Raw genomic sequence first — 41,533 nt, 5'->3', positions numbered from 1 at the left:
GGTGCCGCGGAGGGGCGACGTCTCGAGCGGGGTGCGCGCGGCCTTGGCGGCTGCGGCGGCGGGCGCCGAGACCGGGGCGGCCGGAGCCCACCGACTCCAACCCCGGCTACGTCACCCCGCTCGTGCGCAAGCTCGCGGGCGAGAACGGTATCGACCTCTCCACCCTCACGGGAACCGGAGTCGGCGGCCGCATCCGCAAGCAGGACGTCCTCGACGCGGTCGAGGCCGCCAAGTCGGCTCCGGCCGCCCCGGTCTCGGCGCCCGCCGCCGCAGCCGCCAAGGCCGCGCGCACCCCGCTCGAGACGTCGCCCCTCCGCGGCACCACGCAGCCGATGTCGCGCCTGCGCAAGGTCCTCGCGCAGCGCGCCGTCGAGTCGATGCAGACGAGCGCCCAGCTCACCTCAGTCATCGAGGTCGACGTCACGGCGGTCGCCCGCTTCCGCGACTCGGTCAAGAAGAGCTTCCAGGAGAAGACCGGCGCCAAGCTGTCCTTCCTCCCGTTCTTCGCCCTCGCGGCGGCGGAGGCGCTCAAGGCCTACCCGGTGATCAACTCGACCCTCGACGGGGAGTCGATCGTCTACCCGGACCACGAGAACATCAGCATCGCCGTCGACACCGAGCGCGGCCTGCTGACCCCGGTCCTCAAGAACGCGTCCGAGCTGAACCTCGCGCAGATCGCCTCCACCATCGGGGACCTGGCCGAGCGCACCCGCAACAACAAGCTGAAGCCCGACGAGCTCGCCGGCGGCACCTTCACGCTGACCAACACCGGTTCGCGCGGGGCCCTGTTCGACACTCCCGTCGTGTTCCTGCCGCAGACCGCGATCCTCGGCACCGGCATCGTCACCAAGAAGCCGGCCGTCGTGCAGGTGGACGGTGCTGACGCCATCGCGATCCGCTCGACCGTCTTCCTCGCGCTCTCGTACGACCACCGCACGGTCGACGGAGCCGACGCGGCGCGCTTCCTGGTCGCGATCAAGGAGCGTCTCGAGGAGGGCTCGTTCGAGAACGACCTCGGCATCTGAGACGCTCCCCCTGAGCGCGCCTCTCACGAGGCCGCTCCGGTGTAGACGTCGCGGATGAGCCAGCCGGCCTCCGTCCTGATGATCAGGACGGAGGCCGCTGTCGTCCCCGGGGCCGTCCGGAGGTGCACGACCGCCGATGCCCCGTTCACGTCGACGAGGACGGCCGACGCCTCCCCCGTCGCCGGGACAGCGGAGGCGGGGCCGTCCGCTGCGTCGCCGAGCGGCGAGTCCGCCGTGACCAGACCGCGGGCGCACTCCCGGTCCCCGCACGCGCGCACCGCGTCGATCAGCACCTCCGCCGCCTGCTCGGCGTCGAGTGAGGTCGCCGCGACCGGAGCCGGCGGTGCCGCGGTCGCCACCGCCGGCGGAGCCGACCGAGCCGGAACGGGCGCGGCTGCGGTCGACGCCTCCGCATCCTGCACCTGCCGATCGGGCCCGCCCGCGAGCGAACCGGCGAGCACCGCTCCCAGCACGATCGCCGTCCCGACGGAGAGCGGTCCCCGACGCCGGACGACGAACGCCCGGAGGCGGTCCTGCCAGCCGTCGAGCGGATGGACCCGCCTGTGCCGGGCAGCCGGAGCGGGCACCGCCTCCCGACCCCGTGCATCCGCGCCGGACGTCGGCAGCGCCCGCACCGCCTCGCCTATCCCCTGCGGATCAGCGAGTCCGTAGAGGTTGCCCTCCAGCGCCAGCAGGTCGCGGTGCCGCGCGAGGGCGGCGACCGGCAGCTCCGGGCAGAGCATTCCGAGGCGCTCCAGGACCCGCTGCAGCGCGTCGCGCGCCGCACGCGGGGTGTCGACGGCGGGCGTCGTCAGCAGCACCAGCGGCCGACCCTCCTCCGTCAGGCCGATGTCGTCCGTCGTCGGAGCCAGCCATGCTCCCTCGAGCGCGGCCGACCGGACCGCGCCCACCACGGGGGCGAGGAGGGTGACCGCGGCGCCGAGTGCGATCCCCCGCTCGACCCGCAGGAACCTCTCGAGTGTGGCGACGACGGGAGGGGCGGTCGAGACGATGCGCCTCCTCGGAGACGACTCCACCCTGACGATGCGTTCGCGGTGGCGGTGCTCGGCGAGCCGAGCCACCGCCGACACCTGTAGCGCCTCGGCCTCCCGCGGCCGCATCGTCCGCTCGGCCGGCGGTGCGGCATTCGGCGCAGGCGTCCGCCGCCTCCCCGTCCGCACTCCGCCGATCCTCCGGCCCTGGACCGTCCCGCTGCTCGTCATGAGGCGAGCCTGACCGCAGGTCGGGGCGGAGGACACCCGTCGATCCCGATCGGTGGACGGATCGGCGCACGTGCCCTCTGTGGAGGAGTCGGATCCGCGTCCGGGGTCCGCCGCCGCGCTCCCGCTCGGTATCCTTGACGTCATGGCACGCAGCACGGAACCGTCGACGAAGGCGGTCAAGGAACCCGGACGTCTCAAGCAGATGTGGCAGGTGTTCCAGATGACCCGCCGCTACGACAGCAGCGCCGTCTGGATCATCCTCCTCGCGCTCCTGCTCCCGATCCTGCTCGGCGTGCTCCTCGGCATCCTGCTCGGCAACGGCAACGGCTTCGCGATCGCGCTGTGGATCATCGTGGGCGTGATGGCCGGCCTGGTCGCCGGACTCGCCGTGCTCTCGCGCCGCGCCGAGCGCGCCGCCTACGGGCAGATCGCCGGGCAGCCCGGCGCGGTCGGCGCCGTCCTGCGCAGCGGACTGCGCGGCACCTGGACCGGCGGCGAGATGCCCGTCGCCGTCAACGGCAAGACCCAGGACGCCGTCTACCGCGCCGTCGGCCGCGGAGGCGTCGTGCTGATCGCGGAGGGCCCCGCCTCCCGGACCAAGCGCATGCTCGAGGACGAGCGGCGCAAGGTGTCGCGGATCCTGCCGAACGTCCCCGTCACCTTCGTGCACGTCGGCTCCGACGCCGATGCGACTCCGCTGCACAAGGTGCCGAGCCGCCTCTCGAAGACGAAGAAGGTCCTCACCAAGGCCGAGGTCCTCGCGGTGAAGAACCGGCTCTCCTCGCTCAACACGTCGCTGCCCATCCCGAAGGGCGTCGACCCCTTCAAGGTGCGCCCTCAGCGATCGCGCTGACGCACGACGCGACAGGCCGGTCGGGATCTCTCCCGGCCGGCCTGTCGCGTCTGCGGCGCGAGTCAGTAGCGGACGAGAACCGTCCCGGCCACCTTGTCGTGGAAGCCGCGCTGGTCCGAGTCCCAGACGAGCGCCGGCACCAGCACGGCCAGCAGCACAGAGCGCACGATCGGGCGCCACACGCCGACCCAGCCCCCGCCGAGACGGATGACGCGCATCCCGAGCAGGCGGTGCCCGATGCTGCCGCCGATGGTGGGGATGAAGACGACCTGCAGCAGGACGAACAGCAGCAGGCTCGCCCAGCGGTCGTAGTCGAAGAACGCGAGCGACAGCAGAGCGGCGACGGCGAAGTCGACGGCCAGGGCGGCGATGCGGCGGCCGGACCGTCCGACCGAGAGGCGGCCCTCTCGGGGGAGGCCGAGACGCTCCCCCGGGTACGAGCTCGGGGCGGCGTCGGCGAAGGTCCTGCGGTCGGCGGCTGGCATCCTCCGATCCTATCCGCGGCGTCTCGGAGCGGACCGAGGAGCGGGTGGTCCGGCAGACGACGTGGAGCCCGACCCCGGACCGGCCCCGTAACATGTCGGAAACAACAGGGACACGGTGGGGAAACCCCCCGTCACTACCCTGGAACGGCTGCGCTCTGCAGCACCCCGTCACGCCATTGGAGACCTTTGCATGTTTAAAGATTCTTCCGAGGTGCTCTCGTTCATCAAGGACACGGACGTCAAGTTCCTCGACATCCGGTTCACCGATCTCCCCGGTGTCCAGCAGCACTTCAACATCCCCGCCTCGACTGTCGATGAGGAGTTCTTCTCCGTTGGTCAGCTCTTCGACGGGTCCTCGATCCGCGGATTCGCGAACATCCACGAATCGGACATGCAGCTGATCCCTGACGTGACCACCGCCTACGTGGACCCGTTCCGCGTCGAGCGCACGCTGATCCTCGTCTTCGACATCTACAACCCGCGCAACGGCGAGATCTACTCCAAGGACCCGCGTCAGGTCGCGAAGAAGGCCGAGAAGTACCTCGCGTCGACCGGCATCGCCGACACCGCGTTCTTCGCCCCCGAGGCGGAGTTCTACATCTTCGACGACGTCCGCTACGAGATCACGCAGAACTCCGCGTTCCACTCCGTCGACTCGGTCGAGGGCGCCTGGAACTCGGGACGCGTCGAGGAGGGCGGCAACCTCGGCAACAAGACGCCCTACAAGGGCGGCTACTTCCCGGTGAGCCCCGTCGACAAGCAGGCCGACCTCCGCGACGACATCTGCCTCAAGCTGATCGACGCCGGCCTCATCCTCGAGCGCTCGCACCACGAGGTGGGCACCGGCGGCCAGGCCGAGATCAACTACCGCTTCGACACGATGGTCCACGCGGCGGACGACATCCTGAAGTTCAAGTACATCGTCAAGAACACGGCCGAGCAGTGGGGCAAGACCGCCACGTTCATGCCGAAGCCGCTCTTCGGCGACAACGGCTCGGGCATGCACACCCACCAGTCGCTGTGGAACGACGGCACGCCGCTCTTCTACGACGAGAACGGCTACGGCGGTCTCTCGGACCTCGCGCGCTGGTACATCGGCGGGCTGCTCAAGCACGCCCCCGCCGTCCTCGCGTTCACGAACCCGACGGTCAACTCGTACCACCGCCTGATCCCGGGCTTCGAGGCGCCGGTCAACCTGGTCTACTCGGCCGGCAACCGCTCCGCGTCCATCCGCATCCCGATCACGGGCACGAACCCGAAGGCCAAGCGCATCGAGTTCCGTGCGCCCGACGCCTCCGGCAACCCGTACCTCGCGTTCGCCGCCCAGCTGATGGCGGGCCTCGACGGCATCAAGAACCGCATCGAGCCGCACGAGCCGGTCGACAAGGACCTCTACGAGCTGCCCCCCGAGGAGGCGAAGCTCATCCCGCAGGTCCCCGCGACCCTGGGCGAGGCGCTCGACGCCCTCGAGGCCGACCACGACTTCCTCCTCCAGGGCGGCGTGTTCACTCAGGAGCTCATCGACACCTGGATCGAGTACAAGCGCGAGAAGGAGATCAAGCCCCTCGCGCAGCGTCCTCACCCGTTCGAGTTCGAGCTGTACTACGGGGTCTGATCCCGCAGCACTGCCGAAGGGCCGTTCCTCCTCGGAGGGGCGGTCCTTCGCCGTCCGCGGCGCGCGGGCGTCAGCGGTAGGAGGGAGCGTCTCCCGCGGCCGGCCCGTAGAACAGGCGCTCGAAGACCGCGCGGGAGCGGCGGGTCACGCCGAGGTAGTCGTCCTCGAGTGCCGTCGCGGACCCGGCCGGATACTCGAGCAGGCGCGCGACGCCCTCGAGCTGCCGGCGGTCGGTCGGGAGGACGTCGCTGGTGCGGTTGCCCCAGAGCGTGGTGCCCGAGCGGACACGGGACGCGAGGATCCACGCGGCGCGCAGCCGATCCGCGTCCTGCGGGCCGATCATGCCCTCCTCCTCCGCGACCGCGAGGGCGGTGAGGGTCGAGGTCGTCCGGAGCGCCGGGGTCCGCCGCGCGTGCTGCAGCTGGAGGAGCTGCACCAGCCACTCGACGTCGCTCAGCGATCCGCGGCCGAGCTTGAGGTGACGGCGCGGGTCGGCGCCCTGCGGCAGACGCTCGCTCTCGACCCGTGCCTTGATCCGCTTCACCTCGCGGATGTCACGGTCGGAGACCGCTCCCGGGTAGCGGACCCCGTCGGCCAGCTCCTCGAAGTCCTCGATGAGCGCCTGGTCCCCCGCTACTCCCCGCGCCCGGAGCAGCGCCTGCGCCTCCCACGTCAGCGACCAGCGGGCGTAGTAGGCGCGGTAGGAGTCGAGGGAGCGCACGAGGGGCCCGTTCTTGCCCTCGGGCCGCAGGTCGGCGTCGAGGTCGAGTGGCAGGCGGGAGTCCTCCGTGAGCCGGACCAGCTCGGCGACGACGAACTGCGAGTAGAGCTGGGCCTGGTGCGGCTCGGCGGTGCCGGGTCGCTGGACGTACATCACGTCGGCGTCGGAGCCGAACCCCAGCTCCGCCCCTCCGTACCGGCCCATGCCGATGATCGCGAACTCCGCGTCGGCGCCGGGCCGGGTCGCACTGCCGCGCCGGATGGCGGCGAGCACGCCGCCCAGCAGTGCGCTGATGATGTCGGTGAGGCTGGTCGCGATCTCTTCGATCGAGCTGAGGCCGAGCACGCCACCCATGGCGGTCCGCAGCACCTCGCGCCGGCGCATCGAGCGGAGGACCGAGGCGACCGCGTCGGGCGTCTCGTGCCGGGCGAGCACGGCGCGCACCTCCTCGGCGAGCTGGGCGGCGCTACGGGGGCGGAGGGCGTCGTCGTCCTCGAGCCAGGCCGCCGACTCCGGGATGCGGTCGAGCAGCTCGCCGACGAAGCGCGATCCGGAGAGCACCGTGGTGAGCCGCTTGGCGGCTCCGGACGAGTCGCGCAGCATCCGGAGGAACCAGGGCGTCCCGCCCAGTGCGTCGCTGAGGCGCCGGAACGCGAGCAGGCCGTAGTCGGGGTCCGGTCCGTCGGCGAACCACTGCAGCATCACCGGCACGAGGTGGCGCTGGATGCTCGCTCGGCGCGAGACGCCCGAGGTCATCGCGGCGATGTGGCCGAGCGCCCCGCGGGCGTCCGCGAAGCCGATGGCGGCGAGGCGCGCCTCCGCCTGGCCGGTGGACAGCTCGGCGCCGCCGTCGGAGAGCGCGGCGACCGCGGAGAGCAGCGGACGGTAGAACAGGCGCTCGTGCAGGCCCCGGACGCGGTGCTTGATCCCGTTCCAGACGCTCAGCAGCTCCTCCGCCGTGCGGGCGAGCCCGCTGGAGCGGGCGAGGGTCCGCAGCTCGTGCTCGTCCCGCGGCATCAGGTGCGTACGCCGAAGGCGCCGCAGCTGGAGGCGGTGCTCGAGCAGCCGGAGTGCCCGGTAGTCCTGCGCGAACTCCTCGGCGGCGGAGCGGCCGATGTACCCGCGGTCGGCGAGGGCGCCCAGGGCGAGGAGAGTCCCGGGCATGCGGATCTCGTCGTCGGTCTGCCCGTGGACGAGCTGAAGCAGCTGCACCGTGAACTCGATGTCGCGCAGGCCGCCGGGCCCGAGCTTGATCTGGTAGTGGACGTCGTTCTGCGGGATGTTCTCGGTGACCCGCTCCCGCATCCGCTGCACCGACTCGACGAAGTTCTCGCGGGAGGCGCTCGACCAGACCTTGGGCGCGACCGCGTCGACGTACGCCCGCCCCAGCTCCTGGTCGCCGGCGAGCGGACGCGCCTTGAGCAGCGCCTGGAACTCCCAGCTCTTCGCCCACCGGTCGTAGTAGGTGATGTGCGACTCGAGGGTGCGCACGAGCGCGCCCTGCTTGCCCTCCGGGCGCAGGTTCGGGTCGACCTCCCAGAGCTCCGGCTCCATCGCCAGCGCAGAGGTCCCGCGCATGAGGAGCACGGCGAGCCGGGTGGCGACGTCGATCGCACGGGCGTTCGTCAGCTCCTTCTCCGGGTCGCCCTCGGCGACGAAGATCACGTCGACGTCGCTGACGTAGTTGAGCTCGGACGCTCCCGCCTTGCCCATGCCGATGACGGCGAAGCGGGTGGCGGCGACCTCGTCCCGGCCGAAGCGGCCTGGGCCCGTGCCCTCGACCAGCTCGGTCCGCGCCACGGCGAGGGACGCCTCCAGCGCGGCTCCGGCGAGGTCGGCCAGCGCCCTCGTCACCCGGTCGATCGCCGCGACGGGGTCGGCTTGGCTCAGATCGTGGACGACGATCCTGGTGAGGAGGCGGCGGTACCGGACGCGCAGCGCCGTCCAGCCCGCCTCCTCCCGGAGCGACGAGAAGCCGTCGACGGCGCCGACCGACTCGAGCAGCTCGGCCTTCATCTCGGCGCGCCCGGGGAGCGTGCGCACCGGCTCGAGCACGCTGGCCAGCTCGTCGGGCCGGCGCTGGAGGAAGTCGGCGAGGCCGGAGGAGGCCCCCACCACCAGAAGCAGCCGGGTCAGTGCCTCGTCGTCGGCGAGGACCGCGTCCATGCGGTCGCGGTGCCGCCGCAGCAGGTCGATCAGAGCGAGCAGCGCCTCGTCCGGGTCCGCCACCCGGGCGAAGGAGGGCAGCACCGACTCGAGCTGCCGCCCGGCGAGCTCCTCCGCCTCGGCCAGCCGCGCCCCGGTCTCGCCGAGCGCGGCGAAGCCGAGGCGTGCGACATCGCGGAGGGAGCGTTCACGGGGCATGGCCGAGGCGTCAGAGCATCTCGAGATTGCTGCGCAGCTCGTACGGCGTGACCTGGGCGCGGTACTCGGCCCAATCCTTCCGCTTGTTGAGCAGCACGAAGTTGAACACCTGCTCGCCCAGCGTCTCGGCCACGAGCTCGGACTCCTCCATCAGCGAGATGGCGCGGTCGAGGCTGGCGGGCAGAGCGCCGTAGCCGAGCGCCCGGCGCTCCGCGTCCGAGAGGGCCCACACGTTGTCCTCGGCCTCGGCCGGGAGCTCGTAGCCCTCCTCGATGCCCTTGAGCCCGGCCGCCAGGAGCAGCGAGTACGCCAGGTAGGGGTTCGCCGCGGAGTCCAGCGCCCGGTACTCGATGCGCGACGACTGCCCCTTGTTGGGCTTGTAGAGCGGGACGCGCACGAGGGCGGACCGGTTGTTGTGGCCCCACGAGACGTAGCTGGGCGCCTCGTCGCCGCCCCAGAGCCGCTTGTAGGAGTTGACGAACTGGTTCGTCACGGCGGTGATCTCGGGGGCGTGCTTGAGCAGGCCCGCGATGAACTGGCGGCCGAGCTTCGAGAGCTGGTACTGGGCGCCCTGCTCGTAGAACACGTTCACGTCGCCCTCGAAGAGCGAGAGGTGCGTGTGCATGCCCGAGCCGGGGTGCCCGGAGAGCGGCTTCGGCATGAACGTCGCGTAGACGCCCTGCTCGATCGCCACCTCCTTGATCACGGTGCGGAAGGTCATGATGTTGTCGGCCGTGGTGAGCGCGTCCGCATAGCGGAGGTCGATCTCGTTCTGGCCGGGGCCCGCCTCGTGGTGGCTGAACTCGACCGAGATGCCCAGATCCTCCAGCATGCGCACGGAGCGGCGGCGGAAGTCGTGCGCCGTGCCTCCGGGGACGTTGTCGAAGTACCCGGCGGAGTCGACCGGCTCCGGACCCTCGGCGCCGAAGGACGACGACTTGAGGAGGTAGAACTCGATCTCGGGGTGCGTGTAGAAGGTGAACCCGCGCTCGGCCGCCTTTGCCAGCGTGCGCTTGAGCACGTTGCGCGGGTCGGCGACGGCGGGCTGGCCGTCGGGCGTCGTGATGTCGCAGAACATCCGCGCCGTCGGGTCGATCTCTCCGCGCCACGGGAGGATCTGGAAGGTCGACGGGTCCGGATGCGCGAGGACGTCGGCCTCGAAGGAGCGGGTGAGGCCCTCGATGGCGGAGCCGTCGAAGCCGAGCCCCTCCGCGAACGCGCCCTCCACCTCGGCCGGCGCGATCGCGACCGACTTCAGCGTGCCGACGACGTCGGTGAACCAGAGGCGAACGAATTTGATCCCTCGCTCTTCAATGGTGCGAAGAACGAAGTCCCGTTGCTTGTCCATCCAGACCCCTCCTGTTTCGACCCTCAGGCTACTGCCTCCGACCGGGGCCCGCGGGGCGCCCGAGGCGCGCCGTAGACTGGCGCCCATGTCAGCGCAGCCCGTGAAACGCGTTCGAACCCGCCACTTCCAGAACGCGAAGGACTCCGGTGTCCGCATCACCGGGCTGACCAGCTACGACCAGCTGACGGCGAAGATCTTCGACGACGCCGGGATCGACTTCCTCCTCGTGGGCGACTCCGCCGGCAACACGGTGCTCGGCTACGACACCACTCTGCCCGTCACCGTCGACGAGCTCATCCCGCTGGCGCGCGCCGTCGCCGGAGCCGTCGAGCGCGCCTTCGTCGTCGCCGACATGCCCTTCGGCTCCTACGAGTCGGGTGCCGACGACGCGCTGCACACGGCGTTCCGCTTCATGAAGGAGACGCACGCGCACGCGGTGAAGCTCGAGGGCGGAGTCCGCTCCGCCGAGCAGATCCGGCGCATCGTCGAGGCGGGCATCCCCGTGATGGCGCACATCGGCTTCACGCCGCAGAGCGAGCACGGGCTCGGCGGTCACATGGTCCAGGGGCGCGGCGAAGGCATCGAGCAGCTGCTCGCCGACGCGCGCGCCGTCCAGGAGGCCGGGGCGTTCGCCGTCGTCCTCGAGATGGTGCCCGCGGACGCGGCACGTCAGGTGACGGAGGAGCTGCGCATCCCGACGATCGGAGTCGGAGCGGGACCGCACGTCGACGGACAGCTGCTCGTGTGGACGGACTTCGCCGGATTCACCACCGGCCGCATCCCCCGCTTCGTGAAGCAGTACGCGGATCTGCGCGGCGTGCTCACCGGAGCGGTCACCGCGTACCGGGACGACGTGGAGTCCGGCGCCTACCCCGGCGCCGAGCACAGCTACGAGTAGCCGCGGTCAGCGGTCCTCGGCGGCGTCCTCCTCGGCCCACTTGCGGCTGTTCTCGTGCAGCCGCTCGAGGGCGTGCTCCGCCTCCTCGCGAGAGGAGAAGGGTCCCACCCGGTCGACGGAGGGGGACACGAATCCCTGCTCCACCGTGCCGGCCTTGAGGTTGTACCACCAGGAGTTCGCGTCGCCGTCAGCCATGCCGCGATCCTACGCCGCAGCCCGCGTCGGTCCGCACCCCCGCCCTTCGCTAGCATGGCCGCTATGACTGCTGCGGCGACCGCCATCGGGATCGACATCGGGGGAACGGGCATCAAGGGGGCCTCGGTGGACCTGGCCGCGGGCACCCTGCTCAGCGACCGGATGAAGCTCGCCACTCCCCCGGGAGGCACGCCGAAGGACATCGTCGCCACCGTCCAGCAGATCCTCGAGAAGATCCCGGACCTGCCCTCGGACACCCCGGTCGGCATCTGCTTCCCCGCCGTCGTCGTCCACGGACGGACGATGTCGGCGGCGAACGTGTCGGACGAGTGGATCGGCCTCGAGGCCGAGAAGCTCTTCGAGGACGCGATCGGCAGGAACATCTTCTTCGTCAACGACGCCGACGCGGCGGGCTACGCCGAGTCGCGCTTCGGAGCGGCGAAGGACAAGGAGGGCCTGGTCATCATGACCACCCTCGGCACCGGCATCGGGACGGCGCAGATCCACGACGGGATCCTCATCCCCAACGCCGAGCTCGGCCACCTCGAGATCCACGGCGGCGACTACGAGAAGAAGGCCTCGTTCGCCGCCAAGGAGCGCGACGACCTCGACTACAAGCACTGGGCGAAGCGCCTGCAGCGCTACTACTCCCACCTCGAGGCGCTGCTCTGGCCCGATCTCTTCATCGTCGGCGGCGGCATCTCCAAGCACCACGACGAGTTCCTCCCGCTGCTCGACCTGCGCACCCCGATCATCCCGGCGGCGCTCCGCAACAACGCCGGCATCCTCGGCGCGGCCGCGCTCGCAGGGCGGGGCTGAGTCTTTTTCCTCGGCGGTCCCCGCCCGCCGAGGCGCGGTCGGCCTCGGGAGGTGACGCGATCCGGGGAGCGGGGTGCGGACGGCTACGGCGAAACGCTGGCACGCGTTTCGCCGGTTCGCCTGGTGCGTGCCATGGCGGACGGACGTGATCAGACTTTCAGGGTCCAGCGGTCGCGGTGAGCCACGACGGGGCGGGGGCACCTGGTCCTCGGCGGCGATCCGCAGCGGCGTCTCAGGACCGTCCTCCGGGATCGGCGCCTGCCGGACGTCGTGCTGCACCGCTTCGTCCGCAGGAGGCAGCGCGAGAGATGGACCGCGCCAGTCCTGTCGAGTGGCGGCGCAAGGATGTATCGAGACCCGGGAACCGCCACGGCAGGCCGTCGCGCTGCCTGCGGGCGGGAGCGCGAGCTCGGCGACCGGCGGAGACGCGAGATGCCCCGCCGGGGCGGGGCATCTCGTGGCGAAGGGGTCGGCTGATACGCCGGGTTCTGTTCACGCCGCGCCTCTCGGCGGGCGCTGGACGGCCATCTCTCTCGGAGCCACGTCGCCGTGACCCTCCAGCGGTCTACCCGAGGACCCGACGAGCAGCCGCATCGTCCTCTGTCTGACCTTGCTCCGGGCGAGGTTTACCGAGCGGACCGGATCACTCCGGCCCCTGGTGGTCTCTTACACCACCGTTTCACCCTTACCGCCGGCCGGAGCCGACGGCGGTCTGTTCTCTGTGGCACTGTCTCGCGGGTCGCCCCGGGTGGGTGTTGCCCACCGCCCTGCTCTGCGGAGCCCGGACGTTCCTCGGCACCACGGCTCTCGCCGCGGTGACGCGACCGTCTTGCCGGCCCGTTCGCCCGTCCAGTGTACGGCTCAGGCGAGCGTGGACTCCTCGCCGCGCACCAGGATGCAGCCGCTGTCGGGGCAGAGGACGACCTCGTCCGGAGCGGAGGCGCGGATCCAGGAGAGGTCCGACTCGGTGAGGGCCACGCCGCTCCCCTCCGACACCTTCCCGCGGAGGAGGGCCGCTCCGACTCCGTAGCGGGCGCGCTGCTTCTCGTACAGCTCGACCAGGTCCTCCGGAAGGGTCGTCACCAGGTCGGCGCGGTCCCGGGCGAGCGCCTCCTGCTTGTCGCGGAGCTTCTCGGCCTGCGCGTCGCGCTCCTCGGCGAGGGTCCCGAGCGAGGCGACGACCTCGTCGCGCTCGGCCTGAGCCGCGGCGACCTCGGACTCGATGCCCTCGATCCGCTCCATCAGGGTCAGCTCGATGTCCTCGAGGTCTCCCCGTCGCTTCACGAGGGAGGTGATCTCGCTCTCGAGCGCGGCGATGTCCTTGGCCGCGGATGCGGTCTGCAGGCGGTCGCGATCGCGGGTGAGCCGCTTCTCGACCACGCTGACGTCGGACTCGATGCGCCCGAGCTCGGTGCGCACGTCCTCGAGGCGCCCTGTGCGCTCGGCGAGGGAGCGGCGGGTCTCGTTGTCGCGGGCCTGCATCGCCTGGATCCGCGCGATCTGCGGGAGCGTCGCGAGGGCGTGGCGCAGCTGCGCGCCCCTCGTGTCCAGACTCGCCAGAGTCAGGAGTTCGCGCTGGTGTGCGGGGCTGGCTTTCACGTGGCGGTCCTCGTTCCCGGCGCGCAGTACGGGCGCGCCGCGTCCATTCTCCCGTGCCCGCGGCGGGTCAGTGCACGATCGCGAAATCCCACGGGTCGGTGCGGGTCTCGCTCACCTCGACGGTGACCGTGGGCAGGGCGTCCCGCAGCGCGGTCGCGGCGACGTCGAGCCACAGCCACTCGCTCGCCCAGTGCGAGACGTCGATGAGGGCGGGGCCGGTGCCGTGCAGGGCCTTCTCGCGCGCCTCGGAGGCCGGGTGGTGCCGGAGGTCGGCGGTGATGAAGACGTCGCTCGTGCGGACGGCGGGGGCGTCCAGGAGGGAGTCCCCCGCTCCCCCGCAGAGCGACACGCGGCGCACGGGTGTCTCGTAGGCGCCCGCGACCCGCACTCCCCCCGCGGTGGCCGGCAGGAGCTCGGCCACGGCTCCGGCCAGGCGTCCGAGCGTCACCTCCTCGGGCAGATCGCCCACCCGGCCGAGCCCGACCGACGGGTCGGCGCCCGGGACGATCGGAGTCGTGCCGGTCAGGCCGAGGCGGGTCGCGATCACGTCCGAGACGCCGTCCGCGACGATGTCGGCGTTCGTGTGGGCCGAGATCAGTGCGCAGCCGCCCCGGACGAGGTCCGCGAGCAGGCGGCCCTTGTAGCCGTCCTCGGCGATCGAGGTGACGCCGCGCAGCAGCAGCGGGTGGTGCGCGACCAGGAGCTGGTATCCGCCGTCGACGGCCTCCGCGACGGTGTCGGAGACCACGTCGACCGTGAGCAGGATCCGCTCCACCGCGGCGTCGGGGTCGCCGGTGACCAGGCCGGGCGCGTCCCAGCTCTCGGCGGCCGCCTCGGGCCAGAGACGGTCGATGACGGCGTGGACGTCGCGCAGTGAGGGCATGCGTCCAGGGTAGGGCCGCTCAGGGCGGGTGGTCGGTCTCCACGGCGCGGATCCCGGCGTCGGCCGCCGCGTCCAAGTCGGCTCGCGGGTGGTCGTCCGACTCCAGCAGGAGGAGGGTGATGCCGCCGTACCGCTCGATCTCGATCAGGCCCGCGACTCCGGAGGCGGCGAGCACGTGGCCGCCGATCCCGCCGGTGGTGTCGACGACGTGCGTGTGCAGGCCGGCGACGCTGATCCCCTGGAACGGCTGCGGGCCGACGAAGCCCAGCAGCGTGCCCTCGACGCCGGTCAGCCGGACCTCGTGCTGGTCGCGCATCGCGTCCGCCAGGCGGCGGTAGGGCTCCGCCTGCGCGATCGGCCGGCGCAGGGTCGGCGTCTCCACCGCGCGCGCAGGCGGACGCCGACGAAGACGTCCGGACAGGGCACGAGCGAGCGCACCGCGGCCGGTCCGCCGAGCGGCGCGATCGGGAGCCGTCGCGGCGCACGGTCGGTGTTCCGTGCTTGCCTGGGGACCATGAACGAGTACCTCCCCTGGGCCGTCGCGGCCGCCCTGCTCCTGGCCCTTCTCATCACGGTCGTCGCCGGCCGCCGACGGCGCACTGCGGCGAGAGCGGCGGCGGAGCAGGCCGCGGAGGAGGCCTCGGAGGAGCACCAGCGCACGATCGCCGAGCGCGACCGGAGCCACGAGGCGGCGCTCAAGGCATTGACGCGCGCGCGCGACGCCGAGCGCGACCTCAGTCGGACCGAGCTCGAGACGGCGCAGGAGGAGGTCGAGCAGACCCGTGACGCGCTCGCCAGGACCTGGAGCAGCGAGGCCGTCTCGCACACCCTGATCCGGGAGGCGTGCGCCTCGGCGGGGCTGTCCGGCGTCCTCGCCACGAACGTCGTCTTCGTACCGGTCGAGGCGCGCACGACGCGCCGCTTCCTCGCGCAGATCGACCATCTGCTGCTCACCCGGCACGGCGCGCTCATCATCGAGGCCAAGTACTGGCAGGGGGTCGTCTTCGACGGCGTGCGACCCGGTACCGTCCACCCCTCCTACGGCGTCCTCCTCGACGAGGACGCCCTGCCCGAGGCCTTCGCGGTTCAGATCGCACCGGGGACGGTGTCGCGGTGGACGGTGCGCACGCATGTCGAGCAGCACGTCCCCGCCCGGCAGGTCCGGATCCAGGCCGCGAGACTCAAGGAGCACCTGGCCCTGAACGGTCTGCCCACGCCGTGGTTCGAGACGGCCGTGCTCTACAGCCACCCCGACGTCAGGACGTACGCGCCCGGATGGCAGGGCACGGGAGCGGCACGGACGAGGATCCTGACGGGAGTCGACGAGCTGACGGACGCTCTGGCCGATCTCGCACGGCGCCCGGGCACCACGATCGGGGAGGACGCCTGGGGCGAGCTCTCCGGATTCCTCGCCGGATGCGGCGGCCATGTGGAGCCGGTCGGGCCGACCCGTGCGTGACCAGCAGGGGGACCCGGTGGCCGGACGGGCACGGTCCTGGCTGGCCTGACCGGCCTGAGCCGGACAGGACGGCGCCGGACAGGACGACGCCAGACCCTGTAACGCCGGGAACGACAAAGGTCCGCACTCCCGGAGGAGTGCGGACCTGTTCGGTGGATCCGAGGGGATTCGAACCCCTGACCCCCTGCATGCCATGCAGGTGCGCTACCAGCTGCGCCACGGACCCATGTTCTGTCTTGCTTCGTGCTGTCCTGCGCTGTCTCCGCCCGGCGGAAGCAACTCGAATAAACTACAACACGATTCGCGTGAAGTGAAATCGAGCGCTGTCGCCGGGCGTGTTCGTCAGTTCGAGGACGTCGACGAGTCGACGGCGACGGGCTGCTCGACGGTGAACGGCACCGTCGGGCAGTCCTTCCAGAGGCGCTCGAGCGAGTAGTACATGCGATCCTCCTCGTGGAAGACGTGCACGACGAGGTCGCCGAAGTCGAGGAGGATCCAGCGGCCCTCCGCACGGCCCTCGCGGCGCAGCAGCTTGGCGCCGGAGTCGTTCAGGCGGTCCTCCACCTCGTTCGCGATCGCGACCACGTTGCGCTCGGAGCGGCCGGTGGCGAGGAGGAAGATGTCGACCAGCGGCAGCGGCCCCGAGACGTCGAGGGCGACGAGGTCCTCACCGCCCTTGGAGTCGGCGGCGGTGGCCGCGAGCTGGAGCAGGGCGCGGGCGGAATCGGTCGCAGTCATGAAGCCTTCAGTGTCGGTGGTGGAGATCAGAAGATGTTGAGCACGAAGCCGCCGATGAACAGCGCGATCGCGCCAACCAGCAGGACGGCCGCGGTGATCGCGAGGACCACCGGGACGCTCACGCCGGCGCGCTTCTGCGGCGCGATCATCGAGGTGCCGGCGGCGTGGGTGGAGACGGCGCTGGACGCCCGGACCGGCTCGGACTCGCCGACGGGCTGCTCGCGGTCGATGCGGTCGACGTAGCGGTCCACATCGGGCGAGTCGTAGAGGTTCGGGTGCTGGCCCGTGGAGCCGAGGCTGCGCGGGAGGTCGAACGAGCCGGTGACGAGGATCTCCCCCGTGTCCGTGCCGACTGTCGCGCCGGGGCCCGTGGTCGGCAGGATCAGCGCGTTGGTGGTGGTGACGGCACCGGTGGCGGCGACTCCGCTCGCGATGAGGGAGTCGAACGAGGCGTCCACCTCCTCCTTCGACTTGCTGTCGAGTTCCTCGGTGATGGCGAGGTGCTCGATCGGCGGCTCGAAGCTCCCGGTGATCTCGGTGGCCTTCTCGTCGGCGATGTCGAGGGATCCGCCCACCGACGCGAAGAGCGCGGTGTTCAGGTGCGGCTGCTCGGGCTGCTCGCCGGCCGTCGGCTGCTCGTCGTCCGCGTCCCGCTCGTCGGAGGCGTCCGCGGACGGCGTCTCGTCGTCGGAGGAGGAGCTCTCGATCTCGGCCTCGTGCACCTCGGCCGCGTCGGCGTCCGCGGTCGCATCGGTGGCGGACTCGTCCGCCTCCTCCTCGGACGCCTCGGGGGCGTCCTCGGTGACGACGTCCTCGTCGCCCTCCGGCTCCTGCTCCGCTGCGCCCTCGGGCACCGGCTCCGCATCACGGGACTCGTCGGCCGCCTCGATCACGGGGACCGCCCCGGTCGGCGGGAGCGCCGAGGCGCGCTCGAGGGCGCCCTCGACGTCGTCGGAGCGCTCGTCGTCGGACCGCTCCTCGTCGGCGGGCGGCTCCGCCTCCGGTGCGGCGGCGACCTTCTCCGCCTGCTGCTGCGCCAGCAGTGCGCGCAGCTCCCGACGGGTCAGCTGGCGGCCCGTGGCGTTCTCGGTGGCGACGATCTCCATCGAGGAGGTGCGCAGGTCGGGCTCGCTCGCGGGGCTCGGCTCGACGGGGGTGATCCGCAGGGCCTGGGTGGGGGTCAGCACCGGCATGTCGCCGGCGGTGGTGGCGGTCGCGGTGGCAGCTCGGCGGGACGTCGTCGGAACGGCGGCGGTCGTGGCCGCACCGGCCTCGCGCCTCTCGCGCTCGCGGATCTCGCGCCGGGTGAGCGGCTTCTCCTCGGGCTGAACTGTCATGACGTGCTCCGATACAGGTGGTGCTTCGAGATGTACTGGACGACACCGTCGGGAACCAGGTACCAGACCGGATGACCCCGGTTGACGCGGCTCCGACAGTCGGTCGAGGAGATCGCCAGTGCCGGAATCTCCAACAAGGATACGTCCTGGGCCGGCAATCCCGAAACGTTGAGGACGTGCCCCGGCCGGCTGACGGCGACGAAGTGGGCCAGCTCCCACAGCTCGTCGTAGTCCTTCCAGCTCAGGATCTGAGCGACCGCGTCCGCGCCGGTGATGAAGAACAGCTCGGCGTCGGGGTGCGCGGCGTGGATGTCGCGCAGGGTGTCGATCGTGTAGGTCGTGCCGATGCGGTCCACGTCGACTCGGCTGACGGTGAAGCGCGGGTTCGACGCCGTCGCGATCACCGTCATCAGGTACCGGTGCTCGGCGGAGGTCACCGTCTTCTTGTGCCACGGCTGGCCGGTGGGCACGAAGACGACCTCGTCCAGGTCGAACGACTGGGCCACCTCGGAGGCGGCGACCAGGTGACCGTGGTGGATCGGGTCGAAGGTGCCGCCCATCACGCCGATGCGCGGACGCCGCGGGCCTCCGCTCGCGGCGGACGTCACGATCGCTGGGCTCCCCGCCTAGTGTCCGTGACCGTGCTGGTCGTGGGAGCCGGCGCCGGTCTTGTGCGAGTGGCGGTTCGCCACGTCGCGGTAGCTCCAGGTGACGAAGCCGAGGGCCGTGAAGGCGACGGCGGCGATCAGGCCGAAGACGATCGGGGGGAACGGCAGCTCCGTGTGGGCCGCTGCTTCGGCGAGGACGGTCATCGCGAGGGACATGCAGTGCTCCTTGGAGGTCGTGGTCGCCCCGGCGGGGCTCTGACGAGTCTACCCGGACGCCGCTCGACGCCGGATCGCCGGTCCGGGCGCTAGGCGCGGACCTGTCCCGCGCCGCGCAGCAGCCACTTCGTGCTGGTCAGCTCGGGAAGACCCATGGGGCCCCGAGCGTGCAGCTTCTGCGTCGAGATGCCGACCTCGGCGCCGAACCCGAACTCCCCGCCGTCGGTGAAGCGGGTGGAGGCGTTGACCATCACGACCGCGGAGTCGACCTCGGCGAGGAAGCGCTCGGCGCTCCGGAGGTCGTTCGTCACGATCGACTCGGTGTGGTGGGTGGAGTACCGGTCGATGTGGGCCATCGCGGCGTCGAGGTCGTCGACGATCGCGACGGCGACGTCGAGCGAGTAGTACTCCGCGGACCAGTCCTCATCGGTGGCGGGCACCGCGTCGGGCCAGAGCGCCGCGACGCGCTCGTCGCCGTGCACGGTCACTCCCGCTTCCGCGAGCCGACCGAGGACGGGCGAGAGGAGGCGCTCGGCGGCGTCACGGTGGACGAGGAGGGTCTCGAGGGCGTTGCAGGTGCTCGGACGCTGCACCTTGGCGTTGTGGACGATGTCCACGGCCCACTGCTCGTCGGCACTGGCGTCGAGGAAGACGTGGACGACTCCGGCGCCCGTCTCGATCACAGGGACCGTCGACTCGGTCACGACCGACTCGATGAGGCCCGCGCTCCCCCGCGGCACCAGGACGTCGACGTAGCCGCGCGCTCGCATGAGGGCCTTCGCGCCCTCGCGGCCGTGGTCGTCGACCGTCTGCACCAGCTCGGCGGGCAGCCCGACGGAGGCGACGGCCTCCTGCAGCAGCTCCACCAGGACGCGGTTCGTGTTCTCCGCGGCCGAGCCTCCGCGCAGGATCACGGCGTTCCCGCTCTTGAGGGCGAGCGCCGCGATGTCGATGGTGACGTTCGGGCGCGCCTCGTAGATCGCTCCGACCACGCCGAACGGGACCCGCACCTGGGTGAGGGAGGCGCCGTTGGGCAGGTTCGATCCCCGCACCGTCTGCCCGACCGGATCGGTGAGCCCGACGACCGCGACGACGGCGTCGGCGAGGGACCCCAGGCGCGCCGCATCGAGGCGGAGGCGGTCCTGCAGGCCCGCGCTCATCCCGCTCTCGCGGCCCCGCTGGAGGTCGAGCTCGTTCGCCGGGACGACGCGCTCGGCGCTCGAGCGCACCGCGTCGGCGATGGCGAGCAGAGCCCGGTTCTTGAGGTCGGTGGTCGCACTGCGGAGGGAGCGCGACGCGACGCGGGAGGCGGCGAACCGCTCGGTCAGCGCACTGCTGTCGGGGGTCGTCTGCGGCATCCGGCCAGTGTAGAGGCAGACGACCCCGGCGGCGGGAGTCAGCTCTCCTCGCCGGCCTCCGTGCCGTCGCCCTCGTCGGCGACGCGCCAGACGCCACCCTGGCGCTCGCGCTCGAGCTCCGCGCGCGCCTCGGCCTTGGCGTCCATCCGCTCGAAGTAGTCCTCGCGACGCTCGTTGCGGGTCTTGCGCCGGTTGTCCTCGAGGCGGAGGTCCGTTCCGCGGGGCGCGGTGATGAGCTCGGCCGTCGAGGTGAGGGTCGGCTCCCAGTCGAAGACGACGCCGTCGCCGGGGCCGATGACGACGGTGGAGCCGGCGACCGCTCCGGCCGAGAAGAGGCCGTTCTCGACTCCGAGCTTGGCCAGGCGGTCGGCGAGGAAGCCGACGGCCTCGTCGTTCGTGAAGTCGGTCTGCGCCACCCAGCGCACGGGCTTGGTGCCCAGGACCCGGTAGACGTTGCCGTACGAGCCGCCCTCGACCCGGATCTCGAAGTCCTTCTCGTCCACGGCGCGGGGGCGGATGGTGATGCGCTCCACCCGCGGCACAGCGGCGAGCTCGAGGCGGTGCTTCTCGACGATCTCGGCGAGGGCGAACGTCAGCTGGCGGAGTCCCGAGTGGCTGACCGTCGAGATCTCGAAGACGCGGTAGCCGCGGCCCTCGAGGTCGGCCCGGACGAAGTCGGCCAGCTCCTGGGCCTCGGGCACGTCGACCTTGTTGAGCGCGATCAGCTGCGGGCGCTCGATCAGCGGCACCTGTCCGTCGCCGACGGGGTACGCCGCCAGCTCGCCGAGGATGATGTCGAGGTCGGTCAGCGGGTCGCGGCCGGGCTCGAGCGTGGCGCAGTCGAGCACGTGGACGAGCGCGGTGCAGCGCTCGACATGGCGGAGGAACTCCAGGCCCAGGCCCTTGCCCTCGCTCGCGCCCTCGATGAGACCGGGCACGTCGGCGACGGTGAACCGCGACTCCCCCGCCTGCACGACGCCGAGGTTGGGCGCGAGGGTCGTGAACGGGTAGTCCGCGATCTTCGGCTTGGCCGCCGAGATCGCCGCGACGAGGCTCGACTTGCCCGCCGAAGGGAATCCGACGAGCGCGACGTCCGCGACGGTCTTCAGCTCGAGGACGACGTCGCCCTCCCAGCCCGGCGTGCCGAGCAGCGCGAAGCCGGGCGCCTTGCGCTTCGTGGTGGCGAGCGAGGCGTTGCCGAGGCCGCCCTGCCCGCCCGGAGCGATGACGAACCGGAGGCCGGGCTCGTCCATGTCGATCAGCTGGTCGCCGTCCGGCGACTTGACGACCGTGCCGACCGGGACGGGGAGCTCCATGAGCTCGCCGTTCCCGCCCGCGCGGTGGTCGCCCATGCCGGGACCGCCGTTCTCGGAGCTGCGGTGCGGGTGGCGGTGGTAGGCGAGCAGCGTCGTCGTCTGCGGGTCGGCGACGAGGACGATGTCGCCCCCGTGCCCGCCGTTGCCGCCGTCGGGGCCGGCGAGCGGCTTGAACTTCTCGCGACGGACGGAGACGCAGCCGTTGCCGCCGTGGCCGGCACGCAGATGCAGCGTGACGTTGTCGACGAAGGTGACCATGGTGTGAATCCGTCCGTGAGTGCGTGCGGCGCCGGGATGCCGGCGCCGGGGGGCTGTGCCCTGGTAAACGCGCAAGGGGCGAGCCGAAGCCCGCCCCTTGCGTCCTGTGCCTGTGCGGCCGAGGAGGTCGACCCTACTGGGCGGCCGCCACGATGTTGACGACCTTGCGGCCGCCCTTGCTGCCGAACTCGACAGCGCCCGCCGAGAGGGCGAACAGGGTGTCGTCGCCACCGCGTCCGACGTTCGCGCCGGGGTGGAAGTGGGTGCCGCGCTGGCGGACGATGATCTCGCCCGCGTTCACGACCTGGCCGCCGAAGCGCTTGACGCCGAGACGCTGCGCGTTCGAGTCGCGACCGTTGCGAGTGGAGCTCGCGCCCTTCTTGTGTGCCATTTCTCATCTCCTCGAGACCGGGGGGCCGCAGCCCCGTGCTGTTGCCCTGCAGTGCGATGGCTCGCTCCGCAGGTCAGCTCAATTCCTTTGCAGGACTACTTGATGCCAGTGACCTTGACGCGCGTGAGGTCCTGACGGTGCCCCTGGCGCTTCTTGTAACCGGTCTTGTTCTTGAACTTCTGGATGATGATCTTCGGACCACGGAGGTCCTCGAGCACCTCGGCGGTGACGGTCACCCCCGCGAGGGTCGCCGCGTCCGAGGTGATCGACTCACCGTCGACGAGCAGCACGGCAGGAAGCTGCACGGTGCCGTTCTCGTCGGCCTTGACGCGGTCCATCGTCACGATGGTGCCGACCTCGACCTTCTCCTGCCGACCGCCGGCGCGCACAACTGCGTAAACCACTTCTCGTACCTGTTTCTCGTCTGGACGGAGCGGAGGCCTCGTCCGGGGCTTGTAGGGACGGGGCTGAGCCCCGGTCTTCCGGTTCGTACCCGTCTCCTCACGACACGAGGGAACCGGCACCGCGGCCCACGCCCCGTGAGGGGCGGAGCGACAACGGAAATCTGCGTGAGCACATGGATCGCGCCACACCAACGGTCAAGAGTACGGGATCCGCGCTCCACGGTCAAACGCACACGACTGCGAAGCCGTGTCCACCCGACCGGCGACCCCGTCACGATAGTCGAGGAGGAGGCGCGTGGACGGACGGCGCGCCGCCTACGATCGGGGAATGGCCATCCTCGTCGACGCCGCGCGCTGGCCGGCGCACGGCCGGCTGTGGGCGCACCTCGTGAGCGACGTCTCGCTCGAGGAGCTCCACGACTTCGCGCGCCGTCTCGGCGTGCCCGAGCGCGGCTTCGACCTGGACCACTACGACGTGCCCGAGGAGCGGATCGACGAGCTCGTCGCCGCGGGCGCGGTCCTCGTCGGCGCGCGGGAGCTGGTCGAGCGGCTGAGGCGGAGCGGGCTCCGCGTCCGCGGTCGCGACCGGGACGCCGAGAGGGCCCGGCGCCGGCTCTCGCCGGGCACCGGGCCCTCCTGACACCGGGTCGCGCTACTGGTCGGCGCGGCGCGGGGTCTGCTCGGGGATGACCGCGACTCCGGTGAGCGCGGCCGTCGTGACGCGGCGGCTCTTCGCACGGCCCTGGCCGGGCTGCTTCGGGGCCGGCAGAGCGTCGAGCACGGAGTCGAGCAGGTGCTCGGCGACCTCGCTGCGGACGCGGCGCGGAGGCGTGACCGGCGCGATCGGGATGTCGAGGATCGGCGCGGCAGCGGCCGGCTCGATCTCCTTCTCGACCGGGGTCTCGACGGGAGCCGGCTCGACGGCCGCCGTCTCGGCGGCCTCCTGGCGCGGCTCGCGGTCGCGGCTGCGACGACGGCGCTCACCCCGGGCGGGACGCTCGCCGCGACGGCTCGGCTCGGACGGCTGCTCCTCGGGTGCCGTCGCGGACTCCTCCGGCGCCTGGGCCTCGACGGTCTCGGCGGCGTCCTCGACCAGCGCGGCCGCCTCCTCCGCCGCCTGGCGCACGGCCTGGGGGTGGATGGTGCTGGCGGCGATCTGCGCGAGCGCGTTCTTCGCGTCGTCCGTGATGGCGTGGGTGCTGATCGGCTTGGTCGCCGGCGCGCCCTGCCCGTTCTGCCCGCCGTTCGAGCGCCCGGAGGCGGCGGGCTGCTGCTCGCCGCCCTTGCCCCGGCGGCGCTGCTCCTGCTGCGGAGCGGCGGTCGACCGGTGCTTGAGCACGGGGTCGTGGTGGACGATGACGCCGCGCCCGGCGCAGATCTCGCAGTTCTCGCTGAAGGTCTCGAGCAGGCCCAGGCCCAGCTTCTTGCGGGTCATCTGCACGAGGCCGAGCGAGGTGACCTCGGCGACCTGGTGCTTCGTCCGGTCGCGGCTCAGGCACTCGACCAGGCGGCGGAGCACGAGGTCGCGGTTGGACTCGAGCACCATGTCGATGAAGTCGACGACGATGATGCCGCCGATGTCGCGCAGGCGCAGCTGGCGGACGATCTCCTCGGCCGCCTCCAGGTTGTTCTTCGTGACCGTCTCCTCGAGGTTCCCGCCCGAGCCGACGAACTTGCCGGTGTTGACGTCGACCACCGTCATCGCCTCGGTGCGGTCGATCACGAGCGAGCCGCCGCTGGGCAGCCACACCTTGCGCTCCAGCGCCTTCTCGATCTGCTCCGTGATGCGGAACTCGTCGAACGCGTCCTTCTCACCCGTGTAGACCTCGACGCGCTCGAGCAGATCGGGTGCGACCTGGCTGAGGTAGAGCTCGATGGTCTCGCGGGCGTCGTCGCCGGCGATGACCATCTTCTCGAAGTCCTCGTTGAAGACGTCGCGGACGATCTTGATCAGCAGGTCCGGCTCGCTGTGCAGGAGAGCGGGAGCCTGCCCGGTCGCGGCCTTCGCGCTGAGAGCCGTCCACTGCGCGGTCAGGCGCTCGACGTCGACGGTCAGCTGCTCCTCCGTGGCGCCCTCGGCCGCGGTCCGGACGATGACGCCCACGTTCTCGGGCAGCACCTCCTTGAGGATCTTCTTCAGGCGGGCGCGCTCGGTGTCCGGGAGCTTCCGCGAGATGCCGTTCATCGAACCGTTGGGCACGTAGACGAGGTAGCGGCCGGGGAGCGAGATCTGGCTCGTGAGACGGGCGCCCTTGTGGCCGACGGGGTCCTTCGTGACCTGGACGAGGACCCGGTCGCCGGGCTTGAGCGCGAGCTCGATCCGGCGGGGGCCGCCGGCGTTGTTCGCGGCGTCCCAGTCGACCTCGCCGGAGTAGAGCACGGCGTTGCGCCCGCGTCCGATGTCGACGAAGGCGGCCTCCATGCTCGGGAGGACGTTCTGCACGCGGCCGAGGTAGACGTTGCCGATGAGCGACGCCTCCTGCGAGCGGGCGACGTAGTGCTCGGCGAGGACGCCGTCCTCGAGCACGCCGATGCGGATGCTGTCCTCCTTCGAGCGGACGACCATGACGCGGTCGACGGCCTCCCGGCGGGCGAGGAACTCGGACTCGGTGACGACCGTGCGGCGCCGGCCGGCGTCGCGGCCGTCGCGGCGGCGCTGCTTCTTGGCCTCGAGGCGGGTCGAGCCCTTGATGCGCTGCGGCTCGGTGATGAGCTCGGGCTCGCGGGCCTCGCGCTGCTCGCGCGGCTGGCGGACCCGGACGACGGTGTTCTCGGGGTCGTCGGAGCCGGACCTCTCGCTCTCGCCGCTGCGGCGGCGCGAGCGGCGGCGGACGGAGCCCTGCTCCTCGGCCGGGCTCTCGCGCTCCTCCTGGACGCCCAGCGGCGCACCGCGGGGAGGCAGCGGAGCCAGCTCGACGTAGTCGGGCAGGACCGGCGCCTGGAACAGCAGCGACGGGCTCGGCAGTGCGGGCCGTCGCGGCTCCTCCTGGTCGGCGCCCGGGGTCTGCGGCAGGGCGTTGAAGAACACCGCGCCCGTCGACGTCGACGGCTCGGCCGCCTCCGCGGCGCTCCCGGTCTCGGGCAGCTCGATGCCCTCGGCTCCGGTCTGGTCGGTCTCGTTGCTGTCGATGATCGTCTCCCCTGTCGCTGGCGCGCTCGACTCGGTCCGCCGGCTCGCCCGGCGGCCACCGAAGAGGCGGCTGATCTTCCTGGCCCCGCTGCGGGGCCCGTCGCGGTCCGGATCGGATCCGCTCGTACTGTTGTCTTCCACCATTCCTGGTGCACTCCTCGGCCGGGTCGTCCGCCGCGTCGTCTTCCCGGATGCTTCTCTCGTGCGAGGGGCCTCGGCCCGCCGCGAATCCTTCCGCTCCCCCGGTCCCGTCGCGCTCGTGGCGCGGGACTCCGGTTGCAGCTGCACACTCGGAACTGACTATCCGACACGCGCTCCCCCGCGGTGCGACCTGCGGTCGACTCCCGGCGGAGCGGAGATCCGGCGCGTCCATTCGCGGAACGCTGTCGATCTCCTGTGGCCCGGTACTCGCCCGGTAAACCTTCTTCGCGTCGATGCGGGGTCCCCCGGACCGACGGCTCCGATTATCGCACGCATTCCCAGAGGCGCCGATCCGGCGCGTGCCATAATCCCCCGGTGTCCAGCGATCCCGGGGTGCGCGACGCCCCCACCCAGCAGCGCCCCGTCCTCTTCGCCGTCCTGCTGATCGTCCTCGGCGTGATCGGCTGGACCGCCGCCTTCGCTCTCACGAACGACAAGTTCGCCGCTCTCGAGAACCCCGATGCGGGCCTCGGCTGCGACTTCAGCCTGCTCGTGCAGTGCAGTGCGAACCTGAACTCGGCGCAGGGCGCGGTCTTCGGCTTCCCGAACCCTCTCATCGGCCTGGCTGCCTGGATCGCGCCGATCGTGGTGGGGCTGGGCCTGCTCGCGGGCGCCCGGTTCGACCGGTGGTTCTGGGCGGCCTTCAACGTCGGCTTCCTGCTGGCCCTGGTGTTCGTGGGCTGGCTCATCGCGACGAGCGTCTTCGCGCTCGGGACGCTCTGCCCCTGGTGCATGCTCACCTGGGCCGTCGTCATCCCGGGCTTCTGGCTGGTGACGCTCCGCAACCTCCGTGAGGGCGTGTTCCCCGTCCCCGCCGGGGTGCGCCGCTTCGCCGGTGCCGCCTACGGCTGGGTCCCGTTCATCACGCTGCTCTGCTACCTGCTGATCGCGGTGATCGCGCAGGTGAGGCTGAACGTGCTCGCCTACCTCTGACGGACGTCGTCAGAGGCAGGCGGCCGAGCGGCTCAGGCGAACCAGAGGCCGAGCTCGCGCGCGGCCGACTCCTCGGAGTCGGACCCGTGCACGAGGTTCTGCTGGACCTTGAGGCCCCAGTCGCGGCCGAGGTCGCCGCGGATGGTGCCGGGAGCGGCCGTGGTCGGGTCGGTGGTGCCGGCGAGGGCGCGGAAGCCCTCGATCACACGGTCGCCCGCGATGCGCAGGGCGACGATCGGGCCGCTCTCCATGAACTCGACGAGCGGCTCGTAGAAGGGCTTGCCCTCGTGCTCGGCGTAGTGGGCGGCGAGCAGCTCGCGGTCGGCCTCGACGAGCTTCACGTCGACGAGGGAGTAGCCCTTCGCCTCGATGCGGCGGAGGATCTCGCCGGTGAGGTTGCGGGCGACGCCGTCGGGCTTGACGAGGACGAGGGTCTCCTGAGTGGCCATGGTTCAGCGGTCTCCTTCGGTGGGGTCGGTGGGCTCCGCCGCCCGGCGCGTCTGAGCGTCGAGGCGGGTGCCGGTCACCATGCAGTACGTCCACAGCGCCACGAAGGCGGCGCCGATCACGTACATGATCGGGACCAGCAGGCCCGAGGCCACGATAACGAACTGCAGCACCCAGCCGATGCGGAAGCCGACCGGCCGGTTCAGCAGGCCCAGAGTGGCGACGAGCGCGAGGCAGACCACCGCTCCCCCGACCAGCACGATCACGGGGTCGGCCGCCTTCAGCCCGAAGGCCACCAGGGTGGCGAGGAAGACGATGACCGCCTCGAAGCCGAGCACGATCGAGCCGAGGCTCTCCCGGACGGTCCGCGAGCGCCGCGGGCGCCCGGCCCTCACGCGCCCAGCCAGTTCTCGTCGCGGGCCGCGGTGATCGTGCGGCCGACGAGGGTGATCGAGCCCGTGACCAGCAGGGCGCCCTTGTCGGTGCGCGCCGCGAGGACGCGACCGGCCGTGAGAGCACCCAGCGGGTCGTCGGCGACGCGGACCGCCTCCTCCGGGAACACGGTGCGGGCGAGCGCGGCGAGCTCCTCGGCGGGCATCGCCCGATCGCTCGGCGCCGTGGTCACGATCAGCTCGTCCACCACGGGGCGGAGCTCCCGGAGGATCCCCTCGGCGTCCTTCTCGGCCAGCACGCCGAGGACGGCCGTCACGCGGTCGAAGTCGAAGTAGCGGCCGAGAGCGGCGGCGAGGGACGCGGCACCGTGCGGGTTGTGCGCCGCGTCGACGACGGTGCGCGGAGCGAGTCCGACGAGCTGCAGGCGGCCCGGGGAGGTCGCGGCGGCGAAGCCCTCGTCGAGGACGTCGCCGGTGAGCTCCTGCGTCCCGCCTCCCAGGAACGTCTCGACCGCGGCGACGGCCACGGCGGCGTTCTCGGCCTGGTGGTCGCCGAAGAACGGCAGCAGCAGCTGCTCGTACGTGGTGACGAGTCCCCGGACGGTGACGACCTGGCCGCCGACGGCGACGGTCGTCGACTCGACGTCGAACTCCGCCCCCTCGACGACGATCGTCGACTCGGTGGCCTCGGCCGCGTGCCGCAGCACCGCCTCCGCCTCCGGGACCTGCCTCGCGGAGACCACCGAGGCGAGCGGCTTGACGATGCCCGACTTGGTGCGCGCGATCTCCTCGATCGTCGAGCCGAGGCGGTCGGTGTGGTCGAGGGCGATCGGCGTGAAGACGGCGACCTGCGCGTCGGCGACGTTCGTCGAGTCCCACTCGCCGCCCATCCCCACCTCGACGACGGCCACGTCGACCGGCGCGTCGGCGAAGGCCGCGTAGGCCAGGACGGTGATCGCCTCGAAGAAGGACAGCGGCGCCTCGCCCTGCTCGGCCAGCTCGGCGTCGGTCATCCGCAGGTACGGCTCGACGTCCTGCCAGTTGTCGGCGAGGCTCCGGTCGGAGATCGGCTCTCCGTCGATGACGATGCGCTCGTTGAAGCGCTCGAGGTGCGGACTGGTGAACAGGCCCACCCGCAGCCCGTGGGCGCGCAGCAGGCTCTCGATCATCCGGCTGGTCGAGGTCTTGCCGTTGGTTCCGGCGATCTGGATCACCGGGTAGGCGCGCTGCGGGTCGCCGAGGATCTCGACGGCGCGCCGGGTCGGAGCGAGGCGCGGGCGGACGCTCGCCTCGCCCAGGCGCTCCAGCAGCGCGGCGTAGACGGCGTCGGCGGCCGCGCGGTCGGCGTCGTCCGGCTCGAACGGATCAGACATCGGCGGCCTCGACCTTCTCGACGCGGATGATGGCGGTGCCCGCGGGGCCGACGGCGATCGCGCCCTCGCCGCCCTCGAGAGCCGTGGTGAGCGGAGTGAACGCGCATCCGGTCGCGAGGGTCTCCTCCGCGATCCAGAGCGCGTGCGGCTCGAGCGCCTGCAGGCTCGGCTCGTCGAGCACGACCTCCAGGACGATCCGGTCGCTGACCTCGAACCCGGCCGCCTTGCGGGCGTCCTGCACCGCGCGGATGAGGTCGCGGGCGAGCCCCTCCGCTTCGAGCTCGGGGGTGGTCGCCGTGTCGAGGAGCACGAAGCCCCCGCGCGGGAGCAGGGCGATGGCGCGGTCATCGCCGGCCGAGCCGCCGACCTCGAGCGTGAGCTCGTACTCGCCCTCGACCAGCTCGACGCCGCCGGCGGTGACGACGCCGTCCGTCTCGCTCCAGTCGCCGGCCTTGGCGGCCCTGATCACGGTCTGCACGCCCTTGCCGAGCCGGGGCCCGGCGGCGCGCGCGTTGACCGCGAGACGGGAGGTGACGCCGTAGTCGGCGGCGCTGGAGTCGACCAGCGGCACCAGCGACACCTCCTTCACGTTCAGCTCGTCGCGGAGGATCGCCTCGAACGGCGCGAGCTCGGCGGCGTCGGCGACCACCACGGTCAGGCGCGCGAGCGGCAGGCGGACGCGGAGCCCGGCCTGCTTGCGGAGGGAGAGCGCGGTGGACGAGATGCCGCGGACCGCGTCCATCGCGTGCACGAGCGCCGGGTCGGCGGGGAACTCGTCCGCCTCCGGCCAGTCGGTGAGGTGGACGCTGCGGCCGCCGGTCAGGCCCTGCCATATCTGCTCGGTGACGAGAGGCAGGAGCGGGGCGGCGACGCGGCACACGGTCTCGAGGACCGTGTAGAGCGTGTCGAACGCCTCCGATCCGCGGCCGTCCTCGTCGACGCCCTGCCAGAAGCGGTCGCGGGAGCGGCGCACGTACCAGTTCGTGAGCACGTCGCTGAAGTCGCGGAGCGCGGCGGCCGCGAGCGTGGAGTCCAGCGCCTCGAGCCGGCCGGTCACGGTCTCGACCAGATCGCGGGTCTTGGCCAGCAGGTAGCGGTCGAGGACGTCCTCGGAGCCGGTGTGCCTGGTCGCCTCGTAGCCGCCGCCCGCCGAGGCGTTGGCGTAGAGGGAGAAGAAGTACCAGGTGCTCCACAGCGGCAGCAGCACCTGGCGGACGCCCTCGCGGATGCCATCCTCCGTCACGACGAGGTTGCCGCCCCGGAGGACCGGGCTCGACATCAGGAACCAGCGCATGGCGTCGGAGCCGTCGCGGTCGAAGACCTCGGCCACGTCCGGGTAGTTGCGCAGCGACTTGGACATCTTCTGCCCGTCGTTGCCCAGCACGATGCCGTGGCTGACCACGTTGCGGAACGCCGGGCGGTCGAAGAGCGCGGTGGAGAGCACGTGCAGCGTGTAGAACCAGCCGCGCGTCTGCCCGATGTACTCGACGATGAAGTCCGCCGGGTTGTGGGTGTCGAACCAGTCCGCGTTCTCGAACGGGTAGTGCACCTGGGCGAAGGGCATCGATCCGGAGTCGAACCAGACGTCGAGGACGTCGCTGATCCGGCGCATCGTCGAGCGCCCGGTCGGGTCGTCGGGGTTCGGGCGGGTCAGCTCGTCGATGAACGGCCGGTGCAGGTCGTCCGGGCGCACGCCGAAGTCGCGCTCCAGCTCGTCCAGCGAGCCGTAGACGTCGATCCGCGGGTACTCCGGGTCGTCGCTCTTCCACACCGGGATCGGCGAGCCGAAGTAGCGGTTGCGGCTGATGGACCAGTCGCGCGCGCCCGAGAGCCACTTGCCGAACTGGCCGTCCTTGACGTTCTCGGGGACCCAGGTGATCTCCTGGTTGAGCTCCTCCATGCGGTCGCGGATCGCGGTGACGCGGACGAACCAGCTCGAGACCGCCTTGTAGATCAGCGGATTGCGGCAGCGCCAGCAGTGCGGGTACGAGTGCTCGTAGCTCGCCTGGCGGAGCAGCCGGTGGCCCGCGCGCAGGAGCTGCGTGAGGGGCTTGTTCGCGTCGAAGACCTGGAGGCCGGCGACCTCGCTGATCTGCGGCAGGAAGCGGCCGCCGTCGTCGACCGAGATGATGACGGGGATGCCCGCCGCCTCGCAGACCTTCTGGTCGTCCTCGCCGTAGGCGGGCGCCTGGTGCACGATGCCGGTGCCCTCGCTGGTGGTCACGTAGTCGGCGACGAGGATGCGCCACGCGTTCTGCGTGCCCCAGGCCTCGGTGTCCGCGTAGTGGTCCCAGAGGCGGTCGTAGCTGATCCCCTCGAGCTCGGAGCCGCGGTGGGTGCGCGAGACGGCGGCCAGGGCCGACTCCGCGTCCGGATAGCCGAGGTCCTTCGCGTAGGCGCCGACCTGGTCGATGGCGAGCAGGTACTCGGCCGAGAGCTCGCGCTCCTCGGGCTCGCCCCTGCCGTCGGCCGCGCCGTTCGGGCCGGCGGGGACGACCGCGTACTCGATGTCGGGCCCGACGGCGAGCGCGAGGTTCGTCGGCAGCGTCCACGGCGTCGTCGTCCACGCGAGAGCGCGGACCGCCGTCAGCTGAAGCGCCTCCGCCGTCTCGCCGACCAGCGGGAAGGTGACGGTGACCGTCTGGTCCTGGCGCATCTTGTAGACGTCGTCGTCCATCCGCAGCTCGTGGTTCGAGAGCGGCGTCTGGTCGCGCCAGCAGTACGGCAGCACGCGGTGGCCCTCGTAGGCGAGGCCCTTGTCGTAGAGCTGCTTGAACGCCCAGATCACCGACTCCATGAAGGTGGGGTCGAGCGTCTTGTAGTCGTCGTCGAAGTCGACCCAGCGCGCCTGGCGGGTGACGTAGTCCTGCCACTCCCCGGTGTAGCGCAGCACCGACTCCTTCGCGGCGGCGTTGAAGGCCGCGACGCCCATCTCCTCGATCTGGGACTTGTCGGTGATGCCGAGCTGCCGCTCCGCCTCGAGCTCGGCGGGCAGGCCGTGGGTGTCCCAGCCGAAGCGGCGGTGCACCTGGCGTCCGCGCATCGTCTCGAAGCGGGGGAAGACGTCCTTGGCGTAGCCGGTGAGGAGGTGCCCGTAGTGCGGCAGGCCGTTGGCGAAGGGCGGGCCGTCGTAGAAGACCCACTCCGGCGCTCCCTCGCGCTGCCGGATCGACTCCTGGAAGGTGTCGTCCGCCTTCCAGTACGCGAGCACGCGCTCCTCGATCTCGGGGAAGCGCGGCGACGGGGACACGCCCCGGCCGAACGCGGAGCCCTCGGCGGGCTCGGCTCCGTGCGGGGTGGGCGGGGTCAGGGGGTAGGTCACGTGCGGTCTCCTGGCAGTGCTGCTGGTCTGCACGAGGACGGCCCGCCCGGATCTCAGACCCCGGGCCGGGTCGCGGTACCACCTCGCTTGGACCGGTCGGCCGGTCGCTCCCGGAGGAGTGCCCGCTGACGCGTTCCCACTCGATCGGCTGTCACGGGCCGCACCCGTCCGGGTCTACTGGGCGCAGGCCGGAGCCGGCGCCGTTCTTCCGGAGACTCACCGGTGATGGCCGGGTCGAAGTCGTCCGGCGCTATCCTAGCGCGTCGGGGGAAGCGGAGCAGGAGCGGTTCATGGTGCGAGGAGTGCAGCGCGGACGGCCCCGCGCGTCGTCGCGCTCCATGCTCGAGGACGCCGCACTGGACCTCTTCGTCGAGCAGAGCTACGCGGGCACGACGATCGAGCAGATCGCCCAGCGGGCGGGGGTCTCGCGCAACACCTTCTTCAACTACTTCGAGTCCAAGAGCGACGTCTTCTGGGTGCTGGTCGACGACCGGCTGGCCGAGCTCCCGGAGGCGCTGGCCGAGACGGCGGCAGAGGCGCCGGTGATGGACGCGCTCGGCGACGCGCTGCTCGCGATCGGCTCCGGCTTCGGACCCGCGACGGTGCCGTGGGTGCTCACCCAGTCCGAGATGATCGGCAGCGTCCACGAGCTGCAGGCGTCGGCCCTCGGCCGCCTCGCCCGGCAGGCGGCCGTCATCGCCCGCTTCGTGGAGGAGCGGAGCGCGCGCCCGCTGCCCTCGCACCTCTCGCGCGCCATCGCCTACGCGAGCGTCGGAGCCGCGGTGGCGGCCGTGCAGGCGTGGGCCGCGGCGGGCCCCACCCGCGGCGAGCTCGTGCCCTATCTCGACGAGGCGCTCGCGCCCGTCCGCGCCGGCTTCGCCCCCGTCGTCGACTGACCCGGCTCCCGCCGCTCCGGTAGAATAGTCGCGGCCGGCGGGCGACTCGCCCCGGAGCCCCCATCCAGGCACCATCACCACCGACACGGTGCCGCCCATAGCGAACCGGAGCATCATGACCCTCGCCGACCGCCTCCCCGCGAAGCCCGCCCTCGAGGGCCTGGAGGGCACGTGGGGCCTCCGCTGGCAGACCGACGGGACCTACCGGTTCGACCGCACCGGCCTCACCCGCGCCGACGTCTACTCGATCGACACCCCGCCGCCCACCGCGTCCGGGTCGCTGCACATCGGGCACGTCTTCTCCTACACGCACACCGACGTCGTCGCGCGGTTCCAGCGGATGCGCGGCAAGAGCGTCTTCTACCCGATGGGCTGGGACGACAACGGCCTGCCCACCGAGCGCCGCGTGCAGAACTACTACGGTGTGCGCTGCGACCCGACGCTCCCCTACGAGTCCGGCTTCACGCCTCCGTTCGAGGGCGGCGACAACAAGAGCAGCAAGGCCGCCGACCAGAAGCCGATCTCGCGCCGCAACTTCGTCGAGCTGTGCGAGCGCCTCACCGTCGAGGACGAGAAGCAGTTCGAGGACGTCTGGCGGGCCCTCGGCCTGTCCGTCGACTGGTCGCAGAGCTACCGGACCATCGGCGACGAGTCGCAGGCCGCCTCGCAGCGCGCCTTCCTCCGCAACCTCGCCCGCGGCGAGGCCTACCAGGCGCAGGCCCCGACGCTCTGGGACATCACCTTCCGGACCGCCGTCGCCCAGGCGGAGCTCGAGGACAAGGACCAGCCCGGCGCCTACCACCGCCTCGGCTTCCACCGCGACGGCGGCGAGGACGTCTTCATCGAGACGACCCGTCCCGAGCTGCTGCCCGCCTGCGTCGCCCTCGTCGCGCACCCCGACGACGAGCGCTACCAGGCGCTGTTCGGCACCACCGTCCGCACGCCGCTCTTCGACGTCGAGGTCCCGGTGCTCGCGCACCACCTCGCGCAGAAGGACAAGGGCTCGGGCATCGCGATGATCTGCACCTTCGGCGACATCACGGACGTGGTCTGGTGGCGCGAGCTCGACCTGCCCAACCGCGCGATCATCGGCTTCGACGGCCGCCTGATCTCGGAGGCTCCCGCCGCGATCACGAGCGACGCGGGCCGCGCCGCGTACGAGCAGCTCGCCGGCAAGACCGTCTTCTCCGCGAAGCAGGCCGTCGTGGCGCTGCTGAAGGAGTCCGGCGAGATGGTCGGCGACCCGCGCCCCATCACCCACCAGGTCAAGTTCTTCGAGAAGGGCGACAAGCCGCTCGAGATCGTGTCGACCCGCCAGTGGTACATCGGCAACGGCGCTCGCGACGCGGTGCTCAAGGAGCGCCTGCTGGAGCTCGGCCGCGACGTGCGCTTCGTGCCGGCGTTCATGCGCGTCCGCTACGAGAACTGGGTGAACGGCCTCTCCGGCGACTGGCTGATCTCGCGCCAGCGCTTCTTCGGCGTGCCGATCCCGGTGTGGTACCCGCTCGACGGCGACGGCAACCCCGTCTTCGACTCCCCGATCGTGCCGGACGAGGCGGCGCTGCCGGTGGATCCCTCCAGCGACCCGGCCCCCGGCTACTCGGAGGACCAGCGCGGAGCGGCGGGCGGCTTCCAGGGCGAGCTCGACGTGATGGACACCTGGGCGACCTCCTCGCTGACCCCGCAGCTCGCGGGCGGCTGGGAGCGCGACGACGAGCTCTGGCAGCTGGTCGCTCCCTACGACCTGCGCCCGCAGGGCCAGGACATCATCCGCACCTGGCTCTTCTCTACCCTCCTGCGCTCGCAGCTCGAGGACGGCCGCGCCCCGTGGAGCACGGCGACCGTCTCCGGCTTCATCGTCGACCCCGACCGAAAGAAGATGTCGAAGTCGAAGGGCAACGTGGTCACTCCCGCCGCGATGCTCGAGCAGCACGGCTCGGACGCGGTCCGCTACTGGGCCGCCTCCTCGCGCCTGGGCACCGACGCGGCCTTCGACCCGCAGAACCCGACGCAGATCAAGATCGGCCGCCGACTGGCGATCAAGATCCTCAACGCGGCGAAATTCATCCACGGCTTCCCTCTCGCCGAGGGCGCCGAGGTCACCGACCCGCTCGACCTCAGCATGCTGGCCACCCTCGACACCGTGGTCGCCGACGCGACGACGGCGCTCGAGAACTACGACCACGCCCGCGCCCTCGAGACGACGGAGGCGTTCTTCTGGACGTTCTGCGACGACTACCTGGAGCTGGTGAAGGAGCGCGCGTACAGCGAGGACGGCGCGTCCGCCGCGGCCGCCCTGCACCGGGCGCTCGACGTCCTCCAGCGCCTGTTCGCGCCGTTCCTGCCGTTCGCGACGGAGGAGACCTGGTCGTGGTCGCACGACGACTCGGTGCACCTGCGCCCCTGGCCGACGGTCGAGGGACTGGGCGGCGACCCCGCCGTCCTGGCCGCGGCGAGCTCCGTCCTCACGGCCATCCGGCGCGCGAAGACCGATGCGAAGGCCTCGCAGAAGACGCCGGCCCGCTCCGCCCTGGTGACGGCGCCCGCCGAGCTCGTCGCGTCTCTCCGACTCGCCGCGGGAGACCTCGCGGCCGTCGGCAGGATCGCGACGCTCGACTTCGCCGAGGGCGACGCCCTCGCGGTCGGCATCGAACTCGAGACCGAGGCGTAGCGCCGCTCCCGGGGGGCGGGAACCGTCCCGCCTCCCTCCCCACCGTCGAGAGGACCCCTCCCATGCAGCTCGGAACCCGCTGGTCGGTCGGCCAGGTGCCGCCGCAGACCCTCCCCGAGATCGTCGTCACCGCCATCGGCGACGTCGAGGGCGAGCTCGCCGCGGCCGGCACGGCGACCGCCGACTGGCGCTGGACGCTCACCTGGCTCGAGGGCAGGCCCGTCCTCGAACTCGACGACGGCACGACGATCACCTACCGTCCCGACGAGGACGCTGCCTACATCACGCAGCCGCAGGGCCGCGTGGAGGGCGAGGACGACGACGACTGGGGCTGACGCCCCTTCGCGGCGCGGTCGCCGAGCCCGGTGAGCGCGCGTGTCCTGCGATCCTGAGCCGGAGCCCTCTCCCCCGCTCGCGCTCTAGGCTCGCAGGATGAGCGCTCCCGATCCCGTCGCCGTCCTGCTCGAGCCGAGCGGACTCCCCCACGGGCTCCCCGACTTCGCCGCCGTCGACCCCGAGGCCTACCGCCCGGCGTTCCTCGAGGCCCTCCGCCGGCACCGCGCCGAGATCGACGCGATCGCCGGCGCCTCCGAGCCGCCGACCGTCGAGAACACCCTCGTCGCCCTCGAGCGGGCGGGCCGCGAGCTGCGCCGGGTGAGCGCCGTCTTCTTCACTGTCGCCGCCTCCGACCGCACTCCGCTCACCGACGCTCTGGAGGCCGAGCTCGCTCCGCTGCTCTCGGCCCACAGCGATGCGATCAGCCTCGACCCGCGCCTGTTCGCCCGGCTCCGCGCTCTCGCCGAGCAGTCGACGGAGCTCGACCTCGACGCCGAGACGGCCTACCTCCTCGAGCGGAGGATCACCGGTTTCGAGCGCTCCGGTGCGCTCCTCGACGACGCGGGGAAGGCACGGCTCGGCGAGCTGAACGAGCAGCTGTCGACCCTGACCACGCGCTTCGAGAAGGACCTGCTCGCCGAGTCGAACGACCGGGCCGTCCTCCTCGACGACGTCGCCGGCCTCGACGGGCTCGACGAGTCCGACGTCTCGGCCGCCGCGCGCGCCGCCGCCGACCGCGGCGTCGACGGCTGGCTGATCACCCTGCCCCTCTACTCCGGACACCCCTGGCTCGCGCGTCTGCGCGACCGCGGCGTCCGCGAGCGCGTCCTGCGCGCCTCCGTCGGCCGCGGTGCGGAGGGCGGGCCGCACGACACCACCGCGACCCTGCAGCGGATCGTCGCGCTGCGGGCCGAGCGCGCAGCTCTGCTGGGCGCGGCCTCGCACGCCGAGTTCGTGATCTCGGGCCAGACCGCGGGCTCGCCGGAGCGCGTCTTGTCGCTGCTGCGCGAGCTCGCCGCTCCCGCCGCCCGGAACGCGAGGATCGAGCTCGAGCGGATGCAGGCCTCCGCCGACGCCGAGCAGGACGCCGCCGGAGCGCCGCGCTTCACGATCGAGGCGTGGGATCGCGCCTACTACGAGGAGCGCGTGCGGTCGGAGAGCTACTCCGTCGACTCCAGCGCACTGCGTCCCTTCTTCGAGCTGGAGCGGGTGCTCCGGCACGGCGTGTTCGCCGCCGCCACCGGTCTCTACGGCGTCCGCTTCTCGGAGCGGAGCGACCTGGCCGGCTACAGCGAGCACGTCCGCGTGTTCGAGGTGCACGAGGAGGACGGGACGCCGCTGGGCCTGTTCCTGCTCGATCCCTTCACCCGCGACTCGAAGCGCGGCGGGGCGTGGATGAACTCCCTGTCCAGCCGCACCTCGCTGCTCGGCGACTCCGCCGTCGTCGTGAACAACCTGAACCTGTCGGCTCCGGGCGCGGGCGAGCCCGCCCTTCTCAGCCTCGACGAGGTGGAGACGCTGTTCCACGAGTTCGGGCACGCCCTGCACGGCCTGTTCGCGAGCACGCGGTACCCGCGCTTCGCCGGTACCGCGGTGTTCCGGGACTTCGTCGAGTTCCCGAGCCAGGTGAACGAGACGTGGGTGCGCCGCCCCGGGCTCCTCGCCGAGTACGCCCGCCACGTCGAGACCGGCGAGGCCCTGCCCGCGGGGACCGTCGAGCGCCTCGAGGCGTCCGCGCTGTGGGGCGAGGGCTTCGCGACGAGCGAGTACCTGGCGTCCGCCCTGCTCGACCTCGCCTGGCACTCCCTGCCGGCACCGGTCGAGCCGCGCGACGCGGCCGCCTTCGAGCGCGACGTGCTCGACGGCGCGGGCCTCCTCCTCCCCGCCGTGCCGCCCCGCTACCGCAGCACGTACTTCGCGCACGTCTTCTCCGGCGGCTACTCCGCGGGCTACTACTCCTACATCTGGAGCGAGATCCTCGACGCGGACACGGTCGAGTGGTTCGAGGAGAACGGCGGCCTCGACCGCTCGGCGGGCGAGCGCTTCCGCCGCGGGGTGCTCGAGCTCGGCGGCTCCCGCGATCCGCTCGACGCGTACCGCGCGTTCCGCGGGCGGGATGCGCGGACCGAGCCGCTGCTCGCGCGCCGCGGCCTCCTCTAGCGGCGCCGGGGGACGAGCCAGGCGAGGAGGACGAGTCCCACGACCAGGCCCCAGAACGCCGATCCGATCCCCGCGATGGTCGTGCCGGAGGCGGTGACCAGGAGCGTCGCCGCCGCCGACAGCCGCAGCCGCGCGTCCTCCACAGCGGCCTGCACCGCCGACACGAACACCCCCAGCAGCGCCAGACCGGCGACCGCCTCGATCAGCAGCGGGCTCGCGGAGGACACCAGCGCGGCGGCCGCTCCGGCGAACACGCCCAGCACGAGGTAGGAGGCGCCCGCCGAGACCGAGGCGACCCAGCGCTGCTCCGGCCGCGGCGAGGCCTCGGGACCCGCGGTCAGCGCGGCGCTGAGCGCGGCGTAGTTGATCGGCACGCCGCCGAAGATCGCCGAGACCCCGGAGAGAGCACCGGTCGAGACGATCCCGGGACGCGAGTGGGCCGCGAAGCCGAAGCTCGTCAGCACCGCGATGCCCGGGATGTTCTGCCCGGCCATGGTGACCACGTAGAGCGGCAGGCCGATCCCGACCATCGCTCCGATCTCGAACACCGGAGCGACGAACTGCGGCACGGGGAGCAGCGGCGCACCGGCGAGTGCCGCGCCGTCCGTCACGATCAGCAGCACGATCGCCAGGGCGATCGCGGCCGGCACCGCCCAGCGGGGCAGGAGCCGCAGGAGCAGCAGCCAGAGCAGGATCACCGGCAGCGCGAGCGCGGGGATCTCGACCGCCGCGCGCACCGGCGCCAGGACGAGCGGGAACAGGATGCCCGCGAGCATGGCGTTCGCGAGCGGCCGCGGGATGCGCGCGACGAGCCTCCCGAGCGCCGGCCACAGCCCGGTGACCACCAGCAGAGCGGAGGCGACCAGGAACGCCCCGACCGCGCGGTCGAAACCACCGGGGAGCGTCGCGGTCGCGGCCAGCAGGGCGGCTCCCGGCGTGCTCCAGGCGAAGGTCATCGGCACGCGGTAGCGGATGCTCAGCACGATGCAGAGGACCCCCTGCAGCACGCAGACCGCGAGGAGGCCCGACGCGGCCTGCGCGTCGGTGGCGCCCACCGCGACCACCCCGGCGAGCACGATCGCGAACGAGCTGGAGAAGCCGGTCAGGGCGGCGACGATCCCGGCGAGCAGCGGCTGGACGATGGCGGAGCCTCCCGGAGGATCGACCGGCACCGAGGCGACCGGACGCACCGTCGGCGCGCTCCGCCAGGCTAGGGAAGCGGGAGCGCCTCGCCCGACGATCCGCCGGGCCAATCGCGGTGAACTGGCAGAGCGGGGCGGGGAGCGACTAGGCGCTCTTCTCCTGGCGACGGGGAGCGTGAGGGACGATCGTCGGGGCCGCGTTGTCGAGCACCGCGGCACGGGTGACGACGACCCGAGCCACCTCGTCCGAGGAGGGTACCTCGAACATGATCGGGCCGAGCACCTCCTCGAGGATCGCGCGCAGTCCGCGGGCCCCGGTCTGGCGGAGGACCGCCAGGTCCGCGATGGCCTCGAGAGCGCCCCGGTCGAACTCGAGCTCGACGCCGTCGATCTCGAACATCCGCTGGTACTGCTTCACGAGCGCGTTGCGCGGCTCGGTGAGGATCTGCATGAGCGCGACCTGGTCGAGCTGCGTGACCGTCGTCACGACGGGGAGACGCCCGATGAATTCGGGGATCAACCCGAACTTGTGCAGGTCCTCCGGGAGGACCTCACTGAAGATGTTGATCTCGTCTTCCTTGTTGTGCAGCGGAGCGCCGAAGCCGATGCCGCGCTTGCCCGCCCGCGACGAGATGATGTCCTCGAGTCCGGCGAAGGCGCCGGCGACGATGAAGAGGACGTTCGTCGTGTCGATCTGGATGAACTCCTGGTGCGGGTGCTTCCGCCCGCCCTGCGGGGGCACGGAGGCGACGGTGCCCTCGAGGATCTTGAGCAGCGCCTGCTGCACTCCCTCGCCCGAGACGTCGCGCGTGATCGAGGGGTTCTCGGCCTTCCGCGCGATCTTGTCGACCTCGTCGATGTAGATGATGCCGGTCTCGGCACGCTTGACGTCGTAGTCGGCGGCCTGGATGAGCTTGAGGAGGATGTTCTCGACGTCCTCGCCGACGTAGCCCGCCTCGGTGAGGGCCGTGGCGTCCGCGACAGCGAAGGGCACGTTGAGGCGCTTCGCGAGGGTCTGGGCGAGGTAGGTCTTCCCGCAGCCCGTGGGGCCGATGAGCAGGATGTTGCTCTTGGCGATCTCGACCTCGTCGTGGATCGCGTCGGCGGCGGTGATGGTGTTGCGGGCGCGCACGCGCTTGTAGTGGTTGTACACGGCGACGGCGAGGGCCTTCTTGGCCTGCTCCTGCCCGATCACGTACTCCTCGAGGAAGCCGAAGATCTCCTTCGGCTTCGGGAGGTCGAACTCGTGGCTCGTCTCCTCGCTCGACTCGGAGAGGCGCTCCTCGATGATCTCGTTGCAGAGCTCGACGCACTCGTCGCAGATGTAGACGCCCGGTCCCGCGATGAGCTGCTGGACCTGCTTCTGGCTCTTGCCGCAGAAGGAGCACTTCAGCAGGTCGGCGCTTTCGCCAATACGTGCCACGGGGATGCCCCACTTCCTTGTCGTGCGTCTGTCGTGCGTCGGTCGGTCGTGGAACGGAGCCCGGAGCTCCGGCCGGTGCGAGCGGGACGAGCCCCCTGACACTGCTCCGAGCCTAGCCGCTGAGCCGCGAGGGCTCGGCAGGCGGGCCGGATTCGCCGTGCCTTGCGCCTCGTGTGGCGCTTTGCTACGGCGACGGAGGACGCAGAGAGGGGCCGGGCGGCGGATCGCTCCGCCACCCGGCCCCTCCCGGACGCCCTACGCCGTGAGAGCCGGGAGGCTCTTGCGGCTGGTGAGCACCTGGTCGATCAGCCCGTACTCGAGCGCGTCGCTCGCGCCGAGGATCTTGTCGCGGTCGATGTCCTTCTTGACCTGCTCGATCGAGCGGTTCGAGTGGTGCGACAGCGTCTCCTCGAGCCACTCGCGCATGCGCATGATCTCGGCGGCCTGGATCTCGATGTCCGAGGCCTGGCCCCCGCCCTGCTGCACGGCGGGCTGGTGGATGAGGATGCGCGCGTTCGGCAGCGCGAGGCGCTTGCCGGGCGTTCCCGCGGCGGTGAGCACGGCGGCGGCCGAGGCGGCCTGGCCGAGCACGACCGTCTGGATGTGCGGGCGGATGTACTGCATCGTGTCGTAGATCGCCGTCATCGCGGTGAAGGATCCACCGGGCGAGTTGATGTACATGACGATGTCGCGGTCCGGGTCCTGGCTCTCGAGCACGAGGAGCTGGGCCATGATGTCGTCCGCGGAGGCGTCGTCGACCTGGACGCCGAGGAAGATGATGCGGTCCTCGAAGAGCTTGGCGTAAGGGTCCTGGCGCTTGTAGCCGTAGGCCGTGCGCTCCTCGAACGTGGGGAGGATGTAGCGCGAGGACGGTGCGGCTCCGGAGCCGAACGCCGTTCCGCCGAAGGTGGGTGTGGTCATTGTCTGTTCCTGATCTCTCGGCGCGTTCGCTGGACTACTCGTCGATGGCGGTTCCGCCACCGCCGGCCACGTC

At 71.7% G+C, this 41,533-nt stretch carries 37 protein-coding genes, 1 tRNA gene and 1 other RNA gene (1 of these 39 only partly in view); 12 read left to right on the top strand and 27 right to left on the bottom strand.

Going from position 1 to position 41,533, the window contains the following annotated elements; genetic code table 11:
• Positions 1-1,025 (top strand): 2-oxoglutarate dehydrogenase, E2 component, dihydrolipoamide succinyltransferase (gene sucB / locus C5C44_RS08725; protein WP_104335695.1); only part of this gene is annotated, 1,025 nt, incomplete at its 5' end.
• A 23-nt stretch (positions 1,026-1,048) separates the two neighbouring features.
• Here the strand turns inward: sucB and C5C44_RS08720 are convergent.
• Positions 1,049-2,116 (bottom strand): hypothetical protein, encoded by a 1,068-nt coding sequence (locus C5C44_RS08720; protein WP_104269649.1) that lies wholly within the window; start codon positions 2,114-2,116, stop codon positions 1,049-1,051.
• Positions 2,117-2,390: 274 nt separating this feature from the next.
• On the opposite strand from C5C44_RS08720, the gene C5C44_RS08715 reads away from it, so the two are divergent.
• Positions 2,391-3,101 (top strand): DUF4191 domain-containing protein, encoded by a 711-nt coding sequence (locus tag C5C44_RS08715; protein WP_104335694.1) that lies wholly within the window; start codon positions 2,391-2,393, stop codon positions 3,099-3,101.
• Between the two features lie 62 nt (positions 3,102-3,163).
• On the opposite strand, the gene C5C44_RS08710 is transcribed toward C5C44_RS08715, so the two are convergent.
• Positions 3,164-3,586, bottom strand: coding sequence for an RDD family protein (locus C5C44_RS08710; RefSeq protein ID WP_104223667.1), 423 nt, complete (start codon positions 3,584-3,586; stop codon positions 3,164-3,166).
• Positions 3,587-3,776: 190 nt separating this feature from the next.
• Between C5C44_RS08710 and glnA the strand changes: the two genes are divergently transcribed.
• The gene (gene glnA, locus C5C44_RS08705) at positions 3,777-5,201 is read left to right on the top strand and encodes a type I glutamate--ammonia ligase (protein ID WP_104223668.1); all 1,425 of its coding nucleotides are present in this window, start codon (positions 3,777-3,779) and stop codon (positions 5,199-5,201) included.
• 70 nt (positions 5,202-5,271) lie between these two features.
• Here the strand turns inward: glnA and C5C44_RS08700 are convergent, their stop codons facing one another.
• Both C5C44_RS08700 and C5C44_RS08695 read right to left on the bottom strand, forming a co-directional pair.
• Positions 5,272-8,286 carry a bifunctional [glutamine synthetase] adenylyltransferase/[glutamine synthetase]-adenylyl-L-tyrosine phosphorylase gene (locus C5C44_RS08700; protein WP_104335685.1) on the bottom strand — a complete coding sequence of 1,005 codons (3,015 nt, stop codon included), beginning with the start codon at positions 8,284-8,286 and terminating at the stop codon, positions 5,272-5,274.
• 10 nt (positions 8,287-8,296) lie between these two features.
• Positions 8,297-9,634 (bottom strand): glutamine synthetase family protein, encoded by a 1,338-nt coding sequence (locus C5C44_RS08695; protein WP_068253236.1) that lies wholly within the window; start codon positions 9,632-9,634, stop codon positions 8,297-8,299.
• 85 nt (positions 9,635-9,719) lie between these two features.
• Here C5C44_RS08695 and panB point away from each other — a divergent pair, with 85 nt between their 5' ends.
• The gene (panB, locus tag C5C44_RS08690; RefSeq protein WP_104226711.1) at positions 9,720-10,532 is read left to right on the top strand and encodes a 3-methyl-2-oxobutanoate hydroxymethyltransferase; all 813 of its coding nucleotides are present in this window, start codon (positions 9,720-9,722) and stop codon (positions 10,530-10,532) included.
• A 6-nt stretch (positions 10,533-10,538) separates the two neighbouring features.
• Here the strand turns inward: panB and C5C44_RS08685 are convergent, their stop codons facing one another.
• Complete coding sequence (locus C5C44_RS08685; protein ID WP_104223671.1) at positions 10,539-10,727, bottom strand: SPOR domain-containing protein; 189 nt, start codon at positions 10,725-10,727, stop codon at positions 10,539-10,541.
• Between the two features lie 63 nt (positions 10,728-10,790).
• On the opposite strand from C5C44_RS08685, the gene ppgK reads away from it, so the two are divergent.
• Positions 10,791-11,546 (top strand): polyphosphate--glucose phosphotransferase, encoded by a 756-nt coding sequence (gene ppgK, locus C5C44_RS08680; protein WP_104239180.1) that lies wholly within the window; start codon positions 10,791-10,793, stop codon positions 11,544-11,546.
• A gap of 461 nt (positions 11,547-12,007) precedes the next feature.
• Here the strand turns inward: ppgK and rnpB are convergent.
• The 4 genes from rnpB to C5C44_RS17005 all read right to left on the bottom strand — a co-directional run bounded on the left by rnpB (position 12,008) and on the right by C5C44_RS17005 (position 14,410).
• Positions 12,008-12,386: RNase P RNA component class A (gene rnpB / locus C5C44_RS08675), an RNA gene on the bottom strand.
• Positions 12,387-12,407: 21 nt separating this feature from the next.
• Positions 12,408-13,145, bottom strand: coding sequence for a zinc ribbon domain-containing protein (locus tag C5C44_RS08670; protein ID WP_104226713.1), 738 nt, complete (start codon positions 13,143-13,145; stop codon positions 12,408-12,410).
• A 67-nt stretch (positions 13,146-13,212) separates the two neighbouring features.
• Positions 13,213-14,028 (bottom strand): Nif3-like dinuclear metal center hexameric protein, encoded by an 816-nt coding sequence (locus C5C44_RS08665; RefSeq protein WP_104288255.1) that lies wholly within the window; start codon positions 14,026-14,028, stop codon positions 13,213-13,215.
• A 19-nt stretch (positions 14,029-14,047) separates the two neighbouring features.
• Entirely contained in the window at positions 14,048-14,410 is a 363-nt protein-coding gene (locus C5C44_RS17005; protein WP_181127382.1) for an acetolactate decarboxylase, read from the bottom strand.
• A 132-nt stretch (positions 14,411-14,542) separates the two neighbouring features.
• Here C5C44_RS17005 and C5C44_RS08660 point away from each other — a divergent pair, with 132 nt between their 5' ends.
• Positions 14,543-15,487 (top strand): nuclease-related domain-containing protein, encoded by a 945-nt coding sequence (locus C5C44_RS08660; protein WP_146084321.1) that lies wholly within the window; start codon positions 14,543-14,545, stop codon positions 15,485-15,487.
• A gap of 153 nt (positions 15,488-15,640) precedes the next feature.
• Here the strand turns inward: C5C44_RS08660 and C5C44_RS08655 are convergent.
• The 9 genes from C5C44_RS08655 to rplU all read right to left on the bottom strand — a co-directional run bounded on the left by C5C44_RS08655 (position 15,641) and on the right by rplU (position 22,113).
• Positions 15,641-15,713: transfer RNA gene (locus C5C44_RS08655), tRNA-Ala, on the bottom strand.
• Between the two features lie 116 nt (positions 15,714-15,829).
• Complete coding sequence (gene rsfS, locus C5C44_RS08650) at positions 15,830-16,225, bottom strand: ribosome silencing factor (RefSeq protein ID WP_104335683.1); 396 nt, start codon at positions 16,223-16,225, stop codon at positions 15,830-15,832.
• A gap of 26 nt (positions 16,226-16,251) precedes the next feature.
• Positions 16,252-17,562, bottom strand: a complete 1,311-nt coding sequence (locus C5C44_RS08645; protein ID WP_104223677.1) for a hypothetical protein — start codon at positions 17,560-17,562, stop codon at positions 16,252-16,254.
• Entirely contained in the window at positions 17,559-18,170 is a 612-nt protein-coding gene (gene nadD / locus C5C44_RS08640; RefSeq protein ID WP_104223678.1) for a nicotinate-nucleotide adenylyltransferase, read from the bottom strand. The genes C5C44_RS08645 and nadD overlap by 4 nt, the downstream gene beginning before the upstream one ends.
• A gap of 18 nt (positions 18,171-18,188) precedes the next feature.
• On the bottom strand, positions 18,189-18,386 hold the full coding sequence (locus C5C44_RS08635; RefSeq protein ID WP_104247267.1) for a hypothetical protein: 198 nt from the start codon (positions 18,384-18,386) through the stop codon (positions 18,189-18,191).
• An 89-nt stretch (positions 18,387-18,475) separates the two neighbouring features.
• On the bottom strand, positions 18,476-19,744 hold the full coding sequence (locus C5C44_RS08630; RefSeq protein WP_104269635.1) for a glutamate-5-semialdehyde dehydrogenase: 1,269 nt from the start codon (positions 19,742-19,744) through the stop codon (positions 18,476-18,478).
• A gap of 38 nt (positions 19,745-19,782) precedes the next feature.
• Positions 19,783-21,318: a GTPase ObgE gene (gene obgE, locus C5C44_RS08625; protein WP_104223681.1), complete on the bottom strand. Its 1,536-nt coding sequence runs from the start codon at positions 21,316-21,318 to the stop codon at positions 19,783-19,785.
• A gap of 133 nt (positions 21,319-21,451) precedes the next feature.
• Entirely contained in the window at positions 21,452-21,709 is a 258-nt protein-coding gene (rpmA, locus tag C5C44_RS08620) for a 50S ribosomal protein L27 (protein WP_068209107.1), read from the bottom strand.
• 95 nt (positions 21,710-21,804) lie between these two features.
• A complete protein-coding gene (gene rplU, locus C5C44_RS08615; RefSeq protein WP_104223682.1) occupies positions 21,805-22,113 on the bottom strand; it encodes a 50S ribosomal protein L21 in 309 nt (102 codons plus the stop codon).
• 328 nt (positions 22,114-22,441) lie between these two features.
• On the opposite strand from rplU, the gene C5C44_RS08610 reads away from it, so the two are divergent.
• Complete coding sequence (locus C5C44_RS08610; RefSeq protein ID WP_104223683.1) at positions 22,442-22,753, top strand: DUF4031 domain-containing protein; 312 nt, start codon at positions 22,442-22,444, stop codon at positions 22,751-22,753.
• Positions 22,754-22,765: 12 nt separating this feature from the next.
• On the opposite strand, the gene C5C44_RS08605 is transcribed toward C5C44_RS08610, so the two are convergent.
• Positions 22,766-25,387 carry an Rne/Rng family ribonuclease gene (locus C5C44_RS08605; RefSeq protein ID WP_104223684.1) on the bottom strand — a complete coding sequence of 874 codons (2,622 nt, stop codon included), beginning with the start codon at positions 25,385-25,387 and terminating at the stop codon, positions 22,766-22,768.
• 372 nt (positions 25,388-25,759) lie between these two features.
• On the opposite strand from C5C44_RS08605, the gene C5C44_RS08600 reads away from it, so the two are divergent.
• A complete protein-coding gene (locus C5C44_RS08600; protein ID WP_244230638.1) occupies positions 25,760-26,377 on the top strand; it encodes a vitamin K epoxide reductase family protein in 618 nt (205 codons plus the stop codon).
• Positions 26,378-26,409: 32 nt separating this feature from the next.
• Here the strand turns inward: C5C44_RS08600 and ndk are convergent, their stop codons facing one another.
• From ndk to ileS, 4 genes are read right to left on the bottom strand one after another with little or no spacing between them, the layout of a single operon-like run.
• Positions 26,410-26,826: a nucleoside-diphosphate kinase gene (ndk, locus tag C5C44_RS08595; RefSeq protein WP_104223686.1), complete on the bottom strand. Its 417-nt coding sequence runs from the start codon at positions 26,824-26,826 to the stop codon at positions 26,410-26,412.
• Between the two features lie 3 nt (positions 26,827-26,829).
• Positions 26,830-27,219: a DUF4233 domain-containing protein gene (locus C5C44_RS08590; protein WP_258060376.1), complete on the bottom strand. Its 390-nt coding sequence runs from the start codon at positions 27,217-27,219 to the stop codon at positions 26,830-26,832.
• Positions 27,216-28,589, bottom strand: a complete 1,374-nt coding sequence (locus C5C44_RS08585; RefSeq protein ID WP_104223687.1) for a folylpolyglutamate synthase/dihydrofolate synthase family protein — start codon at positions 28,587-28,589, stop codon at positions 27,216-27,218. Before C5C44_RS08585 ends, C5C44_RS08590 begins: the two co-directional genes overlap by 4 nt.
• The gene (gene ileS, locus C5C44_RS08580; RefSeq protein WP_374953263.1) at positions 28,582-31,911 is read right to left on the bottom strand and encodes an isoleucine--tRNA ligase; all 3,330 of its coding nucleotides are present in this window, start codon (positions 31,909-31,911) and stop codon (positions 28,582-28,584) included. Before ileS ends, C5C44_RS08585 begins: the two co-directional genes overlap by 8 nt.
• A gap of 290 nt (positions 31,912-32,201) precedes the next feature.
• Here ileS and C5C44_RS08575 point away from each other — a divergent pair, with 290 nt between their 5' ends.
• From C5C44_RS08575 to C5C44_RS08560, 4 genes are all read left to right on the top strand, one after another.
• Entirely contained in the window at positions 32,202-32,807 is a 606-nt protein-coding gene (locus tag C5C44_RS08575; RefSeq protein ID WP_104327686.1) for a TetR/AcrR family transcriptional regulator, read from the top strand.
• 115 nt (positions 32,808-32,922) lie between these two features.
• On the top strand, positions 32,923-35,478 hold the full coding sequence (gene valS / locus C5C44_RS08570) for a valine--tRNA ligase (protein WP_104335682.1): 2,556 nt from the start codon (positions 32,923-32,925) through the stop codon (positions 35,476-35,478).
• A gap of 62 nt (positions 35,479-35,540) precedes the next feature.
• On the top strand, positions 35,541-35,813 hold the full coding sequence (locus C5C44_RS08565; protein WP_104250565.1) for a hypothetical protein: 273 nt from the start codon (positions 35,541-35,543) through the stop codon (positions 35,811-35,813).
• Positions 35,814-35,910: 97 nt separating this feature from the next.
• Positions 35,911-37,974, top strand: a complete 2,064-nt coding sequence (locus tag C5C44_RS08560) for a M3 family metallopeptidase (protein ID WP_104335681.1) — start codon at positions 35,911-35,913, stop codon at positions 37,972-37,974.
• On the opposite strand, the gene C5C44_RS08555 is transcribed toward C5C44_RS08560, so the two are convergent.
• The 4 genes from C5C44_RS08555 to C5C44_RS08540 all read right to left on the bottom strand — a co-directional run.
• Positions 37,971-39,146 carry a benzoate/H(+) symporter BenE family transporter gene (locus tag C5C44_RS08555; protein ID WP_104335693.1) on the bottom strand — a complete coding sequence of 392 codons (1,176 nt, stop codon included), beginning with the start codon at positions 39,144-39,146 and terminating at the stop codon, positions 37,971-37,973. The two genes, C5C44_RS08560 and C5C44_RS08555, sit on opposite strands and share 4 nt — an antisense overlap.
• Before the next feature lie 115 nt (positions 39,147-39,261).
• Complete coding sequence (clpX, locus tag C5C44_RS08550; protein WP_104223693.1) at positions 39,262-40,539, bottom strand: ATP-dependent Clp protease ATP-binding subunit ClpX; 1,278 nt, start codon at positions 40,537-40,539, stop codon at positions 39,262-39,264.
• A 255-nt stretch (positions 40,540-40,794) separates the two neighbouring features.
• A complete protein-coding gene (locus C5C44_RS08545) occupies positions 40,795-41,460 on the bottom strand; it encodes an ATP-dependent Clp protease proteolytic subunit (RefSeq protein WP_068253282.1) in 666 nt (221 codons plus the stop codon).
• Positions 41,461-41,494: 34 nt separating this feature from the next.
• Positions 41,495-41,533, bottom strand: partial view of an ATP-dependent Clp protease proteolytic subunit gene (locus tag C5C44_RS08540; protein WP_097165884.1) — the 3' portion only. Its footprint extends 552 nt past the window's final position; the window shows 39 of its 591 coding nt (coding positions 553-591); its start codon lies off the right edge, out of view; it ends in the stop codon at positions 41,495-41,497.

This window comes from Rathayibacter sp. AY1F6 (assembly GCF_002932035.1).
Taxonomy (GTDB): Bacteria; Actinomycetota; Actinomycetes; order Actinomycetales; family Microbacteriaceae; genus Rathayibacter.
The sequence above is the reverse complement of the archived record's forward strand: the minus strand, read 5'-3'. Positions and strand labels throughout refer to the sequence as shown.

Coding starts and splice junctions, on each gene's coding strand:
- C5C44_RS08575 (WP_104327686.1), top strand. CDS start 32,202: ATGGTGCGAGGAGTGCAGCGCGGACGGCCCCGCGCGTCGTCGCGCTCC.
- C5C44_RS08710 (WP_104223667.1), bottom strand. CDS start 3,586: ATGCCAGCCGCCGACCGCAGGACCTTCGCCGACGCCGCCCCGAGCTCG.
- valS (WP_104335682.1), top strand. CDS start 32,923: ATGACCCTCGCCGACCGCCTCCCCGCGAAGCCCGCCCTCGAGGGCCTG.
- C5C44_RS08715 (WP_104335694.1), top strand. CDS start 2,391: ATGGCACGCAGCACGGAACCGTCGACGAAGGCGGTCAAGGAACCCGGA.
- obgE (WP_104223681.1), bottom strand. CDS start 21,318: ATGGTCACCTTCGTCGACAACGTCACGCTGCATCTGCGTGCCGGCCAC.
- ppgK (WP_104239180.1), top strand. CDS start 10,791: ATGACTGCTGCGGCGACCGCCATCGGGATCGACATCGGGGGAACGGGC.
- C5C44_RS08665 (WP_104288255.1), bottom strand. CDS start 14,028: ATGCCCTCACTGCGCGACGTCCACGCCGTCATCGACCGTCTCTGGCCC.
- C5C44_RS08585 (WP_104223687.1), bottom strand. CDS start 28,589: ATGTCTGATCCGTTCGAGCCGGACGACGCCGACCGCGCGGCCGCCGAC.
- C5C44_RS08610 (WP_104223683.1), top strand. CDS start 22,442: ATGGCCATCCTCGTCGACGCCGCGCGCTGGCCGGCGCACGGCCGGCTG.
- glnA (WP_104223668.1), top strand. CDS start 3,777: ATGTTTAAAGATTCTTCCGAGGTGCTCTCGTTCATCAAGGACACGGAC.
- panB (WP_104226711.1), top strand. CDS start 9,720: ATGTCAGCGCAGCCCGTGAAACGCGTTCGAACCCGCCACTTCCAGAAC.
- C5C44_RS08545 (WP_068253282.1), bottom strand. CDS start 41,460: ATGACCACACCCACCTTCGGCGGAACGGCGTTCGGCTCCGGAGCCGCA.
- C5C44_RS08695 (WP_068253236.1), bottom strand. CDS start 9,634: ATGGACAAGCAACGGGACTTCGTTCTTCGCACCATTGAAGAGCGAGGG.
- C5C44_RS08605 (WP_104223684.1), bottom strand. CDS start 25,387: ATGGTGGAAGACAACAGTACGAGCGGATCCGATCCGGACCGCGACGGG.
- C5C44_RS08565 (WP_104250565.1), top strand. CDS start 35,541: ATGCAGCTCGGAACCCGCTGGTCGGTCGGCCAGGTGCCGCCGCAGACC.
- rpmA (WP_068209107.1), bottom strand. CDS start 21,709: ATGGCACACAAGAAGGGCGCGAGCTCCACTCGCAACGGTCGCGACTCG.
- C5C44_RS08630 (WP_104269635.1), bottom strand. CDS start 19,744: ATGCCGCAGACGACCCCCGACAGCAGTGCGCTGACCGAGCGGTTCGCC.
- C5C44_RS08660 (WP_146084321.1), top strand. CDS start 14,543: ATGAACGAGTACCTCCCCTGGGCCGTCGCGGCCGCCCTGCTCCTGGCC.
- rsfS (WP_104335683.1), bottom strand. CDS start 16,225: ATGACTGCGACCGATTCCGCCCGCGCCCTGCTCCAGCTCGCGGCCACC.
- C5C44_RS08685 (WP_104223671.1), bottom strand. CDS start 10,727: ATGGCTGACGGCGACGCGAACTCCTGGTGGTACAACCTCAAGGCCGGC.
- C5C44_RS08700 (WP_104335685.1), bottom strand. CDS start 8,286: ATGCCCCGTGAACGCTCCCTCCGCGATGTCGCACGCCTCGGCTTCGCC.
- ndk (WP_104223686.1), bottom strand. CDS start 26,826: ATGGCCACTCAGGAGACCCTCGTCCTCGTCAAGCCCGACGGCGTCGCC.
- C5C44_RS08560 (WP_104335681.1), top strand. CDS start 35,911: ATGAGCGCTCCCGATCCCGTCGCCGTCCTGCTCGAGCCGAGCGGACTC.
- C5C44_RS08635 (WP_104247267.1), bottom strand. CDS start 18,386: ATGTCCCTCGCGATGACCGTCCTCGCCGAAGCAGCGGCCCACACGGAG.
- C5C44_RS08645 (WP_104223677.1), bottom strand. CDS start 17,562: ATGACAGTTCAGCCCGAGGAGAAGCCGCTCACCCGGCGCGAGATCCGC.